The organism is Streptomyces liliifuscus (assembly GCF_016598615.1).
Taxonomy (GTDB): Bacteria; Actinomycetota; Actinomycetes; order Streptomycetales; family Streptomycetaceae; genus Streptomyces; species Streptomyces liliifuscus.
The window spans coordinates 7,563,178-7,620,848 of sequence record NZ_CP066831.1; the positions used below are offsets into that span (position 1 = coordinate 7,563,178).

The 57,671-nt window shown below is 68.3% G+C and carries 32 protein-coding genes, 1 other RNA gene and 1 pseudogene (2 of these 34 only partly in view); 18 read left to right on the forward strand and 16 right to left on the reverse strand.

The features are described from left to right. Positions 1-251: the 3' portion of an RNB domain-containing ribonuclease gene (locus JEQ17_RS32585; protein ID WP_200398580.1), read on the forward strand. It extends 1,195 nt beyond the left edge of the window; only the last 251 of its 1,446 coding nucleotides appear in the window; its start codon lies beyond the left edge, outside the window; its stop codon occupies positions 249-251. A 3-nt stretch (positions 252-254) separates the two neighbouring features. Here JEQ17_RS32585 and JEQ17_RS32590 read toward each other — a convergent pair whose 3' ends face one another. After that, positions 255-962, reverse strand: coding sequence for a hypothetical protein (locus tag JEQ17_RS32590; RefSeq protein ID WP_407700106.1), 708 nt, complete (start codon positions 960-962; stop codon positions 255-257). Further along, a complete protein-coding gene (locus tag JEQ17_RS32595) occupies positions 959-1,738 on the reverse strand; it encodes a MerR family transcriptional regulator (RefSeq protein WP_200398581.1) in 780 nt (259 codons plus the stop codon). The genes JEQ17_RS32590 and JEQ17_RS32595 overlap by 4 nt, the downstream gene beginning before the upstream one ends. Positions 1,739-1,937: 199 nt before the next feature. On the opposite strand from JEQ17_RS32595, the gene JEQ17_RS32600 reads away from it, so the two are divergent. From JEQ17_RS32600 to rnpB, 5 genes and pseudogenes are all read left to right on the forward strand, one after another. Further along, the gene (locus JEQ17_RS32600; RefSeq protein WP_234048463.1) at positions 1,938-2,414 is read left to right on the forward strand and encodes a DUF4260 family protein; all 477 of its coding nucleotides are present in this window, start codon (positions 1,938-1,940) and stop codon (positions 2,412-2,414) included. Between the two features lie 73 nt (positions 2,415-2,487). After that, positions 2,488-2,997, forward strand: a complete 510-nt coding sequence (locus tag JEQ17_RS32605; protein ID WP_200401846.1) for a TetR/AcrR family transcriptional regulator — start codon at positions 2,488-2,490, stop codon at positions 2,995-2,997. Positions 2,998-3,307: 310 nt separating this feature from the next. Continuing rightward, positions 3,308-4,150, forward strand: coding sequence for an AraC family transcriptional regulator (locus JEQ17_RS32610; protein ID WP_200398583.1), 843 nt, complete (start codon positions 3,308-3,310; stop codon positions 4,148-4,150). A gap of 19 nt (positions 4,151-4,169) precedes the next feature. Then, positions 4,170-4,952 (forward strand): annotated as a pseudogene (locus JEQ17_RS50910) (DMT family transporter); the annotation flags it as partial. Between the two features lie 142 nt (positions 4,953-5,094). After that, positions 5,095-5,501, forward strand: an RNA gene (rnpB, locus tag JEQ17_RS32625) — RNase P RNA component class A. Between the two features lie 236 nt (positions 5,502-5,737). Here the strand turns inward: rnpB and JEQ17_RS32630 are convergent. The 10 genes from JEQ17_RS32630 to JEQ17_RS32675 form a co-directional block, all read right to left on the reverse strand. Further along, complete coding sequence (locus tag JEQ17_RS32630; RefSeq protein ID WP_200398590.1) at positions 5,738-6,307, reverse strand: Fic/DOC family protein; 570 nt, start codon at positions 6,305-6,307, stop codon at positions 5,738-5,740. After that, positions 6,304-6,654, reverse strand: a complete 351-nt coding sequence (locus JEQ17_RS32635; protein ID WP_200398591.1) for an antitoxin VbhA family protein — start codon at positions 6,652-6,654, stop codon at positions 6,304-6,306. The genes JEQ17_RS32630 and JEQ17_RS32635 overlap by 4 nt, the downstream gene beginning before the upstream one ends. A gap of 482 nt (positions 6,655-7,136) precedes the next feature. Next, a complete protein-coding gene (locus tag JEQ17_RS32640; protein WP_200398592.1) occupies positions 7,137-7,673 on the reverse strand; it encodes a hypothetical protein in 537 nt (178 codons plus the stop codon). Then, a complete protein-coding gene (locus JEQ17_RS32645) occupies positions 7,670-8,776 on the reverse strand; it encodes an ImmA/IrrE family metallo-endopeptidase (RefSeq protein WP_200398593.1) in 1,107 nt (368 codons plus the stop codon). The genes JEQ17_RS32640 and JEQ17_RS32645 overlap by 4 nt, the downstream gene beginning before the upstream one ends. 103 nt (positions 8,777-8,879) lie before the next feature. Then, the gene (drmC, locus tag JEQ17_RS32650) at positions 8,880-9,635 is read right to left on the reverse strand and encodes a DISARM system phospholipase D-like protein DrmC (RefSeq protein WP_200398594.1); all 756 of its coding nucleotides are present in this window, start codon (positions 9,633-9,635) and stop codon (positions 8,880-8,882) included. Further along, a complete protein-coding gene (drmB, locus tag JEQ17_RS32655; protein WP_200398595.1) occupies positions 9,628-11,658 on the reverse strand; it encodes a DUF1998 domain-containing protein in 2,031 nt (676 codons plus the stop codon). Before drmB ends, drmC begins: the two co-directional genes overlap by 8 nt. Further along, positions 11,655-15,434, reverse strand: coding sequence for a DISARM system helicase DrmA (gene drmA, locus JEQ17_RS32660; RefSeq protein ID WP_200398596.1), 3,780 nt, complete (start codon positions 15,432-15,434; stop codon positions 11,655-11,657). Before drmA ends, drmB begins: the two co-directional genes overlap by 4 nt. After that, positions 15,431-19,480, reverse strand: coding sequence for an Eco57I restriction-modification methylase domain-containing protein (locus JEQ17_RS32665; RefSeq protein WP_200398597.1), 4,050 nt, complete (start codon positions 19,478-19,480; stop codon positions 15,431-15,433). The genes drmA and JEQ17_RS32665 overlap by 4 nt, the downstream gene beginning before the upstream one ends. Then, complete coding sequence (gene drmD / locus JEQ17_RS32670; protein ID WP_200398598.1) at positions 19,477-22,707, reverse strand: DISARM system SNF2-like helicase DrmD; 3,231 nt, start codon at positions 22,705-22,707, stop codon at positions 19,477-19,479. The genes JEQ17_RS32665 and drmD overlap by 4 nt, the downstream gene beginning before the upstream one ends. A gap of 425 nt (positions 22,708-23,132) precedes the next feature. Further along, entirely contained in the window at positions 23,133-23,297 is a 165-nt protein-coding gene (locus JEQ17_RS32675; protein WP_200398599.1) for a hypothetical protein, read from the reverse strand. An 830-nt stretch (positions 23,298-24,127) separates the two neighbouring features. On the opposite strand from JEQ17_RS32675, the gene JEQ17_RS50915 reads away from it, so the two are divergent. The 8 genes from JEQ17_RS50915 to JEQ17_RS32715 all read left to right on the forward strand — a co-directional run bounded on the left by JEQ17_RS50915 (position 24,128) and on the right by JEQ17_RS32715 (position 36,683). Further along, on the forward strand, positions 24,128-24,670 hold the full coding sequence (locus tag JEQ17_RS50915; protein ID WP_407700167.1) for a DUF1998 domain-containing protein: 543 nt from the start codon (positions 24,128-24,130) through the stop codon (positions 24,668-24,670). Between the two features lie 365 nt (positions 24,671-25,035). Beyond that, a complete protein-coding gene (locus tag JEQ17_RS32685) occupies positions 25,036-25,575 on the forward strand; it encodes an AMIN-like domain-containing (lipo)protein (protein ID WP_456115142.1) in 540 nt (179 codons plus the stop codon). A 740-nt stretch (positions 25,576-26,315) separates the two neighbouring features. Next, entirely contained in the window at positions 26,316-27,560 is a 1,245-nt protein-coding gene (locus JEQ17_RS32690; RefSeq protein ID WP_200398601.1) for a hypothetical protein, read from the forward strand. A 393-nt stretch (positions 27,561-27,953) separates the two neighbouring features. Then, entirely contained in the window at positions 27,954-31,472 is a 3,519-nt protein-coding gene (locus tag JEQ17_RS32695; RefSeq protein ID WP_200398602.1) for a UvrD-helicase domain-containing protein, read from the forward strand. A 153-nt stretch (positions 31,473-31,625) separates the two neighbouring features. Next, positions 31,626-33,287 (forward strand): hypothetical protein, encoded by a 1,662-nt coding sequence (locus tag JEQ17_RS32700; protein ID WP_200398603.1) that lies wholly within the window; start codon positions 31,626-31,628, stop codon positions 33,285-33,287. Next, positions 33,284-33,886, forward strand: a complete 603-nt coding sequence (locus JEQ17_RS32705) for a hypothetical protein (RefSeq protein WP_200398604.1) — start codon at positions 33,284-33,286, stop codon at positions 33,884-33,886. The genes JEQ17_RS32700 and JEQ17_RS32705 overlap by 4 nt, the downstream gene beginning before the upstream one ends. Beyond that, on the forward strand, positions 33,883-35,928 hold the full coding sequence (locus JEQ17_RS32710) for an Hsp70 family protein (protein ID WP_200398605.1): 2,046 nt from the start codon (positions 33,883-33,885) through the stop codon (positions 35,926-35,928). The genes JEQ17_RS32705 and JEQ17_RS32710 overlap by 4 nt, the downstream gene beginning before the upstream one ends. A gap of 221 nt (positions 35,929-36,149) precedes the next feature. After that, entirely contained in the window at positions 36,150-36,683 is a 534-nt protein-coding gene (locus tag JEQ17_RS32715; protein WP_200398606.1) for a DUF2399 domain-containing protein, read from the forward strand. 31 nt (positions 36,684-36,714) lie between these two features. Here JEQ17_RS32715 and JEQ17_RS32720 read toward each other — a convergent pair whose 3' ends face one another. Then, positions 36,715-38,397, reverse strand: coding sequence for a DUF6119 family protein (locus JEQ17_RS32720; protein WP_200398607.1), 1,683 nt, complete (start codon positions 38,395-38,397; stop codon positions 36,715-36,717). Between the two features lie 289 nt (positions 38,398-38,686). Between JEQ17_RS32720 and JEQ17_RS32725 the strand changes: the two genes are divergently transcribed. From JEQ17_RS32725 to JEQ17_RS32740, 4 genes are all read left to right on the forward strand, one after another. Continuing rightward, positions 38,687-39,565, forward strand: coding sequence for a hypothetical protein (locus JEQ17_RS32725; protein ID WP_200398608.1), 879 nt, complete (start codon positions 38,687-38,689; stop codon positions 39,563-39,565). Between the two features lie 144 nt (positions 39,566-39,709). After that, entirely contained in the window at positions 39,710-40,864 is a 1,155-nt protein-coding gene (locus JEQ17_RS32730) for a hypothetical protein (RefSeq protein ID WP_200398609.1), read from the forward strand. Continuing rightward, positions 40,861-42,369 carry a hypothetical protein gene (locus JEQ17_RS32735; protein WP_200398610.1) on the forward strand — a complete coding sequence of 503 codons (1,509 nt, stop codon included), beginning with the start codon at positions 40,861-40,863 and terminating at the stop codon, positions 42,367-42,369. Before JEQ17_RS32730 ends, JEQ17_RS32735 begins: the two co-directional genes overlap by 4 nt. Next, positions 42,366-43,715: an AAA domain-containing protein gene (locus JEQ17_RS32740; protein WP_200398611.1), complete on the forward strand. Its 1,350-nt coding sequence runs from the start codon at positions 42,366-42,368 to the stop codon at positions 43,713-43,715. The genes JEQ17_RS32735 and JEQ17_RS32740 overlap by 4 nt, the downstream gene beginning before the upstream one ends. A 10-nt stretch (positions 43,716-43,725) precedes the next feature. Here the strand turns inward: JEQ17_RS32740 and JEQ17_RS32745 are convergent, their stop codons facing one another. The 3 genes in view from JEQ17_RS32745 to JEQ17_RS32755 are tightly spaced (at most 47 nt apart) and all read right to left on the reverse strand, a layout consistent with a single transcriptional unit that may run on beyond the window. Continuing rightward, complete coding sequence (locus tag JEQ17_RS32745) at positions 43,726-46,050, reverse strand: UvrD-helicase domain-containing protein (RefSeq protein ID WP_200398612.1); 2,325 nt, start codon at positions 46,048-46,050, stop codon at positions 43,726-43,728. Then, positions 46,047-52,709 carry a DEAD/DEAH box helicase gene (locus JEQ17_RS32750; RefSeq protein ID WP_234048464.1) on the reverse strand — a complete coding sequence of 2,221 codons (6,663 nt, stop codon included), beginning with the start codon at positions 52,707-52,709 and terminating at the stop codon, positions 46,047-46,049. The genes JEQ17_RS32745 and JEQ17_RS32750 overlap by 4 nt, the downstream gene beginning before the upstream one ends. A 47-nt stretch (positions 52,710-52,756) precedes the next feature. Then, positions 52,757-57,671, reverse strand: the 3' portion of a protein-coding gene (locus tag JEQ17_RS32755) for a hypothetical protein (RefSeq protein WP_200398614.1). 575 nt of this gene lie beyond the right edge of the window; the window shows 4,915 of its 5,490 coding nt (coding positions 576-5,490); its start codon lies beyond the right edge, outside the window — the gene reads right to left on this strand; it ends in the stop codon at positions 52,757-52,759.

The following is a 57,671-nucleotide window of genomic DNA, read 5'->3' on the forward strand; positions in this document are numbered from 1 at the left end:
AGCGCGAGTGCGTCGACATCGTCGAGGCGGCGCTGCTCAAGGACCGCGTCGGCGAACTCTTCGACGGCACGGTCGTGGACGTACAGGAACGCGAACCCACCGTGGGAACCGTCCAGTTGGAGTCCCCCGCCGTCGTCGCCCGCATCAAGAGCGAGGAGGGGGCCGGGAGGCTGCCGCTGGGGGAGCGGCTGCGGGTACGGCTCACCCAGGCCGACCCGGGCTCGGCGAAGGTGCTGTTCGCTCCCGCGTGAGCCCTACGTGAGCTGTTGTACGGGGGTCCGGGCCGCGCGTATCTCCCGTACCAGCGCCTCGGGTTCGTCGGCGTGGAAGCGGATCGTGGTTACGTCCTTGGGGCGCCCGAGGAAGGTGAAGTGCCGTACGGGGGAGGAGAGTTCGAGTGTGATCGTGGTCTGCGCGCCGATGGCCAGGTCGAGCCGGCCGTCGCGCTTCTCGTGCGTGGTGACCAACTCGCGGCGTACGGAGGCGATCGAGGCGAGCGGCACGCGCAGGTCGACGTGGACGGCGCGGCGGACGCGCAGGACGGCTTCGTCTCCCGTGTCGTCGAGCACGTGCGGACGGGTCACGGAGGCCGCGTGCATGCCGACGACCAGGAGCAGTGTGTAGACGTCGAGCATGAACACGACCCGGTGGACAGCGGGATGGTTCCGCAGGAGCACCGCCATACAGGCGCTTTCGAGCACGCACACGAAACCGAAGCCGAACATCATCGCGCCCTGGCCACGCCCGTACGAGAAGGCCCGCCCGCCCCCGATGCCGTGCGGCCGCCGGGCCACCCACCGGGCGATGCTCGCCAGCAACCGCACCTCGTGGGTGACGAGCCGCCGCATGGTCCGTACGCTCCGCAAGGTCCGCAAGGCGCCGGTCGCCGGCGTGCGGTCGGCCGGCGCACCGCTCGCCGTCGTCACCGTCACCGTGTCCGCCGCGGTGTCCGCCGCGCTCATCGTGCACGCTCGACGAGCAGCTCGATCGTCCGGCGGACCGCAGCGGCCTGCGCGGGGGCGAAGTCGTCGAGAAAGGCGCGGAAGAAGCTGCCGTTGCCGTTCATGTCGGTTCCCTCCAGGTCGAGTTGACCGAGGCCCATGCCCTCCAGGGCCTCGTCCGGCAGGCAGTCGGCGAGGGTACGGGCGGCCTCCTCGACGCGAGGGTCGGCCGGGTCGACGTCGACGAGAGCGTCGAGCAGGGCGTACGCCTCGTGCGTCCGCTCCAGGACACCGGGCACGTCCGCGGCGGCACGCATCGCGGACAGCAGTCGCTCACGGTCCTCCGGGGCCGCGACCGTTTCCAGGAACGCGATCATTTCGCGGTCCTTGGCGGCCATCGCCGGTTCCGGGTGTCGGGTCAACTCGCCGAAGATCGCGGCCAGTTCGGGAGACACGGGTCCCTCGGCGGGCAGTCCGCCCCCGTCCAGCAGGGCGCGCAGCCGCAGCCGCCGCTCCCGGATCGCCGCCTCCTGGCGGGCCAGATCGTCGTCCAGCTCGGCGAGCACCTCGGCGAGATCGCGCCCCGCGTCGTCCGCGAGGGCGTCCCGCACCTCGGCGAGACCGAGCCCCAGCTCGGTCAGCCGTTTGATCCGGGCGAGCACGACCGCGTGACGCAGGCCGTAGTCGCGGTAGCCGTTGGAGCGCCGCTCGGGTTCGGGCAGCAGCCCGAGGTGGTGGTAGTGCCGGACGGTCCGCGTCGTGACGCCGACGGTCGCGGCGAGTTCTCCGATCCGCATGCCCTCAGTAGAAACGTTGACGTTGCGGCAAGGTCAAGCGACGGCCTTCCTGGCGGGTCGGGGTCGGGGATCACAGGTCACCCCTTGACGGCTAACGGTGTTAGCCGTACGGTCGAGGCTAACGCCGTTAGCCTCGACCGTACGAGGACACCACGACGGTCAGCCCGACTGAACGACCGCCCAGCCGCAGGAGGCAGCAATGAGCACGAGGAGCACCACCGCCGCGCCCGGCATTGCCGACACCGCGGAGGCAGCGGAGGCCGCCGGCATGGCCACCGCCCCCCGAGGCCGTCGCGTTCTCCCGGTCGTCCGCCGCACGACATGGCTGCTGAACGCCCTCTTCTGGTCGGCCTTCGCCGTACTCGAAGCCGTGAACCACGGCTGGCTCGCGGGACTCCTGGCAGTCGTGTTCTTCATGGCGCCCGACCTGACGTTCCTGGTCGGCATCGGCGACGCGCGCGGAATGGCGAAGGGCCGGCTCCAGCCCCGCGCGGTCCCGTACTACAACGCCGCCCACCGCGCGCTCGTCCCGCTCGCCCTCATGACGCTCTACGCCTTCGGCCCGGTCACCTGGGCCCCGGCCTTCGCGGCCCTGTGCGGCTGGCTGGCCCACATCTCGTACGATCGCGCCTTCGGCTACGGCCTGCGGACGAAGGAGGGCTTCCAGCGTGACTGACCGGCAAGGCACCCAAGTCGCTGACCGGGAGGGCGCTCAAGGCGCCCAGGGCGGTGGGCTCGGGCGCGGTGGGCTGTCGCCACGGGCCCGTTCGATCGTCGCGGCGGCCCGGGCGCTGCTTGAGGAGGCGGGCCCTGCCGCGCTGACGATGCGGGCCCTCGCCGACCACTTGGGGATCAAGGCCCCGTCCCTCTACAAGCACTTCCCCGACAAGTCGGCCGTAGAGGTCGAGCTGATCGCGCAGATGCTCGCCGAGTCCGCGGCGGCGCTGGAGGAGGCCGAGGCACACGCACCGGGCTCGATCCCGGCCCTGGCCGAGGCGTATCGCGCGTACGCCCTCGAACACCCCCACCTCTACTGCCTGGCCACCGAGCGCCCGCTGCCCCGCGCCTTCCTCCCTCCCGGCCTGGAGGACCGCGCCGCCGCGCCCCTCGTCCGGGCCTGCGGCGGCGACATGGACCTGGCCCGGGCGACCTGGGCGTTCGCCCACGGGATGGTGATCCTGGAGATCCACGGCCGCTTTCCGGACGGCGCCGACCTGGCCGGGGCATGGAAGAAGGGCACGCGGGCGTTGCACCCCTGAGGAGGTACGACGCCATGGGGGCACGGGGTGATGGTGAGCGGGCGGCTGGGCTTCACGGGCCGGACGGGCACGGGCAGACGTCTGGGCACGGGCAGACGTCCGGGCCGGGACGGACAGGTGTGCCAGGGCGGGCGGGACGGTCCGAGCAGACGGATGCGCCTGGACTGCCAGGCGGACCCGGCCGGACGTCTGGCCCGACCGGACGGCCAAGCGCGAACCGACGGGTGGCCGTGAGCCGGTGGCTGGGCGCGAATCGCGCGCCGGGCGCGAGCCGGTGAGTGGGCGTGAGTCCGTGGCCGGGAGTGAGCCGATGAGTGGGCGTGAGCCCGTGGCCGGCCGCGAGCAGGCCGTCTGGACCCGGGCGACGCTAGGCCGAGGCGGCCGCCCCCTCGACCTCCTCACCGCCCGCTTCGACCGTCACCGCTACGCGCCGCACGCCCACGAGGAGTTCACCATCGGCGTCTGCGTCGGCGGCTCCGAGATCATCGACTACCGAGGCGGCCGGATCGAGCCGAGCCCCGGCTCGATAGTCGTTCTCGCGCCCGGCGAGATGCACACCGGCGGCCCGGCGACATCCGACGGCTACGCCTACCGCGCCCTGTACGCCGAGGTCCCGCTGCTCACCGAAGGCACGTACGGCATCCCGCACTTCCGCGACCCCCTCCTCGACGACCCCGAACTGGCCGCCGCCCTGCGCCTCGCACACACCGAACTGAGCGTCTGCCCGGACCCGTTGGAGGCGGAATCCCGCATCCCGTGGCTGCTCACGGCCCTGGCTCGCCGCCACTCCACGGCCCGCCCGGTGTCCGACACGCTGCCGGGCGCGAACCGCATAGCCGAGACGGTCCGGACCCGCCTGGCAGACGAACTCCTCTCCCCACCCTCCCTCTCCGCCCTGGCCGCGGACCTGGACCTGTCCCGCTACCAACTGCTCCGAGCCTTCCGTACGAGCACGGGGATGCCGCCGTACGCCTGGCTGGCACAGCACCGCGTGAACCGGGCCCGCTGCCTGCTGGAGAAGGGCCACCGTCCGGCCGAGACGGCGGCCCTGGTCGGCTTCGCGGACCAGGCGCACCTGACGCGCTGGTTCCGCCGGGTACTGGGCGTGACCCCGGCGGCGTACCGCAACAGCGTTCAAGACACCCGCCGCTGACCAGGCCGAGACTGCGCGCATGACTGCACGCGGCTGGTTTCTCTTCTCCCTGATGGGAGTGCTCTGGGGCATCCCCTACCTGATGATCAAAGTGGCGGTGGACGGTGGCATGTCCGCGTCCATGGTGGTGTTCACACGATGTGCGCTGGGCGCGGCACTGCTCCTCCCCTTCGCGATCCGCCAGGGAAACCTGGTGGGAGTCGTACGAGCGCACTGGCGCCCCATGCTGGCGTTCGCGTGCATAGAGATCATCGGCCCCTGGTGGACCCTGACCGACGCGGAACGCCACCTTTCCAGCTCGACGGCGGGCCTGCTGATCGCGGGCGTACCCATCGTCGGCATCCTCTTGGCCCGCTACTTCGGAGACACGGAACGCCTGGGCATCCGCCGCATGGTCGGCCTGGGGCTGGGCCTGGCCGGCGTGACGGTCCTGACGGCCCCACACCTGACGGGCGGAAACGCCCGGGCCCTGACGGAGATGCTGGTGACGGTGGTGGGCTACGCGACGGCCCCGCTGATCATGGCCCGCTACTTGAAGCCGGTCCCGACCCTGCAACTGATAGCCCCGTGCCTGCTCCTGGCGGCGCTGGTGTACGCCCCGGCGGCGGCGCTGACACGACCGTCGTCGCTCCCGTCCCCCTCGGTCCTGGCGTCCCTCTCGGGCCTGGGAGTGATCTGCACGGCACTGGCCTTCGTGGTCTTCCTGGAACTGATCAGGGAGGCGGGGCCGACGAGGGCGGTGGTCTTTACGTACGTCAACCCGGCGGTGGCGGTGACGGCGGGTGTGCTGTTCCTGGACGAGGAGCTGACGGCGGGGGTGGTGGCGGCGTTCACACTGATCCTGCTGGGCTCGTTCCTGGCGACGGCGGGGCAGAGGAAGCCGGACGAGCCGCCCGCTGGAGCGGAGCCGGCCGCGGGCCCGGTACCATGGTCGACACGGCAGACGAGCCGGGCGGACGGCCGCGTGGAGTCCCCTTCGGGGGCGCTTCCCGAGGAACGTCCGGGCTCCACAGGGCAGGGTGGTGGCTAACGGCCACCCGGGGTGACCCGCGGGACAGTGCCACAGAAAGCAAACCGCCCAGCGCTTCGGCGCTGGGTAAGGGTGAAACGGTGGTGTAAGAGACCACCAGCGCCTGAGGCGACTCAGGCGGCTAGGTAAACCCCACCCGGAGCAAGGTCAAGAGGAGCGCGGTAACACGCGCTCTGCGCGGACGTTCGAGGGCGGCCCGCCCGAGTCCGCGGGTAGACCGCACGAGGCCGGCGGCAACGCCGGCCCTAGATGGATGGCCGTCTCCCCGGCCGCCGCGAGGCGACCGGGAGACAGAACCCGGCGTACAGCCCGACTCGTCTGCCACCAAGGCCTCTGACCAGCGAAAGTAATGGTCAGAGGCCCTTTCTCGTAGATCCGGGGGTTTGGGCGGACCCCGCTCCGTACCGTTTCAAACAGGACCGCGCGGCTACGTACGTAGCCACCAAGGTAGCCACGCTTCGCAGGGTCGAAGGTGGGCGTGGACGGAGCTGGGGGAGGCACTCCCCGGTCAAGATGCGCCCTGTTCCGAGGATCTTTGCTAGCCGGAGTGACGGGCGTCAGTTCTTGGTGACCAGCTCGTCGAGTAGCTGTTCCAACAGATTGTTGTCACCGAGGAAGCTCTTCACCGAGGCGTCCTCGTTGCGTTGAGGGTCTATGCCCGACCAGTTGAGGGCGTATCCCGCGTCGGCGCTGAGTTGGGCAAGGAACGCCCGCTGGGCACGGCCGTTGCCCTCGCGGAACGGGTGGAGGACGTTCAGGTCGCCGTACAACGTAGCCAGTTGGATGACGAATTCCTGGCGGGGGAGATTCTGAAGCTGGCCGGAGGAGGCGAGACGGCCGAAGACCTCTCCGGCGTAGGGCACCAGGTTTCTCGCCGGGCAGAATGGTGTGCGCTTGGCGATGTTCACCTTGCGTAACTCGCCTGCCCACGGATAGATGTCACCGAAGACCGCGGCATGGAATGCTTGGAGATGGCCGAGGTCGTACGCGCCGGGTAGCGGGCGTTCGGCGAGCATGACGAGGCGCGCCCGGGTGATGTCCGCCTCCGCTGCCGCGAGCAGGTGATGGTCGGTGATGCCGAGGTTGTTGCGCAGCACGCCGTTGGGCATGGCGTACGGATCGTTCACCCTGCCCGCCGCTTCGAAGTCTGTCGGTGGCGGGCGATCGCGCGCGCGACAAGGGTGTCCGCGTCGAGGTCGCCCTTCACGTACGCCTCGGTGTCGTGGTCTGAGACATTGGAGGCCTGGAGTCCCTCGGCCTCGATGGAGCCGGTGGCCGAGGCGACGGCCGCACGTCGTGCCGCTCGGCCGCTCAGGGCTTCGAATGCCTCGACGGACAGGAGGACGCCCTGGGGCTTGCGGTGGGCGCCGATCAGGACCGGGTCGGCATCCGCGCCGGACTCCGACAGGTCGGTCAGGATCCGCGAAAGTCTCGCGCGCGCGTCGCTTACGGTCACGACCTCAGGGATCTCCACGCTGTCTCCGTACCCGTATAGAGGCTTGATTCTGTACAGATTCTAGTACGGATTCCGGCAAGTGTCCCGCCTTGGGCGAGCCGTGGAGGTATCCCCACCATCCCGTCCCGGCGGCTGTCCCCATGGGCGGGGCGCCTCCTCGCATAGCCACCAAGGTAGCCACGGAAACGCCCTCCCCGCACGTTCACGCAGGTCATAGCGCTGCGATGACTCTCCCCGGCGTACAGCTTGGCTCGTCTGTTTTTACGGCCCTGGCCTGGGGTTTTCCCCGGAGCAGGGCCGTCTTTCGCTTTCGTGGTCTGCCCGCTGTGACCTGTGGTTTCCCGGAAGCTCCCGCAGGGTTGTGCAATGATCTTGAAATTTTCGGCGTATCCCGGGGATCGTCTCTGGCCTGGTCCAGGACGCGGAGTTCTGTGTTTCAAAGCGCGCCACGGGCCGCTGGACTCGCCGTGAAGGAGTTGCTACCGGCATGGCCCCGGGAGCTATGCGAGTTCGGTGACCGATCTGGGCATTCGGGGGTGGCGGTCCTCGTCCTGCATCTTCTGCATGAGGTCGAAGCCGTCCTGTGCAGTGATCAAGCCTGCCTTGACGGCCTGCTGCATCATGTCGAGTGTCTCCGCTGTACGCAGACCCTGCTCGCGCGCGTAGTTCAGCGACTCTCGGTCGTCCGATATCCAGCAGGCGTCTTCGAACTCGGCCCAGTGCGTGATGACGTAGCAGGTCTCGGCCTCGCCGAGGTGCTGCAGGGGGCGGTTGTCGGAGCCGCCGAACACGGCGGTGCGGATGCGGCGGATGCGGGCCGCGTCCGTCGCATCCGTGACTCTGAGTGCTTCGCCGAGCCAGCCCTGCAGCGGGATGTTCTGCAGGGCCGGGAGCCAACGTGCCGACCTTCGGGCTTCTTGCGCGACGCTCTGGGTCCATCTGCCGCGCCCGCCGAGTACTTCGCGGAGGATTTCAAGGCGCTCGATGGCGGCGAAGTTGCACAGGACGGTGTTGTCGGGGAACAGGAACTCACTCATGCGGCACCGCCGTTGCCCTGCTCCGTCTCGATCCTGTTCCTGAGCTCATCCACATCGACGCCGAGCAATGTGGCGTAGGGGCGCAGGGTGGACTTGCCGGCCTTGTAGGCAGCGAGTGTGTCGCGTGCGAGCGGCCCGGGTAGCCGGGACTGCTGCGAGAGCCTTGCGCGCCTGTCGAACTCCTCGCCGCGACCGGCGAGTTCCGCGGCCTCGACGGCCGTCATCCGCTTGAAGCCATCGCACATGCCGGAGTCGATCATTCGCAAGTGGAGCATCCGGTACGCCAGGCTGCTGGGGCTGACCATCAGTTCGCAGGCCAGGGAGGCGAAGCCTTCGGGGGTCAGGCCAGTGGCCTTGATGCCTCTTCGAAGGGTGTCCTCGGGCATGAGGAAGGCGGATGCGAAGGCGTTCGCGCACTGCTCGCTCGGATCCCGCCGCTGAGCGGGCGCGAAGATGTCCCGGTCGAGGTGGACATCCTGGTTGTCGCCGGCGAGGAGGTGGCCGAGCTCATGGGCGAGGGTGAAGCGCTGACGTGCGGGGTTGGACGTAGCGGCCAGGAGGATGAGCTTGGCGTCGTCGGTGGTTGCCGTGAGGCCGTCGAAGCCGTCGCCGAGCTGGACGACGGCTACATCGACACCGAAGACGTCCTCGATCAGTTCCGCCAGATCGCCCTCGGAGATCGAGCGGCTGTGGCGCGCGGTCTCCCCAAGGGCTGCTTGCGCCAGGCTCTCTGCCCTTGCCGTGTAGCTGCCGACTGCGGGAGCTGTTTCGGCGACGGGCCGCCAGGGCTGTGGGTAGCCGAGCGTGCCCAGATCGGTGCGCCGGGACGTGTACTCCCGTGCTGCCTCCAGGGCCTGTGCGGCCTCGCCCGTGGTGGTCCTCGCCGCGACAGAGAGCGGGGATTCGGCCCCGGTGAGCAGGAAGTCCATCGAGACGTCGAATGCCTCGGCGATGCATGCGAGGTCGACTACGGAGAAGGGGCTCGCGCCACTGAGTGACTCGGCGAGTTGCGGGGCCTCCAGGTCTGCTCGCTCGGCGAAGGCGTCGAGGTTCAGACCTGATTGCTCCATCAGGTTTCGAACACGGTCGGAAGTGCTGGGCATCAGCGGACAGTAGCCCGTCGATTGCACAGCCGACAAGGCAAAGGGTGGTCTTGTGCGCAGGCCGCCGCGACGGCTGGCACGAGGAAGTAGCTGGGCTGATTCGCTACGTCGCTACGACGCGCTCGTACAGCGTCTCCTGGGTCTCGAAGAGTTCGCGCTCCACTGCTTCGGCGAGGTTCGGATTGTCTACGAGGACGCCGAATTCGACGTTGGCGTTCTCTGCGCTCCAGGAGAAGTTGGCGCTGGTTACCAGCAGCAGGTGGTGGTCGATGATGAGGAACTTGGCGTGGTTTCGGACGTACTTTCCGTCGAAGGTCTTGGTCCGCCAGATTTCGGCCGGGCTCAACTGCTCGGCGACATCGGTACTCGACGGACCCCATGCCCGCTGGCCGTTGCCGTCGGCCGCCTTGGCGTCCAGGTAGACGCGTACGGCGAGATCTCCGCGTTGCGCGGTCCTCCGCAGTGACGTCCAGAGCCCGGAGGTGCGCTGGAAGTTGAAGGTGGAGCAGGTGATACTGCGGCGGGCGCTGTCCACGAGTTGAGGTACGGAAGAGGTCAGGGGGCCGCTCTGGGCGAGATGGCCGGGCATGGTCCACAGCGGAGTGAGGGCGGTGGGCAAGGCCCGGGCGCCCTCGATCGCGCGCAGGGCCAGGATGCGCCGGGTCTCGGCGGCGGTGCGGGTGGCGGCGTCGGTGCCGAGAAGCTCCAGCAGGCCGCGGCATTCGGCACGGTGGCCGACGGCGATCACTTTGAGGGCGGTGGTCAGGGTGTCGCCGTCGGCGAGTCGGTCGGCTATGTCCTTGGCCTCGGTGCCGGTGAGGAGTTGACCGAGGCGTCTGGCTGCGGTGGCTTCATCCATGAGTGGGGAAGAAGCCGAGGCCGCTGCCGCCGGGGAGGTCGAGGAGGAAGCGGCGGTCGAGGAAGCGGTTGGCGCGTTCGCAGGAGGTTTCCGAGGCCATGACGCAGCAGTGGCAGGCGGCGCCGTGGAGGAAGTCCTCGGGGTCCTGGGGGGTGCGCATGGCGCAGACGGGGTCGGAGGAGCAGCGCTCGGCCTTGTGGAGGGCGCTGGCGACGAGGCGTTGGAGGCGGTCGGGTTCGCTGAGCTGGACCAGGCCGCCGAGGGTGCCGTCGCTGTCGGAGGCAGTGGTGCAGATGAGAAGGCCGGCGGCGGGGTCGCGGCCTTCGGCGGCCGGCCAGGCGTAGAGGCGTTCGCTGAGGCTGGCCGCCGAGTAGCCGCAGGTCAGGGCAGCTTCGCGGATGAGGATGTGGGCGAAGGTGTGGACCAGCCAGTAGCGCGGGGGGCGCAGGCGGGTGTCGGGGTGGACATGGGCGGCGGTCTCGGAGAAGCGGCGGTTGAAGTTGCGTTCGTGGGAGGCGCGGTGGAGTTCCCAGAGGTCAGTGTCGAGGATGCGCTTCTCCCAGGCGGCGACGGCGGTTTCGTCGAGTTGGAGGAAGACGCCCTCGCCGCGGTCCTCGGTGGCCACGGTCCAGGCCGGGCGCGGGGCGCGGGTGAGGGGGGCGAGGCGGCGCGGGAGGTCACCGACGCGGTCCATGTCGTCGATGCGGGTGAAGCCAACCAGGGCGTTGACCTTGCGGAGGCGTTCGACGGCGAGGACGCGGCCGACCTCGGGGCGTAGTTGTGGGCCGCGTTCCCGGGCGGCGAGTGTCAGGCCGCTCTTTGGGTCCTCGACGCGGGTGGAGAGGATGTCGCGGAGCAGGTAGCGCCACTCGGGGACCAGGAGGTCGACCGGGTCCCAGTCGCGGAGTTGTTCTTCCTGCTCCTCGGGGGTGGCGACCGGAGCGGAGGCGGTGGCGAGGACCTCTTCCAGGTCGTGGTCGGTCAGGCCGGTCACGTCGACCCTGTCGTCGAGGAGGTCGCGGATCATGTCGAGGTTGTGGCGCCACTTGCCGAGCTTCTCGCCCAGTGCGGTACGGACCCGGTCGGCGAGGTCGCTGGCCTTCTCCTCCTTCGACTCGGGCATGACGATGATCGCCTGGGTGGCGGCGAACCACAGATTGGAGGCGCCGACCAGCATCAGCTTGGTGTCCCTGTTGCAGCCCTTGGGCTCGAAGGCGTCCAGGTGCGGGTGGCGGCCCCGGCAGAGCGGGAGTTTGCGCTGCCCAGCCTCGCCCTGGGCCTCGCCCATGGGACGCCGCTGGTTGCAGGAGGCGCACTTGATGACGGCCGAGGCACCCTTGCCCGCCGTGCGGTCCTCCATCTTCAGCGCGGGCAGCTCAGCCACTTCGCAGGGTCGGCCATGGTGCACCCACAGGTCGTAGGGGAACTCGTCGAGGTGACCGTCGGCACAGGCCAGGAGGTAGCGGGCCGGGATAGCGGTGCGGCGCATCGCCTTCCGGGCACCGTCACCGGCGCGGCCGGTGCACTTGGCGTGCTCGAAGACGGCGAGGTCGGTGCGGAAGGGATGGGTGTTCTTGTAGTCGAACTGGGCGAGCAGCCCGAGCATGTCGCAGCCGGTGCAGCGCAGCCACTGCGGGAAGACCCGGGAGGGGACTCCGAGGTCATTGCCCTCGGCGGAGCGCATGTGCTTCTTCGGCTGCCAGGGGTGGGGCCGCAGCTGGACATCCGGTGAACGCAGCATCATCCGCACCACCTCGCGCAGACGCGGGGCATGGATCTGCGGGGGTGCGGAGTCGCGGCGGCGCCAGATGCGGTCCCAGTCGTCCAGACCGGTCGGCATGATCGTGAACTGCGGAAGGTCCATGATGGCGCCGGGCCCGTAGGTGTAAAGCAGGGAACTGGGGCGCGCCGAGCCGACCTTCGCCCGGTTGTGCTTGGCGGCCTTCTCCTGCTCCTCCTCCAGATCGGCGAGCGGGTCGACGCCACGGGATGCGTCGTAGATGAAGCGGTTCTCGTCACTCACGACTGGTCCTCCGGCATCCGCCACTGCGGGGCATGGTCGGGCGCGCGGTACACCAGACGCTCCTTGATCGGGCTCACCAACAGATTGATTTCCGGCTGCACTTCACGCATAGAGTTCGCTACGACGAACGGCGCGGCGTCGCGCGTGTCGATGCCCGCCTTGGCGTTCTCCGCGCTCATCATCAGCGCGTCGTGACGGCTTTCGTCCAACACCCGCTCGTAGACGAGGGACTTGCGCAGTTCACCCAGGGACTTGCGGCGATTGCCCCACTGGTCGAGACGGTTCTCAAGGCGCAGCCGGGCCCGCTCGGCAGCGTCCTCGTTCCCGGCCCGCGCGATCCGGCGCACCAGCGCGTCGAGGAGCTCACCGGCGAAGTGCTGCTCGGCCTCGATCCGGCCCGCGCCCTCCTCCGGCGACAGTCCCTCCCGTACGTGCGGCTTCGCAGCCTGTAGCACCCGTGCCGCGCTGACCAGGACACCATCCAGACCGCGCTCCAGGGAGGTCACCGAGAACGGGGTCACCGACAGCGCTTCGACCTGCGAGTAGAACGTCTCGTGGTAGTGCTTGAACTGCTCGAAGTGCGCCAGGTCGCGCGGACGTGCCCAGTTCCCGAGCGCGACCACCAGGCCCGGCTTGTCCTCGACACGGCCGACACGGGACGAGGCCTGGATGTACTCGGCGGTGTTCTTCGGCTGACCGACCACCAGCATCAGCCCCAGGCGGGGCACGTCGACACCGACCTGCAGCATCGAGGTCGCGAGCACCACGTCGTACGGATTGACCTCCCGTTCAGGACCCTGCTTCTTCGCCTGCCGCAGTGCCCGGCGGTTCGCCTTGCCCGCGGTGGAGTCGAAGGCCGGATCGAAGGCCACACCCATCTGGTCCAGGGTGGCGGTGATGTCCGCACTGGCCACCCGGGAGGTCAGCTCGGCCACATGCAGCGAACCGAAATTCGCACCGAAGCGACGCGGCAGCCGGGACCAGGGGCGGCCCTTGGCGAGCGCGGTCTGGATGTCGTCGCTCATATAGCGAGCCATACCGGCCAGTTCACGGGTGGCGCTGAAGTAGCCGACCAGACCCATGTACGGGTCGGCTGCGCTGCCCGAACGGTCCATGAGGAGCTGCCCGGCCGCCAGGAGCACCTCGGCGATCCGGATCTCCGCGGTCGTCAGACGCACCCCGGTCGTACTCAGGCCGATATAGCGCCGGCCGGGGGACTTCTCGGAGATCTCCATCTCCTTGGAGAAGAAGGTGTTCCCGGCGTCCAGGACCTGCGGCGGGAAGATGGTGACATCCCGCCCGTACAGCGCACGCACCTGGTCGGCCGCGTTACGGGCGGTGGCGGTGGAGGCGACCAGGAGCGGACGCACCGGACGGCCTTCGGCGGTACGCCAGTCGGTCATCACATCGACAGCCACCTCGAACAGGCCCACCGTCGTCCCCAGCGCACCACTGATCAGGTGCAGTTCGTCCTGGATCACCAGGTCCGGGGGACGCAGCCGGGTCGCGGGGTTCACCGGGGCGGCGGGCCAGCCGTCCTTCGTCTTCGGGTGCTTGTTGCCGTCCTTGATGTCGCAGTGCTGATAGTCGGGGTGGACGAAACCGTGCCGCTCACAGCGACGCGAGACATATCCGAAGAGGGAGGCGGCCTCACCCTCACGGGCCAGGCGCGCGAACTTGTCCACAGTCGCGATCACGAACGAGGGCGCGAGCCGGTAGATCTCCTCGTCCACCGTGAGCACCGGCAGACCGTCCGCGACCTCGCCGCCCTCGGCGAAGGGACACTCGGCCAGCTCGTCACCGCAGTACACGTACACCCGCCGCAGAGTGGGCTCGGTGCGCACGTCCCCGGCCTGGATCCGGGTCCCGCACCAGGGGCAGCGCTGGATCTGCAGCACGGTCAGCCGGTAACTGAACCCCTTGTTCGCGTCCGCGATCTGTTTGGCCGCCTCGTCGTACCGCTTGGGGCTCACATCCGTGCCGACCCACAGGCCGATCCGGAACGGCTCCTGGCCCCAGGTCACTGGGTCTTCGCGGCGTGCGACCTCGGCCGCGCAGACCAGCGCGGTGGCGCGCTGGAATTGCTGGGCGGTCAGCAGTCGCAGTGTGTAGCGCATCAGCACGGCCACGCCGGACATCCCGTCTAGCGGCCCGCCGTCGGACTCCACCACACCCTGACGCCGCCGCACTGCGAACGCATACGCCGCCAGACCCAGATACGCCTCGGTCTTGCCACCACCGGTTGGGAAGAACAGCAACTGCGCCTTGGCCAGATCCCCCGATCGCTTCTCGGCCGACGGGTCGGACAGCAAGGGCAGTTGCATCAGCACGAAGGCCAGCTGGAAGGTACGCCAGGAATGCGCGAGTGCGCCCTTCTCCTCGAGGATCGCCTCTCGTGCTTCCTCGATGCTCTCCTCCGGCCGGGCCGCCCGCCGCTCGGCGACCTGCGACTGCACACGCTGATCGGCCATCACCCGGTTCATGAACCGGAAACAGCGCAAGGCTTCCGCATCGGAGAGCAGGAACGCGAGGCCGTCGGACAGCTGCCGGTGGACGCGGCGCGCCTCGGCTACCGCGTCGAGCCCTTCGGACCGCAGATGCGCGGGCAGGGCCTCCGCCCGCCGCTCCTCGCCGTCCAGCCAGGCCCCGTACCCGGCGACGATCGGTTCAAGACCGGCCTCCAGCTCGTCGGTTGAGGCTTCCTGCAGCTTGCGCATGTCCAGCAGGGCCGAGCCGATCTCCTCGGCCCGGGTCTGCGGCGTCTCGCTGACCGGCAGCCATGTCGTCCGTACGCTTCGGGCGCGGCGCGCGCCGTCGTCCGCGTCCCAGTCCACCGAGCAGGTGCGGCCGACGGCGAACTCCAGCCGGTTGCGGTACTGCAGCTTCAGGCGGCGCAGCTCGTCGTCCCACTCCTGGCGGGTGTCGACCAGTACGTCATTCACCGGGAGGAACACCTCCGCGCCGCCTGCGGTGACCTCCAGTTCGGTCTGGTACAGCCACGCCTCGACCGGGATCTTCCGGGGCGTTTCCCGGTCGTTGCAGAGCGCAACCTCGATCAGACGGCACCCGCGCTCCGTGTCGTCGTAGCGGTCAACACGGAGGACGACCTTGTCCTTCAGCGGGATCTCGGTCGTCCGGGACGGCTTCAGATCAGCCACGGAGATCGTCTTTGCGATGGAGTTCGGCGTGCGCTGGAAACGACGGAGAGCGGGGGGCGTGGTGCCGTCGTCCGCGCCGGTGCCCTCGGCGCTTCCCTCGCCGCGCTTCTCCTTCACCGGCTCGTACGTCCCCCAGGAGGCGACCACCGTGAACTCGTCCAGGTCGTCCGTGATCTGGCAGCGAAGGCCCATCGACGCCGGGATCATCAGACCGCGCTTCTGCGGCTGGTCCTCGACCTCGTCCTCCTCCGACCCCGCACTGCTCTCATCGACAGCGGTGACCGGCACACCCCGTCCGCCGAAGGCGTCCACCGCGTCACCAACGTCGGTCGCGGCCTCCTCGGAACCGGCCTCGCCCGGATCGTCCTGCACGCTCGGACCGCCGGTGAGACGGACCGGGGCGATCCGGCCGACCAGGTAAGCCGAGTCCGGGACACCATCGAGGATCTCGTCGAGACCGTTCGCCGGGCCGAGGAGCTCACGCTCCAGGATGTCGACCAGGTTCTCGCGAGCCGTCCAGGAACGGCCGTCGGGCTCGTACTCGAGACGGAAGGCGGGGGCCGGAGGGCGGGCCGATGCGGCACGGTTCGGCTGCCCGCCGCGCGGGGGAGTGCTCATCGCTCGTCGTCTTCCTGATCGTCCTCGTCGCCGTCATTGTGGCCGGAGGGACTGACAACGCCCTGCGCGGCGGCACGACGCTGGTTCTCCTCGAGGAGCCGGTCGAGGATCTCGACCCGGGCGGCAGGACTCACTGTCCAGCGCTCCATCTGGCGGTAGGTGTGGAAACCGTGGTCCAAGGGGATGCCGGTCCAGCCGTAGGCAGCCATCACGGCGCGGTCGAGCTCGACATGGATCTCGCGGAGGCGGGCTACGTCGGGGTCGGCGGAGTTGGTGATAGTGGGGTCGTTGACCAGGTTGTAGAGCTTGGTGAGGCCAAGGCTGCGGCGGAGCATGATCTCGCGGCGCTCTGAATTCAAGGACTGGGCTGATTCTTGAATCTCGTCAGCATCACCACGGGGGCGGGGGAAAGTGAGAAAAACGCTTGAAGCAGTGTATACCGGATCTCCGGTGCGTGTTGCGCCCCAGCATGTCGCCCAAATTCTGTGAAGGGACGAGCTCAAAGTGCCAAGTAGGGCGAGAGAGTCGGAGGCGAATACGACCAGCTTCTGGTCGAATACCTGACTTGCATCAACGAGTAGAGGGATTTGCGTCGCACTCGTTTGTGAAAGGACCATTACTTGATCCAGGTCTTTGATTGCCTCTCGCATGGCTGGGCGTTTTTCGGCAAACTGCCACCAGTAATCCCGGTACACTTTGCGATTATTCTTGAGTCGTTCCTCTTTAGCTGTCTCTAGGATTCTCTCGTAAGGAAGGCGGTATGACTGGGCCGCGCTCTCGGGCCGGTCGTTGAAGTCGATTACCCAGCGGCTCGCCACTAGTGATGGATTGCCGTTAATGTCATTCTTTCCGTGAGGATATGGGAAGAGTACCTCTCTATTCTTCGATTCGGTGTCGATCCATGATGTCGCCTCGTCAGGGGTAAGTACGAATCCCATTCCCAGTACGAAGCAGCCTTTGAATGCGATGTCGAAGTTTTCGGCCAGTGGAAGTGGTTTGCTGTCGGTGCGACCCACGGGTTCCAATAGTGTTGAAATTTGGCGCACCTCGACATCCTCAGAAAATCGTGGCACATCAGGGGATACGAATCCGCGGCTACCCCAGATTGCCGAATACTGAAGGTTGGCGCTGGATGCTGGCCAATCGCGACTCTGGATTGCTCGGCTGATGGTGAACCCGAAGTCCTCCATCCGGTCGAGTCCAACTTTCCTGGTGGGCCCTTGGGCAACTGTGTTCGTTGCAATCAATCCCAGGCCTCCACGTTGGGTGATCAACTCGAAGGCGCGCAGGAAGAAGTAGGCCACAAGGTCTGCGCTCCCCGTCTGTCCAGATGCGAGCACATGGACAAACCAGTCGCGAATATTCGTCCCCAGTGAGCCAGTAATTTTGGAGCCGCCCAGGAACGGTGGGTTTCCTACCACCGCATCGAACCCGCCTCGCTCCATGACGTCCGGTACGGCCAGGATCCAGTGCAGTGGCTTCCACCGCTCATAGTCAGTCGCGACCGTCGGCGTGAGCCCGGCCTTCTTGATGCCATCGAGCATTTTCGTGTCCCGGTCCGCCTCCGTGCGCCCGGCCGGATAGGCCAACTCGACGGCGACTCGCAGATCTTCGTATGCCGTGCGCAACTGCTTCCCTGGCTTCCCGCCCCACCGGAGCCCGGTCGCGATGACCGCATCCGCCACGTCCGCGAGTTGCCTGGTCATGTCCTGGTAGCGCCGCCACTGCCGCCTCTTGGTGGCGGCCGAGCGCTGGGGGTCGCTTTCGTCGACCTCGGTGGCGAGCTGGCGGCGCAGGCGGGCGGCCTGGTCGAGGATGCCGTCCACGTCCAGGCCGAACATGTTGAGCTGTGCTCCGGCCGCATTCGGGTCGATGTGCAGTTCGCGCAGCTGCCTGGCGCTGGTCAGACCGAGCAGCGCGTTGCCGTGCAGCACCTTGTCGTCGACGAAGGAGAACGGCAGCTTCGGGTCCAACGACACCAGCCACAGCGAGAGTTTGCACATCTCGACGGCCATGCCGTTGATGTCCGCCCCGTACAGGCAGCTGGCGACGACGCTCCTTATGGCGTGGACGTGGAGGTCGTGCGGGCTCATGCCGCCGGTGGTCTCCTCGCGGCGCCAGGCTTCGACGAGGCGGTCGGCGAGGTAGCGGGCGGCGGCGACGAGGAAGGCCCCGGAGCCGCAGGCGATGTCGGCGATGCGGAGGTCGAGGATCTGGTCGGCGTAGATCGGGACCCAGGTGTCCTGGTCGGCGCTTTGGTGTGGGCCGGGGGAGTAGACCAGGGGTTCCAGCGTGTGCTTGACGACTTCCTCGGCGAGCGAGCGCGGTGTGTAGTGTGCGCCGGCCGAAGCCCGCGACGGCGTCTCGACCAGTAGCACGCCGCCTGGCTCGACCACGAGCGGACGCCCGCGCAGGTCGCGGCGGATGATGCCGAGGAACGGCCGCAGCCGCTCGCGGAGTTCGGCGTCCTCGGTGACGTCGCGGAGCGCGATCTCCGCGTCGTCCAGGGTGTCGCCCGCCTTCAACGCCTTCACCAGCGTCGGCTTGGTGGGCGGCTTCGCCGCTGGCTGGTTCTGCTTGACCCAGGCGAGGATCGCCTCCACCAGGGCAGTCTCGGTGGTTTTGGCCTCGGCGAGTTCCTCCAGGATGGCCAGGGGGATCTCGGGCTCGGATCCTGCGCTGCCGGTCAGTCCCAGGACGACCTCGTCGACCGGCTCGCAGGAGTAGCCGAGCAGGCCCTCGTAGATGTAGCCGATCTGTTCGACGTCGATGTCGCGGAAGGAGATCCGGCGGTCCCCGCCGGGCAGTTTCGCGAACTGGACAGCGCGCAGGACTTCGAGCATGACGCGGTCGCTGACCGTGATGGCCAGGGTGTCCTGGGTGTCGCGGGCAGTGAGGAAGGGGAATCGCTTGGGATCGAAGAGCGAGCCGCCGTATTCGGGCAGGCGCAGGTCCTCGAAGGAGGCGCCCTGGTAGAGGGCCTGGGAGGTGGCCAGGAGGCGGTGCCAGGTGAGGAACGTGGCATCGAGGGCCTGTTCGCCCTCCTCCTTCTCCCGGCCGTCCAGGAGGTCGAGTTCGTCGCTGATGCCATACCCCATGGAGAACAGGCGGCTCTGTGGGAGCAGTCCGCGTTCTTCTGCGAAGAGGAGGAAGACGACGCGCATCATGACGGTGACGGCGGCTTCGTACACTTCGCTGCGGTTGTCCGGCAGCGGGTCGGGCTCGCCGCGACGGCGGGTTTCCAGGGCGCCTTCGGACAGGGCCTGGACGATGAGTTCGACGGCGCGGCGGACCTGGGTGCCGAGTGCTTCGGTGATCTTCTCTGCGGCGGTGACGGACTCGCCGAACAGCTCGGTGAGGCGGTCGGTCGGCTTTCCGCCGATGAGGCGGCGCAGCTGGAGGAGGGCGAAGAAGGCGTTACGGGTGGCGGGTTCTTCGATCCAGGTCTGGGCGTCGACGATCCCGGAAGCGGCCATGGTCTGCGGGCGGGCGCTGACGACGGCCCACCAGCGGCCGTCGGTGACGACGCCGATGGGGACGTTCGCGGCGCGCAGGAGTTCTTCCATGCGGTCGATAGGGCTGGCCGACCAGCCGTCGGTGAGCGGGTCGCGCAGGGAGGCGACGGGGTCGGTGATCAGGACCAGAGCGCCGGTTTCCTCGCCCCGTACGAGCGCACCGTCGGCGCGTACGGTGACCGCGTAGTCGGGGGAGCGGACCTCGGCGGCGGCCGGGGCGGGTGCGCTGTAGTGGGCGCCCCAGCGCAGGCCCTGGCGCAGCACGAGATCGACCCACATGTCACGGGCCTCGCGGTACAACTCCAGGGCAGCCAGGTCGTCGGGGTGCTCGTCCCAGTTCTCCCAGGCTTTCTCGAAGGCGGGTTTGGCGTCTTTGACCGCTTCCAGCGCGCGGGCCTCGGGCTGGGGGATGCCCTGGGGCCAGACCCTTTCCAGGGCGGGTACGGCGAGGAACGGGCCGTCGGTGTCGACGAGTTCCAGCCAGGCGCGGTGCAGCTCAGCGGTGCTCGGGGCGTGCGTGCGGCGGCTCATGCCTCCACCGTTCCGTTCGTCGCGGCGCCGTCACCGGAGGCGGCGTCTTCGGGCGTCAGGGCGAACACGACCGCGGCAGCCGACACGTATGGCCTGATGTCGGTGTAGCGCTCGAGGATCATGGCGACCTCGCGGGCCTCTTCCTCGTCCAGGCTGTCGAGGCGTTCGTTCATGTGGTGCAGGTCGCGACGACGCTGCTTCTGCTGGTCGTCGGTGAACAGCAGCTCCTCCTCGGTACGGATCTCCTGCTCCAAGCGGTCGCGGGACTCTCGCAGGTTGATCCGGAACGCGTCGAAGATCTCGTGGGCGCGGGTGATGTCGGCATCCCGGCGCTGGATGAGGGCTTCGGTGACCTTCTCCTGCCGGGCGGCGCTCTTGCGGTCCATGGCGTTCAGCAGCCGGTCGCGCAGCCGGGCGTCGGAGCTGTTCCACTGGTCGGCGAGGCGGGACCGTACGGTGTCGTCGGCCAGGTGCAATTCGGCGGAGTCCAGGGTCTCGTCCAGGACCTGCTCGACCTTGGCCTCGGCCAGGGCCCGGCCCTGCAGCCGGATGCCGGTGAGGAAGACCTCCTCGTGCAGGCGCAGCCCGCCGCGGCCGACCAGAACGAGCCGGGAGACCGCCGCGACACAGGACTCCGGAAGATCGGGGGTAACGACGGCGGTGACCCGGTTCACCGGCGACTCGGCGCTGAACAGCGCCGAGCGCAGGGTGCGGGTGGAGCGCTGCATCAGGGCGTGGCCGAGGTGGATGTGGACCAGATCGGTACGGTTCTGCGCGGCCCTGTCGTCGAAGGTGACCGGGCGCAGAACACCGGGCTCCAGGCGGGTGTCCAAGCCGCGCAGGGCCGGTTGCCAGGTGCGGCCGAGCGTGGGGAGCTCAAAGACCTGGGCCTCGGTACGGTCGTCGCCGATCTCGATCAGCGGCGGCTGGGAGGTCAGGGCCAGCGCGGTGTCCACCACCCGCCGCGCGTTGGCGGGCGTGAGGTGCATGCCGACCTTGCTGTCCTCGTAGGTGTCGGCCATCTTCGTCAGCTGCCGGTTGAGCTCCATGCCGCCGGCCAGGACCCGGTTGATGACCTCGCTGTCGGCGTCCGGCGCGGACGGGCGTGCCTTGCGCGAGGAGCGGGTGGGGCTGAAGTGCTCTTGGATCTCGGCGTCGATGACCTGGTTGACCTTGCCCAGGTCCTGGGTGGCCGTGCCGACCTTGGTGGCGATGATGCCCATGAATCGCATGTCGGCGGCGTACCGGGTAGAGCTGTCGACCGGCTTGAAGTGGAAGATCTTCGGATCCTCGGTCTGCCCGTACCGGTCGATGCGGCCAATGCGCTGTTCCAGGCGGGAGGGATTGAAGGGGATGTCGAAGTTCACCAGGCGGTGGCAGTGCGTTTGCAGGTCGATGCCCTCACCGGCGGAGTCGGTGGCGAGCAGGACCCGGACCTTGTGCCGGTCGGGGCTCTCGGTGAAGCGGGCGCGGATCTTCTCCCGCTCCTCGGCTGGGGTCGAGCCCTGGATGATCTCCAGGACGTCGTTGTAGCCGCGCTGACGCAGCACACCGGCGATCCAGTCGAGGGTGGCCGCGTACTCGGTGAACACCACGACTCGCTCGTTCGTCCAGTGGGTGCCGTCCGGGCGGCAGACGGCGTTCAGGAAAGCCAGCAGAGCCTCCAGACGGGAGTCCGCCTTGTGTTCGTAGCCGCGGCCCCACTCGATCAGCGAGTCAATCTCGCTCTGCGTCGAGGTGACCAGCGGGTCAGAGCCCTTGGTCTGACGCAGCGCGGTGAACTCGGGGTGCTCGGCCTCGCCCTCCTCGTCGTCGGACTGACCGCTGCCCATGACCTCGGTGAAGTACTGGTCCTCGTCATCCATCTGGAGCTGGCGGTCACCGCCCTCGGCGCCCTCGTACAACTCAAGGGTGCGGGCGAAGGACCACGGGCTGGACAGGAAACGCTTCTTCAGCAGCATCGAGACGATGTCGCCGCCCGCGCCCGCGCCCTTGCCGTTCGCCCGGGCGCTTTCGGCCAGGAGCAGCTCCAACCGCTCGAACTGCCGCTGCTCCTCCTCGGTCGGCTCGAAGATCAGGCTCTCCAGCTTCCTGGCCTTGAAGCCCTTCTCGGGCAGCTCGCTTTTCAGACGGCGCACCCCGACCTCGCGCAGAGCCTTCTCGTCGATGCTCGCGCCACGGGTGAAGCGACGCCCGTCGATCATCTCCAGGAGGGCGGTGAAGGACTCGGAGTAGCCGTTGTGCGGCGTCGCGCTCAGGAACAGGCGGTGCTCACAAGCCTCGGCGAGCTTCGTCGTCGCAATGGTCCGCTTGCTGTCCACGGCGTAGCCGCGCTGCCCCGGCGCCGTGGTCGGGCTGGCCGGAGCCACGTGATGCGCCTCATCGACGACCAGCACGTCGAAGGCGTAACGGCGGGCGGTGGAGGAGTCGCGCATGTCGGCCAGGACGTCACGCAGCAGGCGCTGGGCGCGCAGCGAAGGCAGCCACGCCATGCTCACGATCACCCGGGGGAACAGCCGGAACGGGTTCGCGTTCAGTCCGTGACTGCGCCGTACCTTCGCCATCAGCTCACTGTTGACGATCACGAAGTCCAAGCCGAACTTCTCCCGCATCTCGTCCTGCCACTTCAGCGACAGACTCGGCGGACAGACGATGATCACCGAGCGGGCGCGGTGGCGGAGCAGTAGCTCCTGTACAACCAGCCCGGCCTCGATGGTCTTGCCCAGGCCGACGTCGTCGGCGAGCAGCAGGTTCGTACGCGATGACTTCAAGGCGCGGCTCAGCGGCACCAGCTGGTAGGCCTCCACGTTCGCGCCACTGCGGAACGGAGCCTGGAACGAGTCGGCGTCGGCGGAGGTCACGGCGCCCCACCGGACGGCGTCGACGAAGGCGGCCAGGGTGTTCGGGTCGTCGAAGGCTTCGGGACGCACAGACTCCGGGAGCCCCTGGTCGGGGGCGACGGTGTGTCCGACCTCCAGTTCCCACACCACGGAGAGCTCCTGACCGAGGCGGTCCTCCTCCAGCGACTGCAGGCTCACCACGTGGGAGAGGCCGGCTACGCCCTCGTCAGCGGGGCTGCGGGGCAGACCCTGGCGGCGGACGTCGGCGACGGCCCAGGTGGAGCCCCGCACGTTGACCACCTGGCCGGGCTCCGGTACCGGCGGCAGACCCGCCGTGGCGGCAGTACTCGGCTGTGCTCCTTGCGGAGATTCCGTAGTGGTCGCCATCCGAGCAGACTCCTCCATCAGCACTTCACATACCGGCCCGAACCCGGCCTTACGGCACGCCTTTACGGCGCGCTCACGCAAGATCGCAGAGGGTTCCCGTGCCCAGTATTCCTGATCACCCCGGGTTTCCTGGGGTCGATCCGCGAGATCTGGAGGGATCCCGGACCGCGGGCCGTATCCCACATCCGGTGCCAGGTCGTCTGTGACGGGCCAGGGTGCCGCGGCCCAGGACTGCCGGGAGGCGTAGGGCGGGGTGAAGAGCTGGTCTACGGCACTCGCGCCGATCATGAGCAGGGCGTGCCGCCGGATTTGCGCAGGGTGTTCAGAACCGGTTCGCGTACAAGGCATGGGTGATGTATCCACAGTTCATGTGGTGATCCGGGTGGTGGGCGTTACTGGCACAGGTCCCACCCACCACCGTGATGTCAGCGCGAGATACTGGTGAACCTGCGCCCGACCTTGAGGTAGAGCTCGTCCTGCTCGGTGGTGGTCTCGGCCAGTACGGCCGCGAGCGTCTGCTGCCCGGCGGCTTCCCGCGGCGGACCGCCGAGTTGCTCGCGGCGAAGCCCAGGACCTGGTCGAGCAGGCACTCAGCGGGGTCGCCCCGTGCTCCTTGACGGAGACGACCGGGAGGTTCTGGGTGTCGCCGAAGGTCCGCTTGGAAAAGCGGGCTGTGAACTCGGCGCGTGCTGCGTCGGCGGCCTCCAGTCCGTGGAGGGCCGTGGTGACCTCGCCGGCCAGGATGCGCTTAACGGCCATGGGGTGGGCGGTGCCGTCGGCGACGCGGTCCGTGACTGTGGTGATTTCCTTGTCGGTCCACTCGGTGAGCTGCCTGGATTTCGGTAGGGCCGAAGGCCCGAAGCGGCAGGTCTCGCGGGTGTGCCCAGCTGCGGCTACGTCCGTACCCACCGAGCCGAGGACGACACGAGCCCCTGCCCGCGCTGCCAGAGCACTGCAATCGGCGACCGCGAGTGTCTGCACCGGGTCCTGGAGCCCACCCGGTGTCACCTCCGGGACCGGCAAAACGACGCCTGAATCAGGGACGACTCGGACTACCGCGAGCGGCTCAACTACACCGTCGTCACGGCTGTCGACATCGCCACCGAGGGCATCGAGTGCGCCTGGCGTCACCAGCAGGCCACCTTCGGCTGGGACTTCAGCAGACGCACCGTGGTTCGGGCGTTCAACCTCGGCCAGGCTCGCTTCGATGTCCCCGCCACCGACTCATTCGCGGGTGAAGACGTCCGGCTCAACCCCTTCTACGTGTGCACCCAGTGCGGCGGGGCCACGGCGAAGGGACGGCCCGCCCCGGACCAGTCGCCGGACGCCCTGAGCCGGTCCCTCGCCCGCCGGCCCGACCGATCCCACTACCGGCCCTGGTGCCCGCGTTTCCGAGACCTAGGGCGGCAATCCCGATCACCTGGAAGCCGTCGTCGCCTCCATGCCCGACCAGTCGGGCGGCGGTGAGATCCGGCGCCGCTTCCTCGTGGTGTACGACACCCTTCCCTGCGGAACCGGCTATCTGCACCGCCTCGCCAACCCGGACACCTGCCGGGACGTACCCGTCGCGGCACGCCACCGCATCGACACTTACCCCTGCAAGGAGGAACGCAAGGCGGCCTGTCACCGCTGCCTCCCGAGGCATGTGGCGGGCACTGAATACGCGCACGTGAGCTGCGCCGCAGCTCTCGGACTGCTGCGTGAAGTCTTCGGCGACATGGTCGAAGGCTGGCAGGTTGCCCCCGTCGCCGTCACCCACGACATCCCCTGGGACGCCAGGCGGAGAGCGAACTTGAAGCCCGATTCCTTGAAGGCCTCGTCGCCTGGGCTCGCCGTAAAGACACCCAGGCAAGCGTCAGACACGCCCAGGACCCGTCGGGCACCATCGCCACCGAACTCGCCGCACTGGGCCGTGACGCCGAGGCGGCAGGGAGCAGACCCGAGGACAAACCCGGCGGGCTGAGGAATTTCCCGATCTTCGGCGGACGCGGCTTCATCCAGTTCCTCGCCGTTCCCCGGCAAGAGTGCGTCTACATCTGCAACGTCGTGTGGCACGGGTGACGTTGCCCTGAGGGCGCGGTCAGGCCGCAGGCACCGGGTCGGCGCTGCCGGAGGCTGTGGTCGATGGCGAGCGCACTGCTCGTGATGCCCAGGTGGCAGGAAGAACAGCGCCAGGCGTCGGCGCGCGCGGAAACCCTTTGGTTTCACGGGGCAGTTGGTGCTGGAAGGGCCTCTGTGCCGCAATGGACTGCCCCACTCGGCACAACCTTGCGGAAGGCCGTCGGTCTGAAAAGGCATACACACGTCCGCGAGCTGCCGGGGGTGGTCGTGCGACGAATAGGTATTGCACTGGCCGCGACAATGCTGGCGGGTGGCGGCCTGTTGACTGGCACCGTTCCGGCGGTGGCCGCGCCGACAGCCGTGGACTGTGCCGTGACGTGGGGGAGCCTGGACAAGACCGGTGACTCCGTTACCTCCAGGCGATTGACCGACGTGCGGACCGGACAGCACGAGTGCTTCGACCGGCTGGTCTTCGACGCCGAGGGCACGGCGGCCGACTCGATTGGTTACACGGTCCGCTACGTCGACGTGCTGCACCAAGACCCGAGCGACGTCGTGGTTCCGATCAAGGGCGGAGTCATTCTGGAGATCTCGCTGTTCTCCCCGCGCTACGACCCGGCGACCGGTCAGCCCTACCCGCCGCTTCCGTCAGTCAATGTCACCGGGTACCGGACCTTCCGGGAGTTCAAGGTCACGGGTGGCTCCGAGGGATACACCCAGGCCGGACTGGGCGTCCGCGCCCGGCTGCCGTTCCGCGTCTCCCAGACGGCCAACCATCTCGTAGTGGACGTGGCTCACACCTGGTGACCCCGTACGGCCTCGGGGCGCGTCTTACGTAGCCATCAAGGCAGCCAAACAAGCGCAATCACTGCACGTTTATGCAGGTCACAGCGCTGCGGTGACAGTCCCCGGCGTACAGCCCGACTCGTCTGCCGCTATCAGCGGCTTTGCCTTGGGAAGGGCCTCTGATCTGCGCCGGAGGCTCTTTCTGGTCTTTCGGAGGCTTGCCGGGTTAGGCGACGAAGAGTCCCTCGGAAGTCCCTCAGACAGCGCTGAAAGTCCCTGAAAAGTCCCTGGGCGGAGGGACGGATGGCGCCTCTGAGCTGGTTCGGGTCGATGGGATCACGCGGTCGCTCTACCCCGCAGCCTTGCAACTGCCGTGAGAAGAGGTGATCTGCGGTGGACTGTTCGTGGTCTGGGGCCGGTGCACCTCGTAATGCGTAGGTCGGGTTCGAAGCCTGAAGGCCCCTCCATGAAGGCCCAGGTCAGACCTTCATTGCCCTGGGCCTATTGCCTTTCGTGGACGAGTCTCGCTGTCTCTGACCGGGCCGAGGGCCACCGCTGGGGGGAGTTGGTGGATAACCAATGGACAAGCGTGTAACGGGCGTGCAGAGCCGTGGACGAGCGCACTCACGAGAACCGGCCTGTCGCGCCGGAGGCAATGGACGGCTGTGGGTCTGTGTCTCTCGGGCTGTCGACAGCAACGCTGTCGGGGGAGTTCCACAGATCGGGCGGGTCGAGCCAGCGACTGGTGAAGAATCAGCCGGGTGGACAACGAGATTCAGCTGATCAGCGACGGTGACGGATTGACGGTCATCGGGAGTGAGACGGATGTCGAACGCTTCCTCGTCTCGGAGGGACTGTCGTCGAAGGGCCTCGGATTGCGATGGCTCAAGTCCGTCGCCGGTACCGGGGCTGTGGTCGCGCAGGCAGGTTCGGACATTGCCGCCGAATCGGCTTGCTGGGTGAAGCTGACCCGGGAGTCGGCACAGGTCGTCAAGAAGTACGGGCTGAGGGAAAGCTCGAAGACGGGTCTCAGCACCGGTGTGGTGAAGGGACCCAAAGGCCAGGCCAGGGGTTTCGTCGAATTCGCGAGCGGGCCCCGATCGCTTCTGGGTAACCCGGCGGTTCTCGCTCATGCTGCGGGGATCATGGCGCAGCTCGCGATGCAGCAGACCATGGACGAGATCACCGACTATCTCGCCACGATCGACGAGAAGGTGGAGGACGTGCTCCGCGCTCAGGAGGACGCCGCGTTGTCGGACATGGTCGGAGCGGAGCTCGTGATCGAGGAGGCCATGACCATCCGGGAGCAGGTGGGCCGGGTTTCCAAGATCACGTGGTCGAAGGCGCAGGCCACGCCGGGGGCGATTGCGGCGACCCAGGTGTACGCGTTGCGTCGACTCGACGCACTCGCGGAGAAGATGGAGAGCAAGGCCAAGATCGGTGATCTCGCCGAGGCGGCCAAGGAAGCCGAGTCCAAGGCTCAGGAGTGGTTCGCTGTTCTGGCTCGTTGCTTCCAGCTGCAGGACGCGATCGCCGTGCTCGAACTCGACCGGGTGCTGGACGCGGCTCCGGAGGAGCTGGACCGGCACCGCCTCGGAATTCGGATTGCTCGGCAGAATCGGCTGGATCTCATCTCACGGAGCACCGAGCGTCTGGTGGCCCGGATGAATGCGGCTGCCGGAGCGGCCAACGCAAAGGTGCTGCTGCACCCGACCAAGTCCCCGGCTGTGGTCCAGTCGAGCAACCATGTCGTGACCGGCGTCCATGACTTTCACGGGCGGCTCGGGATCGAGTCCGGTCGCCGGTCGTCGGAGACGAGGCGATGGGCGGCCGCAGCGGCGGAGGTGAGGGACAAGGCGCTTGAGACAGGAGCGAAGGGCGTCGGTGCCGCCAGAAGCCTCGGCAACGCGACCCTCGGCCGGGCCAGCTCGGTAAAGGGCAAGCTCTCCAGCGGGATCGCCGAGCGAGCGCGCCGTCGGCGCGGGGACGAGGAAGAAGCTGAGTGAGCGCCGACCGTCAGCCACGTGCGCAGCTCGACTACACCCTCAACTGCGCAGCGCCGCAATACCGGGGAGGAACGGTCGTCAATGTTTTCCGCTTCGGTGCCGGCGTCGGGGACTTCACCCTTGACGTCCAAGGAGGAGAGCGTCCAGTTCCTCAACGGCCTGGGCGGAATCTGCCCGCCTCGCCAAGGCCCCGCCCGCCCAGGAGGTCGGCAGGTTCCTTGTGCTTCAAGCCGACCACGACAATGCCGTGGAGCCCACTGTCGTGGAGAGTCGGACGGAGGGGGAATCCTCCTGCAGCAGTCCGGAGCCATGATTAACGCGGACTTACAAAAGGAACATCCGTCGTGCTCGCCGACTCGTTGCGTTGCATGCGGAAGGAGGGGGAGAGCGAGGATGTCGAAGCGCACTCGACGCGCAGTTGTGCTCGCTGCTGAACAGCGCGCGGTCGACCACGCGTACTTCTGTCTGGAGCGGGCTCGGCAGGTGGCGTCGGAGTTGAGCGGCCTTGACGCCGCGGCCAGCGGCAAGGACTCCATCGACGCCCGGCGGACCTGGGAGCGGGAGTTGGCGTCCCTCGACATCGCAGGTAAGTCTCTCGTCTTCATGAGGGCTGATGTCGACGAGGGCGAGGGCCGCGAGACGTTCTACGTGGGGCGCCGCCTGGTGCGCGACCAGCAACTGAATCCCGTTGTGGTCTCCTGGAGTTCGCAGGCCGCGGTGAACTGGCGGCTGACCAGCGAGGGTGATCCGGGACAGGTGCTTCTGTTGCGTCAGATCATCTGTGATCAGCAGGTGGTCAAGCGCTATCTCGATCTCCACGGATCGGTAGCGGAACCACCGGTAGGACCAGCAATTCCGGCGGCGCCGGGTGCAACTGCCACGCCGGACACGGCGGCCGAGGAACCGGCGTGGCGTGATCCGCTCCTTGAGGAGATGGACCGTGCGCGCGACGGCTCGATGCACGACATCGTTGAGACCATCCAGCGGGAACAGCTCCGGCTCGTGGCGGAGGAACCTGCGGGCGTGCTCGTGATCCAGGGCGGTCCGGGCACGGGCAAGACGGCGGTGGGCCTGCACCGCATTACCTGGCTGCTGGACAACAAGCACCGGACAGCCAGGGAAATCCTCGTCATCGGCCCCAACCGGGGATTCCTCGACTACGTGGGCGTCACCCTGTCCGAACTCGGCAGCGACGACGTGTCGATGCTTGAACTGCCCGCGCTCTGGTCAGCGGCCGCGTCGCCCCGAGATCCCCGTCCGGTCGCCGCGGTGAAGGCTGATCCGAGGATGGCTGAGGTGCTGCGTAGGGCCGTCGACCGTGAGACGACGAGTTCGGCGGAACGGTTGACCGCACTCGTGGGTGGGCCGGTCTTCACTTTCGAGTTGAACCGCCGCGAAGTCGTCGTCCCCGTGGAGGAGATAGCGGGGATCGCTGGTGCGGCGCTGGCCGGCGACAGCCCATACCAGGTGCGCCGGGAGCGGTGCGTACAGTGGATCACGCAACACCTGACCGAAGTCTACGTCGGGCTGTTGCCCGGCCCCGCCGACATCGACTACCTGGCCGAGACGGCAAGGGCACGCCCCGTCGTACGCCTCCTCAAGCGGATCTGCCCCAGCCTTGCAGCCCAGGACGTGCTGCGTGGCCTGTTCTCCGGCGTGGCCACCCTCAGCCGGGCCGCCGAGGGCATTCTGTCGGCCGCCGAACAGGACCTGCTCACCGCACCCCGCCCGGGGGCCGGTCCAGGTAGCCGTACGACGCGCTCGCAGACCGAGCCGAGCCGCGAAGACCTAGTCCTTCTCGATGAGTTGGAGTACGTACTGGGCGGACGCCCCCAGAAGGTGTACAGGCACCTGGTCGTCGACGAAGCACAGGATGTCACGCCGATGGAGGCCAGAGCCCTGGCACGTCGCTGCCCCAGCGGTTCGATGACAGTGCTCGGGGACCTTGCACAGTCGACCGGGCCCTACCCCCACCAGGACTGGGACGGGTTCGGGAAGGTGCTCGCTGGCCGGGACGGATGGCGGATCACCCAGTTGCTCACGGGGTTCCGCGTACCGGGAGAGGTCATGGCCTTCGTGGCCCGGCTGGGGGAGCACTGCGCGCCCGGCGTGGCAGTGCCCGACTCGGTGCGCGACACGGGTACGGACGTCGCTGTGGTCCAAGGGGCAGAGGCGGGCACTCTGGCCGCCGCGGCCGTGGCACGGCTACGGGCGAGCGCGGCTAACGGAGCGGATGAACGCTCGATCGGCGTGATCGTGCCGCCGGGCGGCACGTGGGCCAGCGACATGGTGCGCGCGCTCGGTCCGGAGAGTCTCGGGAGCCTTGCCGTCCTCACCCCGGCTGAGGCGAAGGGACTTGAATTCGACCACGTCGTCGTGGTGGAACCTGCTGCGATCGTCGCAGGCGAGTCCGTGGGGCTGAGGCACCTGTACGTCGCGCTGACGCGGTGTACCCAGTCGCTGACCGTCGTCCACACTCTTCCCCTGCCCCCGCAGATCGGCGGCTCGGACCGGCTTCCCGCGAGCGCTCCCTCCCCGCGTGACGCGGAAGGCTCTGCCGCGGATCCGGGGGTGAGCCTGTGCAGCCGGTACTTCGCTGACGGATCTTCGTGCACCCATTCCACTCACCAAGCCGATAAGTGGTGCAGGACGGCCCCCTGCGGGGGCTTCCGTACCGCTGAACCGGTGGTCGTGGCCCAGCCCCGGCGCCTTGCTCCACTCTCGGGTGCGCGGGACCAGGGCCGTCTCAGCCTCGGCGCGCGGCAGCGTGCCGCCGTGCGGGTCAGCTCGGGGGCGTGCGGGGCCTTCGTCGCACGGCACCGGGGCGGCCTGCGCGAAGCGGCGGTGGAATTGCACGCCATGCTGGTCCCGTTCGTCGAGCGGGCCCGGCACCTGCGCGCCGCAGACGGCACCTGGGTGCTGGACCTCGCGGGATTCCGCATCGTGCTCAGTCCCGAGGCGGACACGATCACGGGCTACGACGCGGCGCACGCGGAGCGGAGCTTCGCGCAGTTCGAGGCGGGCGTCGCGTCCCGGGTGGGCAAAGATGCCCGGGCCACGCGGAGATCGGTGCTGACCGCAGCGGTGCGGGAGAGCGGACCGCCGCTCGATGGCGAGGAACTGGTTCGCCTGCTCGATGCCGAAGCGGTGCACGCCACCGCCTCGGCCTGCGCCGGATACGAGCGGGCGGGACAGATCCGCGGTATGGCCGATGAAGCCTTCGTACGTGCGATGCGTGGAGCGCTTGCCGATGACCTGCGAACCGCGGACATCGAGTTGCTCGAGACCTGTGTCATCGTCGAAGGCAGCCGCTTCCAGTGGCGGCTCTCGGCCGACGGCCGCTCCCTGTTTGCCGTGTGTGAACCCGGTACGGACTACCGCAGACCGCCAGCCTTCCACGACTCCCTCCCCGAGCCCCGAAGGGCGACCATGTTCACCACCGACCCGGCACCCCAACTCGTCGAAGATGAGCAGGCGGAGGAGGAGCGGCCGGCCGAGGTGAGCCGCGGGCTGGAACGCCTGGTGGCCGCTCGCACGGTGGCGTCGCGGGCGGACCGGTCCCACGAAGCACTCCGGCACCGCCTGCTCGCCGACCTCTACGAAAGCGCGCCGGAGGTCGGGGAAAGCACCTTCGTGGACGCCTGGTGCACGCGGGCTGACGGCACCGTGCTGTTCGACGTACTGGGCAGTGAGGAATGCACGTACCCATCCATCCGGGAGTCGGTGCTCCACCTCATGGAGGTGTCCCATCTGCGTACGGAGGGCCAGGCGGAGTTCCTCGTCATCGTGTTGGGCGGCGAACCTGCGGAGCCATGGATGGCCGACGCGGTCGATGGTGCCTTCAGTGTGCTCCTCGCCTGGCGCGCCCACGGGACCTGGGCGGGGCCCGGCGCGCGGCACATCGTCTCCTAGCGGGGACCCTCCCGCCACCGCGAGAAGACCTGTCAAAATACGACGCAGGTTTCGAACGCGGGAGACAAGCGGGGGCGGATGGGGAACGAGGACGCTTCGGCCGATCGGCTCGGAGGCGGATTCGGCGTGGGGGAACCGCCGGTTACGGAGTCGATGACGCGCGCTGAGATGGTCGAGGCGTGGCGGGAGCGGCGGTCCGCCCGCCGCTCCGCCGCGATCACCGGTCCCGGGGGCGTGGTCGACGGATTCGCGTTGCGCAAGTGGCGCAGGGCCGGGGTCTTCGGTGCGGAGGCGGTGGCGCGTGTCGAGGACGTGCTGCGGGGGCTGTTGGCATCCATGGATGCCGAGGACGAAACGCTGCGGTGGGGCGCCGACACCATTCGTGCGTGTCTGGACGGACAGCCGACACCTCAACTTCTTCCCGCCGTCAAGGCACTGCTCGAAGCCGCCGAACCGGGCAGTCGGACCGTCGCGCAGACGGCCGCCGTGCTCTCCGCAGTGCACGAGGCCGGCCTCCCCTGGCTTTCCCCGGCCGGTGAGCACCGCCTCGCGATCATCGCGGGCGCGGACCCGGCGGCCGGCCTTGGCACGGACGACCTGCCTCGCGGGGCCGAGGAAGACCCTACTGGGGCCTTCGCGCTTCAGCAGGCCCTCGCTCGGAGGAACCTGGACGAACTGACTACGCACCACCTAGGGGCAATTGCCCCCTGGGCACCCCTCGGCGTCATCGACGACCTCATCGAGGCAGGCGTACTGGACCGCGACCATAAGCCGTGGACCTTGCGGGCGGATGCCAGCGAACAAAACTACCTGCTCGCCAGGCTCGCACCAGAGAAGACAGACGCCGCCCTCGCCTGCTCGCTCGGCTGGGACGAGCCCGGCGAGCGGGAGGCATTCCTGGCCGGCGAGCCGGTCCAACCCGTACCGGGCAGCCTCTACGACCTGCTCCTGCGCGTCACGGATGGTGAGACGGACGTCCTCAAGGAACTTGAGGAGCTACTGCCTCGCGAGCTGGTGCTTCGCCTGCGTAAGGTGCGGGATGGCGCCAGGACGGGCTCCTGGGACCCGGACATCCCCGCCGACCGTGGGCTGTGGCGGCTGATGTGTTCACTGTGGGAGCCGAGGGCTGCGGTAAATCCGGCGCGCGGACCGTTCTACGCCCTCGTGGCGCTGCGACACGCCTACGACCTCATTTGCCAGGGCGAGAGAAAGAAAGCACAGGCACAGGTCGAAAAGCTCGTCGATCACGATGACGCGCCCGCCGAGCACGCGGCTGAGGCATGGAACATGTTCGCCTACCTTGCCCTGCTGCAAGACGATCTCGACCTCGCCTACGTCTCGCTGGCGCGCGTCGCCCGAACCGACCGGCGGGTCGAGGGGAACCTGGCTCTGCTGGAGCGCCGGCGGAGGACCAAGCGCAACGATCGGGATCAGCCCGCCAATCCGTATCTGGAGCTGGGGCTGCCGCACAAGAGTGAGCAGTGGAAGCACCAGTGGCGCGAGCGCAGGAGGGCCGACCGGGATGACCTCGACCTGGCTGCGCAGGCCAACTGGGCGAAGCGCCGGATTGAGCAGGCCGAGCGGACCGAGGACTGGTCCGACTTCTTCGTACTGCCGCTGGATCCCGCGGCCCTGCGGCTACCCACGGTGAGGCCGAGGTCCCTGACGCCGCGGACCGCCGCGATGCCGCGCCGGACCACTCATGGGGCCGCCGCGGACCTCGCAACGGTACGTGACCGCGCGATGGCCGACCTTCTACCCACTCTGCTGACTGCGCCCCGGCGCCCCGATCACGACCACAGGACGACTTCATGAGCAGCAAGCCGGCAGGCCGCAAGAACAACCCGAGCACGGCCGAGCAGGCCAAGAAGCCCACGGGGCACATCCGCCGCAAGGAGAACCGGGAGTTCGCGGCGGACATGAAGCTGCGCACGCTCAGGCCGGAGGAGCTCCTTCACCCGGCGCAGCTCCTCGCCCGTTTCGCCGAACGGGCCGCGGAGCTTATCGCTCAGCTTCCGCAAGACGTCCGTCCGACCCCCGCCACGGTCAACGCGGCGCTGAGGCAGGGCGTGTTGGAGGCATTTAGGACGCGGGACGAGCACATTGCGCGGTTGGTCGAGACCGACCTCCTCGCCAGCACTCCCGAGCAGGGTGCGAAGGCCATCCGCCGGGCGGTGCGCGCATCGCTCGTCGACATGGGGGTCCGCGTGGTCGAAGAGGCCGACGAGCAGGAGCTCTTCGTCGTCGTCGAGGGCGAAGGCGAGGGCTTCGAGCTGGTCCGGCCGGCCTATGTGGACCAGGCGACGGACAAGTTGCTGCTCGCCGGCCAACTACGCCGCATCCCAACCTCGAGGATCCTGCCGGAGCATGACGGGACCAGTGCGGTGGATGTGCGCGGAGATGATGCCAAGTGACCTCGACAGGAATCGACTTCGGTACGACGAACTCCGTCGTGGCCCAGTGGCAGGGCGACGACGCCGAGGTGCTGCCGCTCGATGCGCACCACATCGACGCCGACTGGCGGCGGCCGGGGTTCGAGCAGCTCTTCCCCTCGGTCGTGGGTGTCAGCTCGCTTCGGCGCGGCCCTCTGTTCGGCTGGGAGGCCAAGCTCCGCTCCGAGGAGGCGGCCGAAGCCTGCAAGCGGCTCCTCAAGAGCGACGAGTACGTGACCATTCAGGACAGGCGCTTCGCGGCGACAACCGTCGCGGCGGGTGTCTTCACCGCCATGCGCGACGGCGCCCAGCACAACCTCACCGACATCGATCGCGCCGTCATCACTGTGCCCGCCAATGCGACGGGCGCCGCCCGGTACCGGACCAGGGCAGCGGCACGGTTCGCCGGCATTGAGGTCCAGGCCCTGCTCAACGAACCGACGGCGGCCGCTATCTCGTACGTTCACGACTTTCGCGAGGACTCCCAGATCCTGGTCTTCGACTGGGGCGGCGGCACCATCGACGTAACCGTGCTCGACTACTCGGACGGGTTCTTCGAGGAGCGCGCGTCCCGTGGAGTGACGGAGCTCGGCGGTCTGGAGATCGACCGGCGGTTGCGTGAACTCGTCCTCGAACGAGCGCCCGCGCGCAGGGCCTGGACTCCGGCACAGGAGCGGCAGTTCCGCCTGGACGTGGAGCGGAACAAGATCCTGCTCTCCTCCCAGCCGTTCGTCACGGTGATCACCCCTGACGGTATCGGCGTCAAGATCCACCAGAGTGAGCTGGAGGAGGCCATCGGCGACCTCGTCGACCGCGCCCTTGGACCTGTGGAGCAGTGCCTGAAGGACTTGCACATGGCCCCGCTCGACGTGGACGAGATCCTCATGATCGGCGGTACGAGCCAGATTCCCAACGTACGGGCCGCCGTCGCCGAAGCACTCCAGATGGAGCCCGTGCCCACCGAGCTGTGCGACCCGATGACAGCGGTCGCGCGTGGCGCGTCGATCGCGGCGGCGGTGCTCGCCGGTGAGACCGAGGGAGTGATCCAGGTCGCCACCAGCCATGCGCTCGGCACGATGGTCAAGGACCCCTCGGGGCGCAAGCGGTTCAGCCAGATCATCCCCAGGAACTCGCCGCTGCCCTGGAAGGAGCGTAAGAGCTACACGCCGCACCAGGACCACGCGCGGCAGCTGTCCGTGGAGATCTGGGAGGGCGATCCGGACAAGGAGCTCGCGCACCGCGATAACGTGCAGCTCACCGAGCTCACCCTCAAGTACCCCACGCCGCGGGTCCGTGACGAGTCCCGCTTCGACCTGGAGTACACGTATGACTCCAATGGTCTGCTCCACGTCAAGGCCACCTTGGAGCACACGGGTGAGGTTGTGGTCGACCAAGAAGTCGAGAGCTTCGGTTCGGGTGGCCCCACGCCCGAGGTCCGTGAGGAGCTGAACCGCCTGCTGAAGGGCAACTCGAATCCGGACCCCCTCAGATCGACCGCGTCGGCCACGGGCACCCACCCCGTTCCCGCGCCTCCGAAGGCACGGCCGGTGACGCTCGACGGCGGCCCGCACACCCTGGTCGTCGACGGCTCCAACCTCGCCTGGATCGGTCATTCACCGGTCCGCCCGGGGGTCTACGAAGACGACGATCACCCGAGTTTCTCTCAACTACAGGCCGCGCGGGCGGCGCTGGCCAAGAAATACCCCGAGGCCGACATTCATGTCGTGGTCGACGCCAGCTTCCGGCACAAGGTCGCGGACGCGGAACGTGAAGCCGTGGCGGCCGCCCTCAGTAAGGGAGACATCATCCAGCCGCCAGCCGGTACCGAGGGCAAGGGCGACGCCCTCGTGGCGGTCATCGCGGACGACTCAGGCGCGATGGTCGTGACGAACGACAACTTCGCGGAGCTGCAAGGCCGTTATCCGTGGCTTCGGGAGAAGGGCCGGGTTCTGGGCGCCACCTGTTCCAAAGGGGTCTGGTTCTTCACTGAACGTATCTGCGTGGCGCCGCGAGGGCGGGGGTAAGAGAGAACCTCCGGTTTCCCATGTTTTCCCTGAACCACAGCCCGTTTGAACAGCTTCCGGAGGTCGACCTGACGTTGACTGCTCCCGGTCGAGACCGAGCGGTGCTCCGTCTCACTCTCACTGAGGCGGAGCAATTTCGGGAGCGCCTCAGCGAGTTGATCGGGTCTGCGTAGACCTGTGCCACTCGGGACCTCCTGCCAGTCCACGAACTGCTCAGTCGCATGGGTGCCCATGTGGTCGAGGACTCCCGTCTCAATCCGAGCTCTCCCGGTTACGTCCTCAGAGACATCGCTCCCGGCGGCCTGGTGCGAGTGGTGGTGCCCGGCGGACTGGTTCGGTTGCCCCCGGCGACCAGAGTCATTGTCTGCGAAAACCCCTCTGTCCTGGAGGCCGCCACCGATGAACTGATCCCGGACTGCCCCGCGTTGATCTGCACGGACGGTATGCCCTCGAATACCGCTCTCGATCTGGTGGCGGGACTGGCGGCCGCCACGGACGAGATCACCGTCCGGGCCGACATCGACGACGCCGGGTTTGTCGTGGTCGACCAACTTCTGACCGCCGCACCGGCCGCGACGACCTGGCGGTACGACGTGGGAACGTACCTCGGCCACCTCGGCATGACGATCACTGGACATCAGAGCGTGGGCATGGACACACTCCGCGATCTCTACGAGGAACATCGCGTCTCGATCCACGAGGTGGCCCTGCTCACCACTCTGATCGATGACCTGTCACATCCGCGGAGCTGGTGAACGCGGCAGTCCGGCAGCGCGGATTCCCGGCTCAGGCAGCCTGGCAGCCGTCTTCCGGCGCGTCCTCCAGCGGGATGCCGACGACCTCCACCTGCACTCCGTACGCCTGGAGTGTGCGGGCCGCGTGAGCGAGGGCGACCTGCGCGAACGGGTAGAGCGTGTCGGTGGTGAGCTCGGCGTGGCCCTTGAGCAGGATCGCGTAGACGACCCGCTCCGGGAGGAAACCTTCCGGCAGTCGACGTCCGCCCAGGACTGCCACCCGGTCGGCGAACCCGGCTCGGGCCTCCGGCTGGTTCAGCAGGGCTTCGACGGCCACGACACCCTGGCTGAACAGATGGCTGAGCGCACCCGAACCGCTGGCCTGCTTGACCATCACCAGCGTGTTGTCGGGCGCGAGGAGGTCGCAGATCTCCACGCCGCGCTGCCGGTGGAGCGGGGTCTGGACCAGCTTTCGGTCCAGACAGATGAAGCCGTCCCGGGTGCGCTGAACGCTCTTGTTGTACGTCTCTTCGTCGTCACCGGCGTGCCAGGCCGGCAGATCCACCGACGGTGTGGGGGTGATCAGCCGCTCGATCCTGGTGGCGAGGCCCGCGAGGTATGCCTGGTCGAACTCATGCCACTCGCCCTCCGTGAGGACGAACCGGCGTCCGTCCGCCCGGAACAGGTCCGCCTCGACCCAGCGCTGCAGCGGTTCGGTGCCAATGACGTCGGCCGGTCTCGCTCGGCGGTCCCGGTAGAGGGTCACCTGGGCCTCGCGGAGCGCAGTGACCCGGCGTCCGGGCCGGTGGAACCGCAGTCTTCCCCGCACGTAGTCGAGCTCGAACGTGTCACTCGTCCACTCCTCGCCGGAGCCGAAACGGATCCCGACGGCACGAGCCCGCCCGAAGTCCGCCAGGCAGTCGGCAGGGACGGTCGCGGCGATGCGGGCTCCGTCGACGGTGCCGAGGGCGTGGTCGAGGGCGGCGTCGAGCAGCGAGACGGTCTCCGCGTCCTGCAGCTGCACCACCGACTCGATGAACTCCAGCTGAGGATGCGGCAGTTCCTCCTGGGACACCCTGGCGATCGTACGGATGTCGCTGATCAGCGACGCCGCGTTCGCGCCGTATGGCAGCCGCAGGCCGCAGCCGCCCTCGATGCTGCGCACCCGGCCGCCGCCGGCGCGCTCGACCGTCAGTTCAGGCCGGGCGAGACGGCCGCCCATGCGCTGGACCAGCTTCGTGTACGTGTCCAGGCCCAGCGTCCCGATCGGCGCGCCGCCGGGCATCACGGCAATGTCGGTCCGGCCCTGGCCCGGGGTGCGGGCCACGGCGGCGCGGATGTCGTCCGGGTCGATGCTGCGGACCGCGAAACGCAGCCCGAACCGCCGGTCCTTGAGCGGTGCCGGCACGAGCCGGAAGCCGTCGCCGTAAGCGAGGGCGTACACCTGGCCGTCGACCCCCAGCAGCACCAGGCCTGCGCCCCTCAGGGACGGGTGGATCACCGGCCACTCGGTGAGTCGGGCGAAGTCCGCGCACCAGCTGGCCTCGTCCTTGGTGAAGCGGCCGTGCAGGGCGATGGCCGGGACGCCGAAGTGGTCGAGCGCCCGGAACTCGGCGCCGATCTCGTCGAGGCGGCCGGCCTGGATGCTGTCGAACATGCCCTCCAGGGTCGGCTCGACGCCGACGAGCCGGTAGAGGGTGCGGGTGGAGGTCGGGACGAGAGAGAGCCGGGACATGGGCGTGTTGCTCCTGCGAGGTCTGGTCGTGCCGAAGACGGTGAAGTCCGAGGTGCTTCGGGACGGAGTGCGCCGATGCCGATCGACGGCGCGGGGCGGCGGGAACCCGTCGGGGACCGCACGCGCTGAAACCAGGGGTGACAAGGTGCCGGCTGCCTGACCCACTCGCCGACGGCGACGGTGAAGCAGGGCCGGTGCTTCACCATAACCACACTCGGCCTAATGGCGCAAATTATTGGGAGAGTTTGGAGCTTGAAGCGTCGGGTGGGAGACGGATAGCCTGTCCCGTATGACTGAGTCACTGGAAGAGCTGGAAGCGCGCATGACGGAGTACCGTGCCGCCATCAGCGTTGCCAAGCGTCGCGGCGACAACGTCACCGCCGGACAGCTGCGCGCTGAACTGCGCGCGATCGTGCAGGAGTACGGCCGTCGTCTCGACGAGATGGACGACGAACCCGAACCCGAACCCGAGGCGGACGCGCACGAGTCCACCGCGGCGTCGAAAATTGAGGCTTCGAAGGCAACTCCACCGCCCGTACCTCGCCCCGGAGCTGCCTCCGTCCCGATCCGGGAGCAGGCGCACCAGGCGTTGACCATTCTCGACGCCCCCGCGGGCCCGAAGCTGATCGCCGAGACCCATGAGGCGTTCCTGTTCGAGAAGGTGGTCACCACCCGGTTGGGTTCACTCCGGCGGGACGAGGAACGCTCGTTCACCGCCCAGCCGTTCGCCCGCCCCTACTACATCTGCCCCGCCCTCAGTCATGACCGGCTCACCCCCGTCCGAGGGTTGTTGGCGGTGTCCACGTGGCCTCTTGAGCAGCGGATCATCGGACCGTTGGGCCCCCGCGTCGACTTCCTTGTCCATGCTCGGAGCGTCGCCCGGCAGATTGCCCGCATGCAGGCGGCCGGTCATGAACCGACGCTCCCCGCCTGGGCGTTGCTGCGCCGTTTCGCGTTGAACATCCCCGGCGCCTACGAGGGCTACGGCTCGCCCGACCCCGCCCGCGTGAGCCAGGCGGCAGAGGCCGAGGTCGACGTGCACGCGGAGACCGACCAGGCCACCCGGCAGGCTGCCGCCGCCCATGCGCGCGAACGACTCAAAGATCCGGTGCGCATGTTGTTCGGTGCGACCCGCCTGGGTGCCGTCGAAGCGGCCGAGCAACAGTAGCCACCGGTAGCACGCCGATGACGGGGAGTTGCCGGTAAGGTTGTATGGCCACTCCTGCCCCATGCTCCACCTCCATGGCGTCTGCACGAGTGCCGCCAGGCGCCGCAGGACGTTGTGCCCGTACTCCCGCTCAATGGAAGGTCCATGCCGCCAACCTCTCCTCAGGCGCCCGGAAGCATTCGCCTCGACCGGCTGCGTGGCAGTATGGAACGGCAGGACTACTCCGCGCGGAAGATCACCGCCCTGACCGTCAACCCCGGTTGTGAACGGCGAGCAGTCCTTGATGCCGCCGGAATCGACAAGTCCGGCCTGGCCGCGAGACTCGGGCCGACCGCCCCGTTCGGCCAGTCTCCCTTCGCCATCACCCGCCAGCGGGCGTTCGAAGAACAACTCAAGGCGAACGGCTACGCCGAACTGATCACCTTGCTGCGAGCCGAGCTCGAGGTTCCGGTCGCCGAGGCCGCCGTCGCCGACCTCAACACGGTGGGAGAGAACGCCGGTTGGTGGCCACGTGCAGGGGAGACCCGGCGACTTCTCGGCGCGATCGCCGCGGACCATGACGCCCGGGTGATTCTCGACCACCCGGTCCTCACCCTGAACGTCGCGGGCACCAACGCCTACCTCGTTCCGGACGCGGTCAGCCACCGCATAGGCGACCATCTCTACATCGTCGTCATCAAGTCCTTCGCGGCTGTGGACGGGCAGGCCGACGCGGGGAAGGTGGCGGAAGCCGCCAAGCAGGCCGCCGTGTACGTCCTCGCTCTGCGCTCGGTCCTGAGTGGGATCGGTGTGGATCCCACTCTCGTTGCTGAAAAGTTCCTTCTCGTGCTGCCCAAGGATTTCGCGAACCGGCCCTACGGTCGCCTCGTCGACCTGCGCCAGCAACTCGACGCCGTCCGTCACCAGTTGGCCCGCCTCGGCAGGGTCGAGGAACGGGCTGCCACGCTTCCGCCCGAGGCTACGCTCGATCTCTCCACGGACCCTCGCACCGGCCATCCGACGGTCGGCACCGACGAGTTGGTCCACACGGTGGAGGCCCTTCCGCACCTTTACGGCCCGCGCTGCCTCGACATGTGCGAGCTGTCCCGCTACTGCCGGGACGCAGCCCTGCGCGACGGTGACCCCGCGCACCTCGGCAGTGTCGTACGGGACAGCCTTCCCGGCTTGGCGAGTACGGCCGCCGCGTACGCACTCGCCCGTGGGGAGCTCAATCCGTCGGCCGCGCAGGAGGAGGTGGCCGCGCTGCTCGGCGACGCGGTCCGGCTCCGGACTCTCCGTCTCGCCGGAGGCGCGGCATGAGCACCCTTCGTGTGGCGGCGGCGCTGGAGGCGGCTGCCACTGGCCGCGCGGCGCCGGTCACGACCGTGCGCCATGTCCACCTCGCCGACCGGCCGCTGGTCCTCATCCCGCTGAGCCTCGCCGGTGAGGCTTGCGCCCCGCTCGCCGCGATGGTGGGAACGGACCGCGATGCCCCCGTCCTGCTGACGGTGCCGAATCCGAAGGACCGCACCGACCGCTTCCACTTCGCCGCCCGTCTCGCCGGACACGTACTGCCGTACTGCGAGACGTTCGCCACGGACACCGAGTCCTACGAGTACGGCCGTGGCAAGGCGAGGGAGTTACGGGAGCGCTCCACCGACGCCCCGCAGCTGATCGTGCCCAATCGCGCCGGTGTGGGGTTCCTGCGGCTGCTCGGCCGCTCCACACGGTTCCGGCGGACCGAGGGCCCGTACGCGGTGGATCCAGCCGTTCCCCGGCTCGGGCAGTGGCTGAGCTGGTTCACCGACCAGAACGAGTTCCCCACCTCCAGCTTGTGCGTCGGCCTCACCCAGATGCTGACGGCCCACTGGGCCACCGGGCAGAGCCCCACCGAGGACGCACACCTTCCCGCTCTCATGGGCTGGATCGACCCGCCGCCCGACACCGACGGACCGACGGCGGCACGACAAGCTGAAGACCCTTCCCGTTTCCCGCCCGCCGGCCCCACCACCGACCCGGTCTTCGACGGCATGCTCACCGAGCTCTACACGGCGATCGGACAGGCTTCGAGTGAGCGCCGCCGAGCGGCGGCGATACGCCAGTTGGAAGAACAGCTCCGGACTCAACTGCTGCCCACTTGGCGGCTGATGTGGCGCGGCTTGGACCTTCTGGAGGAGCGTTCCGCGGGCCGCAGCGTGGCATCGCGGTGGCAGACGGACAGGGATCGATTCACTGGATTCGCCGCGTACGTGGCGGACGGCGGACTTCCGCAAGGCAGATGGGAGCACGCCTCGGGTGCGGCCCGGAGGCTTGCCCGACTAGAGGACGCCGCCGACCGTTACGCGTCCGAGCGGGCCTTCGACGACCCCCTGGTGATGGCCGAGTACGAGCTGACCGGGGAGGCCGTGGTCGGCGTCGTGACGGTGGCCAACCCCAGCCGTACGGTCGTCAGCTCCTCCGGTAGACGGCTGCTCCGCCCGTCGCTCACGCTCACCGTCCCGCACTCCGGGCGCCTTCGTGTCGGCGACGAGGTGCGAAGTCCTGCCAGGACCGGGCAGAAAGCCGAGGTCCTGGCCATACGCCGGACCGAGGAGGGACCGTACGAGATCGACTTCGAGTTGAGCGGTGGCATGGGACGCTCCCAGCGGCCCCCGCCACCGCCGGGCACCGTACCGGAACTCGGCGATGAGGTCTGTTACACCAGCCTGTCCGTCTTCACGCTGCCGGCCGCCCTCCCGGACGACGCGTCGACGCCCTGGACGCACGGCGGGCCGCCCCAGCCCCACGCACCCACCGACGACGACGCGAACGAGGCATGGGAATGAGTACACCCGGTGAACGCGCCGACACCGCCGTCGCCGGGGTCCTCGCCGACCTCGAACGGCTCGACGGTGATTCCTCCCCCGGCGTCGTGGTGGATTCTCCACCCGGCGCCGGGAAGTCCACCCTGGTCGTGCGGGCGGCCCGTCACCTCGTGGCACGCGGCGAGCCCGTGATGATCGTCGCCCAGACCAACGAGCAGGTCGACGACTTGGCCGAGCGGCTCGTCCGGGACCAACCCGGCCTCACCGTCGGCAGGTTGCTGCGTACCGGAGGCTCGCTGTCCCCGCGACTCGCGGAGCACTCCGGCGCCGTCATCGGTGCCGAACGAGTCACCGGCCTGCGTCCGTTGCCGCCGATCGTCATCGCGACCGCCGCCAAGTGGGCACGGGTCAAGGAGGAGGACGGCCACTGGCCCATCGCCATCGTCGACGAGGCGTACCAGATGCGCTCCGACGCCCTGCTCGCCTGCGCGGGACTCTTCGACAGCGCCCTGTTCGTTGGTGACCCCGGCCAGCTCGACCCGTTCAGCAGTGTCGACACCGACCGCTGGACCGGCCTGACCTGGAACCCTCTGCGCAACGCCGTGGACGTCACCCTGGCGCACAACCCCGGCATGACGCTCCACGAGCTCCCCGTCTCCTGGCGCTTGCCGGCCTCGGCCGCCCCACTGGTCGAGCGGGCCTTCTACCCGTTCACCCGGTTCATCGCCGGCACCGGTCCTGATGACCGGCGTGCGGCAGTGCTGCGCGCCCTCGCACCCGATCCTGTCGACCGCGTCCTCGACCGTGCCGCTGAGACCGGCTGGGGGTATCTCCAACTGCCCGCTCGGCATACCCTGCGCACCGACGGCGAACTGGCCGACGCCCTCGCCGACACAGCCGTACGCCTTCTCTCGCGCGGGTTCCGCACCTACTGCGACCAGGCGCCCCCACCCGAGGGACGGCGTCTTGTTCCCGGCCGCATTGCCATCGGTGTCGCCCACAACGATCAGGCGGAGGCTGTCGGCAGCCGCCTCGCCCTCGCGCCGGAACTCGACGGCATCACCGTGGACACCGCCAACCGCCTCCAGGGTCGGGAATTCGACGTCACTCTCGTCTGGCATCCCTTGTCCGGCCGCGTCGACGCCAGCGCCTTTCACCTGGAGACCGGCCGACTGTGCGTGTTGCTCTCCCGCCACCGCCACGCCTGTGTCGTCGTCGCCCGCGCCGGTATCCCGGACCTTCTAGACCGCCATCCCTCGGCCCAGCCCGTCTACTTGGACGTCCCGCCCAAGTTCCCGGACGGCTGGCGTGCGCACCAGCTCGTCATGGAACACCTCGAACGGTCCGACCATCGTGTGCCGGTCTGAGCCGTCCGCATCATGAGGTGGTGACGGACAAGGGCAGGAACGGGCTGGGCCTGCCGTGCCAGGAGACGCGCAGCGCGTCGCGGGCTCGGGTGGTGGCGACGAAGAGCTGGTTGCGGCTCTTCTTGAGTTCGCGCTCGTAGCGGTTGGGGTCGGCCGTCTCGTACTTCTCGATGAGGGCGGTGCGCGGGAGGATGCCGTCGCTCGCGCCGATGACCGCGAGCTTCTGGTATTCAAGCCCCTTGAACCGGTGCATCGTGCCGATATGGACCTCGCCACCGCCCTGCGGGCCGTCCTTGGTGAGGGTCGCCGTGGTGATGCCGTGCTTCATCTCCAGGTCGGCGGCGACGCGGCCGGCCATCTCGCCGTCGGCGACGCAGACGGCGATGGTGCCGCTCGGGTCGCGTACGGTGCCGTCCTCGCCGGGCTGCGTGATGTCCGCGCGCCACTGCTTGAGGGCCTCGGCGAGCCGGGTGATCTCGTCGGTCCAGTCGACGCAGGCGACGTACTCGGGGGCCGGGCCGTGCAGCAGGGAGTGGTAGCCGTCGAGGGTGTCGGTGCCGTCGTCGAGGTTGTCGTAGGTCGCCCCGCGGACGACCTTGGCGGCTTGGTCGAGGATCTCCTGGGTAGTGCGGTAGCTGAGCGTCAGCTTCGAGGCGCGGCCGCGGATGTGGACGCCGACGGTGGAGAGGGTGACCTGTCGGTCGTAGATCCGCTGGTGGGTGTCGCTGGCGATGAACAGGTCGTCCGGACCGGGCACGACCATGGCGCGCAGCATCTTCCAGTGGGCGGGGCTGAGGTCCTGGGCCTCGTCGACGACGATGTGGCGGTAGCGATGACGCAGGTAGCGCATCGCGGAGCTGTTGTCGTCGAGGTGGATGAGGTCGCCGCCGCCGATGGCCGCCTTGCGTTCGGCCCGGCTCTGGATCTTGCGGGCGCGTTCCATCTCGTAGCGGGCCGCGCGTTCGGCGGCCTGGGCCCAGGTCTCACGGCCCATGCCGTTGAGGCGCAGGGTGAACTGGTCGAGCAGCTTCCAGATGGCGGCGCGTTCGGGGCGGTTGAGGGCGCGGCCCATGCCGGCGCGGCGGGCTTTGAAGTAGTCCTGGCGGGTGGCCAGGGACTGGCCGAGGATGATCTGTTCCCATTCGTCGAAGAGGAACTCGGCGTCCCAGCGCTGCTCGTCGTGTTCGAAGAGGACCTCGCGCAGCACATCCAGAGCCCGGTCGTCGGTGATCAGGCCGCGCTGTGCGCCGGGCGCGGTGTTCTCGTTGAGAACGCTCTGGGCGAGCTGGTCGATGTGCTTGATGTCGACCCGGTCCAGCAGCGCCGGGTCCATGAGCGAGGTGAGCCGGGAGCGCAGGTCGGCGGTGAGGTTCTTGGTGTACGTGGTCAGCAGGATCGGCCTGCCGTGGCCGGGCGGCAGAGCCGCGGCGAGGCGGGCGACGCGGTGCAGGGCAACGATGGTCTTGCCGGTGCCGGGGCCGCCGCTGACCCGGGCGGGGCCGCTGTAGTTCCGTTCGGCGGTCTTGCGTTGGGTGGGGTGGAGGTAGACCTTCCAGGCGCGGAAGTCGCCCTCGGCCAGGATGTTGCGGATGTCGTCGTCGACCGTGGTGACCGCGGTACGGGTGAGGGCCGCCGCCATATCGTTCTCGAAGCCCGGTTCGAGTTCGGTGGAGGCAGGCTCGGTGATCTCACGCTCGACCTCGTCCACGGACATGCCGGAGCCGAGTCCGGTGAGGACCTCGGCGGTCAGACGTGGGGCGCCGACGATGAGTTGGTCGAGTTCCTCGTCGGTCGTGACGGTGAGGGCGAGGTCGATGAGGGCGTCGGCGACACCGAGCCGCCGCAGGTCCTCAGGGGCGCGGCTGGCGAGGAGGGGTTCGACGTGGGCGATCGGTTGTTGCGTCACGACGGGGGCGGGCGTGGGCTCGGCCTGTGCGTCGTGATCGTCCGGGGCCGGGGTGAGTTGGAGTCCCGCGCGCTGGAGGACACTCTGGCCGACGACGCCGAGATCGACGAACTCGATCTCGCCGGTGATCCGGTTGATGGCGACGGTGAGTTCTTCGTAGACGTCCTTGCGGTGGCGGACGGCGACGATCAGCCACTGCTGGATGCCATCGGCGCCGACCCCCGCCCGGGCAAGAAGCGCCCGGTACGAGCGGTCGATCTTGGCGCGGAAGATCCGGCCGTCGCCCTTGAGAGGCTTGAGGTCGAGGCTGGGGTGGTCGGGTTCGAGACGGAACTGGTGGCAGAAGTCGTAGAACTTGGTCTTGACCGACGAGTCCATTTTGTAGAGCTCGTTTTCGGCCTTCTGGTAGAGGCTGAGGCGTGCGGTCATCGGGCGGCACTCTGTTCTTCGGAGTCGGGACGGGCGGTGACGTCGGGGAGCGCGGTGAGCAGGGTGTCGAGATCAGCGAGCCAGTCGTCGGCCGAGCGGATGGTGAACCCGGCGTCGCGGTAGGCGCTCCAGGTCTTGTCGCTCTCCTCGTCCGCCTGGTCGTACGGCTCGGCCATGACGGCGATCCGCTGGTCACCGTGGTCCCAGGCGAAGTCGGCGAGCCACCCGCGTTCGCCGAGCTCGTAGCCGTAGGCGGGGGCCTTCTTGCCACAGTCGGCCAACACGCGGGCGAGGCGGGTGAGAGGGGCGTCAGGTTCGTCCTCGTCGAGGTATTCGAGGATCTCCTGGTCCCACAGCAGATCCCGCATCGGTGCTTCGGGAGGAGTCTCGTTGGACGCCTCCGTTGGCACGGGCTGCGGTGCGGGTGCGGCGGTGCCGTACTGGACGACGAGGGACTCAAGTTCGCCGAGGCCGTCGAAGGCCTTGAGGATCGCGGTGTCGAAGCGGCCTGCGGTGGCGGTGGTCAGCTGGACCCCGTCGCCGCCGTCGTGGGCGAGAAACTGAAGGATGTTGGACCACTGGAGCCAGGAGCGCCAGCGCGCCTTGTGTTCGGGCGTGCCGAGCTGGTCGCGTGCGGTGTCGTCGAGGCAGGCCAGGGCGGACCAGCGGCTGGTTACCCCGTCGACGAGGAAGGCGACAGGGAGCCCTGACTCATCGCAGGTCTGGAACAGGTTGAGTGTGCCGGTGCCCTGTACGGCCGCCGGGTCGATGCCGTCAGTGCGGCCCCAGGCGTCGAGGAGACGGTCGAGTGTCTGCCGGGTCTGGTCGGGGGCGCCGTTGCCGACGAGCATCTCCTTGCCGGTGCCGAAGAGTCCGCCGACGACGGCCGATGCCCGCCTGCCCCAAGCCGCGTCGTCCGGACTGCGCAGGTAGGCGAGAAGCATGGTCATCGGGTCGGTGAAGGCGGAGTCGGCGAGGTCGTCAGCACCGCGTTCGGCATAGAGCTGCTTGGCGAGGTCCTGGGCACTGCGCGGGTACGGCGGCCACACCGGCTCGGCCGGCTCGCGCCCCGCGGCGGACTCGGCCGTGTTCGTCAGCCGCTCGAAGGCGTCGAGGTCGTCCCAGGTGAGCTGGAAGACGGCGCGGCCCTCGGACCGGAGCCGGTTGCGCTTGTCGGCGTCGCCGGCGAGCCGGTTGTGATGGCGGGTGGCGTGGTAGCGGTGTCCGTCGAGGTAGACGGTGATCTTCTGCCGGGGGCCGTCGACGCGTTCGAAGGTGAAGTCGGTGCGGGTGTAACCCTCGTTGCGCTGAGCGGTCAGACGCCAGCCGTGCACGGTGCCGACCTCGTCCAGACGCAGGTAGGCGCTGTTGTCGCCGCTCTCCTCAAGGACGGCGTCGGCGCGCTGTCCGGCCCACCCGCGCAGCGCCTTGAGGAAGCGGGCCTCTAGGTCGGACTCGACCTGTCCGTCAAGACCGATCTGGTCGGTGTTGCCGACCTTCTTGGTGTCCCAGGCGTCGGTGTCGGTCCCCAGGAGTTCGTCGAGGATCTCCAGGGCGGCCTTGCGGGAGACGCGGTCGATGTGCTGTTCGTCGGCGTAGAGGTACAGACAGAGGTGGCAGGCCTGCACGCCTTCCCCGTTGCAGGGGCACTCCACCAGCAGCCCGCGCGCACCCTCCAGCACCTGCCGGAAGGCGGCGGAGTCGGTGAGGCGGTCGAGGTAGCCGGTGCCGTGCGGGAGACGGTCGTACAGGACCAGGAAGTGCCGTGTCTCCGCGGTGTCCCGGTCCGGCATGGTGGCCAGGGTGGTGGCGAGGTGCTGTGGGTCGCCGCCGAAGGCGCCGTCCACGCCCAGGCGCAGGGCCGCCTGGAAGGAGTGGACCTTCTCCTCGACGAGGACGGTCGCCGCGGGCAGCAGTACGCGCAGCGCTTCGGTCTCCAACTCGTGGGCGAGCAGGACCGGTTCCTGGTCCACCCCCTTCTTGCCGCGCCGCAGCGGGCACCAGGGGGCGTGGTGCTTGAGTTCGCGCTGGCGGTTGGCGGAGTTGTCGACGGCGTCGCGGTCGTCGTCGAAGACCGGTCGTCCGTCGGCGCTCGCGGCTCCGCAGGCGGTGCACACGAAGAAGGGAGCGATGCGCACAGGCTTCCCGGCGAGCTGGTCGTTCTCCTGGGCGCCGATGCTGAGCGGCCCGGCGTTGATACGGCGGATGACGGCACGTCGGGTGTAGTCGACGCCGAAGATCTCTTTGGTGTGCCGCCAGGACTTGCCCACCGCGAAGTCCTTGGGGTCGATGTCGACCATGTCGACGATGGTGTAGAAGCGGCGGTCGCGGTCGTCGCTCTCGTCGCCGATCCTGGCGTCTTCCCGCTTGTCGCGGGCCGTCACGACACTGGGCTGAACGATCTGCCGCAGACAGCCGGAGTCGGCGATACCCGTCTCCTCGCAGCGAGGGCAAGGTGTCGTGTCGTTCTCGGCGTTCTCGGCGCGGACGTAACCGCACGAGGGGCAGAAGCGCCAGTGGCGCCAGTCCTGGTCCCGGCCGGTGACGATGTCGATGCCGGTGATCCGGTGCTTGTACCCCTCGGCGTAGAAGGTGTTGCCGGGGGCGAGTTCGGACAGGGCGAAGCCGCGCGGCCGCCCGTAGGAGAACGACTTCGACTTGTAGCGGACGCGTCCCTCGGGCGTGGTGCCCTCGGGCCAGAAGACGGTGGCGTCGAGGGTGGTCGTGGCGTCGATGAGGGCGTAGTTGGGCAGCAGGCCGAGGTCGCACAGCACTGTCTGTGCGGGCTGGCGCTGGCGTGTGGCGCCCTGCCTGGAGATGGCTCCGAGCTCGGCCTCCAACTCCGCCTTGGTACCCGCCTGTTCGTCGTCACCTTCCTTGAGTTCGTCGATTGCGGAACGGATCGTACGGATACGGGTGCGCAGCTTCTGGTTCTCGCGCTCCCACTCCCGCTCGGCCTTCTCGATCGCGCTGCGGATGCCGCGTACCGCGTACTTCTCCAGCTCCTTCTTGGCGGTGTCGCTCACGCCGGTCGGGAAGAGTGCGAGGAAGCCCGCGACGAGCTCTTTGCCGTGGGCGAGGGCGGCGTCGGTGAAGTCGGCGAGGTAGCCGGAGGGGCCGAAGAGTTCGTCGACCCGGCGTGACAGTGCGGACAGCGGCCTGCCGTCCTCGCGTAGCAGCCGGCCGCGTGCCGCGAGATCGAGGAGGTGGGCGGTGTACTGGCGGCGCAGGATCTCGATGGCCGACAGATACGAGCCCGGTGGCACGATCCGTCCGTCGATCATGTCCCGTGGCCGGTCGAGGAAGTACAGGTCGCGGCGGGAGCGGTCGGGGATGGTCAACAGGAAGGCGTTACCGGTACGGCGCCCGGCTCGGCCCGCCTGCTGGGCGTAGTTGGCGGGTCGGCGCGGAAGGGCACCGAGGACGACGGCGGACAGGTCGCCGATGTCGATGCCCATCTCCAGAGTGGGCGTGCAGGACAGTACGTTGGGGTCGTTGAACCCCTCGCCGTTGCGGAAGGCGTCCTCGACGCGTTCGCGCTTGGGGCGGGAGAGCAGACCGGTGTGCTCGGCGGTGATGACCTGGTAGGTGCCTGCTCGGCGGTACAGGCTGCGGTAGTAGTCGTCGCGGTAGTCGCGGTCCCGGTCGTGGCGGTCGACGGTCTCAAGCCAACGGTCACCAGCGACCAGCCGTCCCTTCGCGCAGCGATACGCCTGGCAGGGCTGCCCGTGGTACTGGGCCAGAAGCGAGGGGTGGACGGTCTGCTCCCAGAAGCACTTCGGGCAGCGCACATACGACTCGTTGACCTGCGCGTCGGGCAACAACTGCAGCCGGATGGCGCCCGGTTGTAGGCCGTAGAGGCGTACGGCCGTGTCGCTCGGGGTCCGTGCCGCGAGCAGCCCGGCGTCGGTGAGCCGGGGCAGCAGCCGCACCCAGAACTCGTCGGCCTGTTCACGGGTCATGTCGAGGCAGCGCTGCGCCCAGGTCTGGTACCAGGACAGACGCCCCGCGGCGAAGTCGAACTCGCTGCTCGACTTGGGCCGCGCCAGCAGGAAGCTCGGCGCGGAGACGCCCTTGGGGAAGGCCTTCATTCCGCGCGGGCGGCCACCCCAGATGAAGTAGCGGCTGGTACCCGCCTCGTCGAGGAACTTCTCCAGCCACCGGTGCCCGACCGCACCCCGTGTACGCAGCCGCTCCAACAGCCCACGCAGGAACGCCAGATACCGGGCATCGTCGTGTTCGGTGAGCGCCAGCCCCCGGTGGGCGGCTTCCTCATGGGCGGCGCGTGCGATCGCCACGGCCGCCCGTACGTCGGGGATCTCCACCCAGGCGGCCGCGGTACGGGTCAGTTCGAGGGTACGGCCGTTGCGGGAGCGGTGACCGAACTCCATCACGGCCTCGAACGCGAACCGTTCACCGATCAGGTCCCAGGTCTTCCTGTCCCCGCCCCGCCCCGCGCCCGAAAGCAGACGAGCCACGCCCGTGTCGTCGTGCAGATCCGGCGGGACGACGGCGGCGAGCGTCTCACGGTCGGTGGTCGCCGCGACGACGTCGGCGACGAGGTCGTTGAGCGCACTGGGCCGCTGCTCGCTCAAATGCTTGGTGAACAGGGCCCGCAGGGAGAAGGTGTACGAGCGGGAGGCGACGAACCCGGCCCGGTGCGCGGCGTCCTGCACCGAGTCGTTGAACATCAGCGTCTTCGTCTCACGCTGCTCCTTGTCCATCTCCCCGCCGGTGAACAGCTGGGTGACGGACGCGGCCGCGAGCGCGGCGGCACCCGTACCGACGAAGCGGATCGCGTTGTGCGTGCCACAGGCCGGACACCAGTCGTCCTTGGCGGCGCGTTCAGCAGTGTCGCCGAGCTGGACGAGGACGAAGGCGGAATCGGGGCCGGCGGGCGCCGGGTTGCCCTCGTCGTCGTAGTCGCCCTGGGGATCGGGCAGACGCAGGCGCTGGGACAGACCGTCGAGCACCATGAGCACGCCCGCGCCGCCGGTCGTCAGCGACTTCTGTGCCGCCGGGTCCATGGCGGTACGGCCGTTGCCCTCGCGGGCCTCGTTGTCGGTGGCCGCCACCAGGGTGCGCACCTTGGCCTTGTCGGCGGTGACGGTGGCTCGGCGGATCTTGTGGGCCTCGAAGTTCAGCTCCTCGAAGTCCGACTCGGGGGCTAGGACCGACCACCCGGAACGCCCGCACTCACGGCAGTACACCGCGGGCAGAAAGAGCTTGGTGTCGCGGGAGGTGGTGGTGTCCGGCGTCGTACGCGACTGGCTCCGCGCCCCGGCCGTGTCCCACGCGAACTCGGCCTTCGGCCAAGGCAGTACACCACGCAGCATGCGCGTGACGGACCGCGCCCACTGGTGCACCTCGATCTGGACGAGGGGTCGGTTGATCGGGGTCGGCGCCTCCGGGTCGCGCGCCACGGCCAGCAGGGCGACGAAGCGGGCGAGGGCCACTGCGGCGATCTGCGGCCGCGTCGTGATCGCCTCGTCCCAACTCTTCGCCCCACTGCGGCGCATCACGTCAAGCACCTCGTCGTAGGTGCGCACAGTGCTGTCAAAGGCGTTCAGGACCGCGTACGTGAGCCGGTTGCGCTTGAGCGCGGCGCCGAGGACGACCGGTTCGGTGACGCGGCTTCCGGTGACGGCCTCGGCGAGGTCCGCGAGTGCTTCGGAGCCGGAGGCCGGGTCCGGTAAGGAGGTCAGGGTCTCGGGGGGCGTTGCCTGACCGGGAAGGAATCTCGCGTCTGGGATCGACTCGTCCTCGCCGAGAATGAACTCGTCGACCGTCAGCCGGTCCTCGCCGACGATCGCGTCCTCGGTGAACTCGGCACCGAAGACGTTGGTGGCGACGGAGAGGAGTTGGGCCACTCCGTCGGCGTCGGTGCCGGAGGCGAGGGTCGCGGAGGTGGCGACGGGGGTGATCGAGCCGAGCGGCTTGCCGGGCTGGTTGGCATCGACGGCGATGGCCAGGCGGCGCAGCAGCATGGCGACGTCGGTTCCCTGCGCGCCGTCGTACGTGTGGAACTCGTCGACGACCACGTAGCCGATGTCACTGCCGTCCCACAGCGGTGCGTCGGCGGCACGCTGCAGGAGCAGGTCGAGCATCTTGTAGTTGGTGATCAGGATGTCCGGCGGGGACAGCTGCATGTCCTGGCGGCGGGTGTAGACCCGGTCGTAGTGCGTCGCCGCCTTCTCACCGATGTACAGGCCGGCTCGTACGCCGCTCAACTTGTCGTAATCGATGAGGAGTTGGTTGATACGGGCCGCCTGGTCGGTGGCCAGGGCGTTCATCGGATAGAGGAAGACCGCCTTGACCCCGTCGTTCCCGGCCCCGCGCTCACGGGCGCAGTGATCGAGTACGGGGTACAGGAACGACTCGGTCTTGCCGGACCCCGTGCCCGTGGTGACCAGGGTGGGCTGAGGTAAGTGCCCGTCCTTCGAGGTGAGCCGGGAGAAGGCACGGGCCTGGTGGGCGTATGGCGTCCAGCCGTCGGTACGCACCCAGTCCAGGTGCTGCTGCCAGCCGTCGTCGGCCGGGGTGAACGGCGTGCGGAGGCGGAGGTATGGTCCGCGAAACATGCCCGTCGTCTCGTCCCCGAGGAACGAGTGCAGGGCTTTTCTGGCGCCCTCGTCCGCGAGGCCGTACGTCGTGGACAAGTACTGGAGGAGGCTTTCTTTTAGTCCCTGTGCTTCGAGGGTCGGCCTCACGGGGTCGGGACCTCCATCTTCTCAGGGTCCCAGAGACCCTCGCTCACGGCTTCGTCGAGGCGCTTCTTGAAGTAGGCGTGGGCTTCGCGCATTTCGCGTTCTCGGTCGGCCTTGTAGAAGGGGGCGGTGTAGCCGTCGGGGACGGGGGCGGCTTCGGGGTCCTTCTCGTAGGCCTCGAACTGGGTCCAGTGGTCTTTCGTCTGGTCGAAGCCGTACGTGTGGTGCTTCCCGGCGATCTTCCGCTCGTCGGCGTCGAACCAGGTCACCCGGTCGAAGTCCTGCATGATCGGGAAACGGGCCCGGTACATGGCGATGAGCGTGTTCGCGTCGATACCGAGCCAGACGGCGACGAGCGCGTCGATCTCGACGAGGGCGGCGCGGCGGGCGTGTTCGGTGCGGAGGGGGGTGTCGCGCTGCCAGGTGGGGGTCACGTTGTGCAGCTCGGTCTTGAGGTTGGGCCAGTTGATCGCCCAGGGCTCGTAGCCAGGCCACTTGGGGTCGTAGAGCTCCGCCCAGAAGTCGGCGTAGGCGGTGGTCAAGCAGTTGAGGCGGAGCGTTCGGATGAGCAGCGAGGATGCCAGAGGGTGATCTTCCTGAGGAGCGGGGAGCGTCGCGGCCGTACCAACACGCATGTCGCCCTTTCCGCTTGTGCGGAGGTAGTAGTCGAGCGGGAGACCGGCCCAGAATCCTGCGACCAAGGCAGTTCCACGAGGAGTGCCGAGCCTCATTGAGTTCACCTGGTCCACGTGAGTTACCCCGCGCGGAACGACGGCTGCGTAAAGCGCCCGCTCGGTGTCAGATGCGATCTGCCGCCGCCATGCAACCCGAAAATCCTCGCTGAACGGATTGCTCGCCTTGTCAATCAGGAGCTTCTTGATCTGCTCGTCCTTGACCTCCTCCGGCTGCACCTTTCGCTGATTCACTAGTTGGAGCCGTGCCTGTGCCCACTCGTCCTCCGAGGCGACCAGTTCCTCGTACTTCTCACAGTCAGGCCACTTGTCTTGTTCGCTCAGGAACACGTCGCGCGGGGCCACCCGCCGGTATTCGGACTCCGGCACCGCCTCGCTCGCAAGCGCCCTTGGGTCGAGTCCGCGCGTCTCACCGCTACCCTGGCTGGGTTGCTTAAACATCGGGTTAGCCACACCAATCTGTGGTCCCTTGAGGACGACGTCGCTCCACGCCTTGGCGTGGTAATCACCGTGGCTGTCGATGCCGGTGTTGTAGTCGATCAGTGCGAACTGCTTCTCGGGGCCGAAGTCCTTCTTCCGCGCGTAAGTCTCGTAGTACCCCTGGGTGACTTCAGGCTGCAGCGTCCCAAGTCGGAGGGGGTACTTTCCCAGCGCGTCGATAGCGGGATCCTCTGCCGTGCTCACCGGGGCAAGGAGCTGGGTGCGCTCCAGCGGTCCCTCGGCACCTTGCAGTCGACGCCACCGCATCAGAGTGTCGGAGGTCACTCGGACAACGCGCTTGGGGTGGGGGCGTTCGTCCCAGCTTCCTCTGTACTTCACCCCTGGATCATCGCCGTCATCAATGGCGCTAAAGGACAGGCGAAGGACGTCCGCTGCAAAGAGCCATGACAAATTGACGAAGTCGATCTCACCGCGTCCGCCGTAGATGTGAACGCCGAACTCTGTAGAGTGACCAACAGGTTCGGGGAAGATCCGCCGCTGATTGACGAACCCGCCATGTACCCGCAGCCGCTGGAATGCCGCAGCCCTCAGAGCGGCTTCCTTGTCACCCGCGAAATGGGTGTCGGGGTGCACCATCCCGGCCGTTCCTCCGCGCCCGGCGTGGTCCCAAATCTCGCACATGAACGCCCGATACAGATCGGGCCTAGTGCCCGCCACCAGCGGGTACACCGGTGACGCCGCCAGGTATGACGCCATGGTCACCGTATTCGTCACCTCGCCGAGCAGGTACTCCTGCACCTCCTCGCGCGCGAGTTCAGCGTCCCGCCGCCGGTTCTTCTCCTCCGCCTTCGGCTTCTCCGTGAGCATGAACCAAGGCTCGTACTCCGCCAGGACCGGATCCTCTTTCCACTCCGGCCGCACCCACGGCGGATTACCCATCTGAAGATCGAAGCCCCCCGCCTCACCGGTGAAGACGCCAGCGAAGTCCAACTCCCAGTGCAGAAAACCCTGTTGCTCAGCGATATCACGAACGACCCGCATCCACGGATACCGCGTCTCAACCGCCTTACGGGCCTCGTCCATCCCCATCTCGGCCTGGATCAGGTCTTCGAGCTTCTTCAGCTCCTCCAGAGAGTCGACCGTCGTGGCGAAGGTGTCCTCCGGGATCGATCCCGTGCCCACCATGGACTCCAGGAAGGCGATCCAGTCGTCCACGTCCGTAAGCGGGATGATCTCGCGGCGGCGTCCCGACCCGCCGGTCTTCTTGGGGGCCGAGGAGGTACGCGCCTTCTTGACCACCTTCTTCTCCACGAGCCCGTCGTCGTCCCCAGCCTCGCCCAAGGACATCTGGTCACCGTCCAGGGTGAACAGCAGCCCGTTCTCGACGAATTGAGGCACAGGCGTGGGCTCAGGCACACGCTCCTCGACCTCCACCACCGGCCCAGCCACCGACGACAGCAACGCATCCAGGTCGGCCCCCGCCTCCGCCGTCACCACCGGAGCCGTCGCGTACTCCGCATCCGCCCCGTCCAGCAGCCCCACCTTCTCCAGCGGCCAGAACCACAGCGCACACCACGCGTCCATGACTTGCTTGAGCCGCCAGTACGGCGACCCCTCCGCCTCGAAGAGGTCCTTGAAGACCTGCTCCTTGGTCAACGGCAGGCTCTGGTCCGCGTTCTGCTTGTCGCGGCGAAGGAACGCGTACTCCTCCGCGTCCTCCTCGCGATCCGTCCCCCACACATCGATGGTGCGGGCGATCTCTCGCTCGCTCAGTTCCATGCGCTTGGCGACCAGCTTCCACAGGAACTCGACGCGAAGGGCCGCAGCCTGCAACCGTGCGAGCTGGCTGCCTTTGCCGCCCGTCGTCTTGGGCTTCGCCTTGACGCTGTTCTTCCACGCCTTCAGCTGCTCCACCTGCGTCCCGGCGAGCTGCTCCACCAACTTCTTCGCATCCCCGCTCGCCCCTGCGACCGCACCCCAACCAGGAGTGGGCAGCAGGAACTGATGCACAGCTCCCTCCGGCAGCAGCTGCTCCGCACCGTCCCCAGCCGCCCTGAACGGCAGCTTGGTCGGCGTCTGCGCACCGATCGTCCGCTCTTTCTTGATGCGCTCGGCCTCGTACACCCAACGCCGGGCACCGATAAGGGAGTCACCGCGTCGCAGATGCAGGCCGAACCATGGCGCGCGCATCCCCGGGTGCATGGTGTTGAGCCACAGCGACACCTCCGCCAGCTCCACACCCGTCGCGTTCAGGTCGATGCCGTACGCGTTGTGGAGGGCGATGTACGCCTTCACCTTCTGCTCGGCATCCAGAGTCTTCGACGTGTCCAGGCTGGCGCCCAGCTCATCCTGACGGCGCTTCAGATACTCCTTGGCGACTTGGTTGATCGCCTCGTTGAGGAACGCACCGGAGCCCAGGGCCGGTTCGCAGATCGTGTAGCGCAGGAGCTCGCTCGCCCGGGTCTGGACCGTGTTGCCGTCAGCGTCCTTCTCCTGGTCGAGGCGGTGCTTGAGGGCAAGCTCGACGGTGACCTTCGTAAGGGACTCGGGGGTGTAGTACGAGGCGGACGTCTCGCGGTCGCGGCCGGCCAGGCGGTACACGAACCTACCCTCGGCGTACTTCTTCGGGCCGCGCAGACCGTACTGCTCGGCATCCTGGGCGGAGTACACGACGTGCGTGTTCTCGTTGTAGATCTTCAGCCGGTCGGCGGGGATGAGCCAAGACCCCTTCTCGGGATCGCCGTACTGCTTGTCACCCTTCTTGGTGCCGGGCTTGGCGACCTCGGCGAATTCCTTGTCAGCGATGATGCCCGTGTACGACATCAGGCCCTCATAGACGGCGCCGAGCTGGTTGATGCCGAGGTTGCGGTACGAGATGAAGCCGCCCTGGCGGCCCTTCTGTCCGGCCTCCTTCATAGTCAGCAGGCGCAGCACCTGGTGCAACGCCTCGTTGCGCAGCCGCAGGTCCAGCCACCGCGGCTCCTCGTCCCCGTCCTCGTCCTCGTCCCAGTGGGGGTCGAGAACGCGGCTGCCGATGAGCGTGATCGCCTTCGGGTCGAACAACTCGCTGCGCAGCGCCTCGAAGCGCAGGCCACGCTGCTCGCTGCGCTCGTCGGCGGGCTTGTTGTCGTCTGCCTCCGTGCCGTGCGGGCGGTGGCCGTAGTTGACCTTGTTGAAGAGGACGTCGAGGGAGGCGTACAGGTGGAAACCGTTGCGGCTGTCCTCGTCGACCAGCTTCCGTTCCCGGGCCGCCAGCTCGCGCAGCCGGGCAACCGAGTAACCAGCCTCGTATGTGGAGTCGTCGGCGGGCAGGATACCCAGCTCGGGGCGGGCCTCCGCGTAGAGGAGGAAGAGGATGCGGTAGAGGTAGCGCAGCGATTCACGGGTGAGCTGCTTGGCGAACGGGCCCTTCTTGAGGTCCTCGATCTCCCGTGGCTCGACCTCCGCGTCGCGTAAGCGGGCGAGTACCTCGTTCGCGATGATCTCGACCGAGTGCTGGAGTCCCTTGCGTAGCTCGGAGTTGACGCCGACGGCGTTGTCGCGGGACGCCTTCAGCAGGTCGTCGATGCGTCGGCCCTTGCCGTCGGGGCGGGGCGCGAGCATGTCGTGGGAGAAGAGAGCGGCGAGGAGGGCGAGTTCGCCCGCCTTCGCCGTGTCGTTGCGGGCGAGGGCCGCGTCCAGGCCGGCGGTGAGATAGCGGCCTTCAGCCCAGGAGCCCCGATCGGCGAGGACGAGTACGCCGCCGCAGAGCAGCAGGACGAAGCGGGGCGTGTCGCCGCCG

Excerpts from the sequence above, each read along its gene's own strand:
- JEQ17_RS32590 (WP_407700106.1), bottom strand. The coding sequence starts at position 962 with ATGAGCGCGGCGGACACCGCGGCGGACACGGTGACGGTGACGACGGCG.
- JEQ17_RS32595 (WP_200398581.1), bottom strand. The coding sequence starts at position 1,738 with ATGCGGATCGGAGAACTCGCCGCGACCGTCGGCGTCACGACGCGGACC.
- JEQ17_RS32600 (WP_234048463.1), top strand. The coding sequence starts at position 1,938 with ATGAGCACGAGGAGCACCACCGCCGCGCCCGGCATTGCCGACACCGCG.
- JEQ17_RS32610 (WP_200398583.1), top strand. The coding sequence starts at position 3,308 with ATGAGTGGGCGTGAGCCCGTGGCCGGCCGCGAGCAGGCCGTCTGGACC.
- JEQ17_RS32640 (WP_200398592.1), bottom strand. The coding sequence starts at position 7,673 with ATGAGTGAGTTCCTGTTCCCCGACAACACCGTCCTGTGCAACTTCGCC.
- JEQ17_RS32645 (WP_200398593.1), bottom strand. The coding sequence starts at position 8,776 with ATGCCCAGCACTTCCGACCGTGTTCGAAACCTGATGGAGCAATCAGGT.
- drmC (WP_200398594.1), bottom strand. The coding sequence starts at position 9,635 with ATGGATGAAGCCACCGCAGCCAGACGCCTCGGTCAACTCCTCACCGGC.
- drmA (WP_200398596.1), bottom strand. The coding sequence starts at position 15,434 with ATGAGCACTCCCCCGCGCGGCGGGCAGCCGAACCGTGCCGCATCGGCC.
- JEQ17_RS32665 (WP_200398597.1), bottom strand. The coding sequence starts at position 19,480 with ATGAGCCGCCGCACGCACGCCCCGAGCACCGCTGAGCTGCACCGCGCC.
- drmD (WP_200398598.1), bottom strand. The coding sequence starts at position 22,707 with ATGGCGACCACTACGGAATCTCCGCAAGGAGCACAGCCGAGTACTGCC.
- JEQ17_RS32695 (WP_200398602.1), top strand. The coding sequence starts at position 27,954 with ATGTCGAAGCGCACTCGACGCGCAGTTGTGCTCGCTGCTGAACAGCGC.
- JEQ17_RS32700 (WP_200398603.1), top strand. The coding sequence starts at position 31,626 with ATGACGCGCGCTGAGATGGTCGAGGCGTGGCGGGAGCGGCGGTCCGCC.
- JEQ17_RS32705 (WP_200398604.1), top strand. The coding sequence starts at position 33,284 with ATGAGCAGCAAGCCGGCAGGCCGCAAGAACAACCCGAGCACGGCCGAG.
- JEQ17_RS32715 (WP_200398606.1), top strand. The coding sequence starts at position 36,150 with ATGGGTGCCCATGTGGTCGAGGACTCCCGTCTCAATCCGAGCTCTCCC.
- JEQ17_RS32720 (WP_200398607.1), bottom strand. The coding sequence starts at position 38,397 with ATGTCCCGGCTCTCTCTCGTCCCGACCTCCACCCGCACCCTCTACCGG.
- JEQ17_RS32725 (WP_200398608.1), top strand. The coding sequence starts at position 38,687 with ATGACTGAGTCACTGGAAGAGCTGGAAGCGCGCATGACGGAGTACCGT.
- JEQ17_RS32730 (WP_200398609.1), top strand. The coding sequence starts at position 39,710 with ATGCCGCCAACCTCTCCTCAGGCGCCCGGAAGCATTCGCCTCGACCGG.
- JEQ17_RS32735 (WP_200398610.1), top strand. The coding sequence starts at position 40,861 with ATGAGCACCCTTCGTGTGGCGGCGGCGCTGGAGGCGGCTGCCACTGGC.
- JEQ17_RS32740 (WP_200398611.1), top strand. The coding sequence starts at position 42,366 with ATGAGTACACCCGGTGAACGCGCCGACACCGCCGTCGCCGGGGTCCTC.
- JEQ17_RS32745 (WP_200398612.1), bottom strand. The coding sequence starts at position 46,050 with ATGACCGCACGCCTCAGCCTCTACCAGAAGGCCGAAAACGAGCTCTAC.